47 protein-coding genes and 1 pseudogene (1 of these 48 cut by a window edge) are annotated in these 57,671 nt (G+C 45.6%); 37 read left to right on the top strand and 11 right to left on the bottom strand.

All coding sequences use genetic code 11. From position 1 onward, the window contains the following. The 15 genes from NST40_RS02830 to galU form a co-directional block, all read left to right on the top strand. Nucleotides 1-794, top strand: partial view of an extracellular solute-binding protein gene (locus NST40_RS02830; RefSeq protein WP_076124434.1) — the 3' portion only. 607 nt of this gene lie to the left of the window's left edge; 794 of the gene's 1,401 nt are visible here — the last part of the coding sequence; its start codon lies beyond the left edge, outside the window; the stop codon is at nucleotides 792-794. A gap of 34 nt (nucleotides 795-828) precedes the next feature. Next, entirely contained in the window at nucleotides 829-1,806 is a 978-nt protein-coding gene (locus NST40_RS02835; protein ID WP_081383334.1) for a sugar ABC transporter permease, read from the top strand. Continuing rightward, nucleotides 1,806-2,684 carry a carbohydrate ABC transporter permease gene (locus NST40_RS02840; protein ID WP_081383335.1) on the top strand — a complete coding sequence of 293 codons (879 nt, stop codon included), beginning with the start codon at nucleotides 1,806-1,808 and terminating at the stop codon, nucleotides 2,682-2,684. The genes NST40_RS02835 and NST40_RS02840 overlap by 1 nt, the downstream gene beginning before the upstream one ends. A gap of 19 nt (nucleotides 2,685-2,703) precedes the next feature. Next, entirely contained in the window at nucleotides 2,704-9,084 is a 6,381-nt protein-coding gene (locus NST40_RS02845) for an S-layer homology domain-containing protein (RefSeq protein WP_342410384.1), read from the top strand. An 851-nt stretch (nucleotides 9,085-9,935) separates the two neighbouring features. Further along, nucleotides 9,936-11,486 (top strand): spore germination protein, encoded by a 1,551-nt coding sequence (locus NST40_RS02850; protein ID WP_342410385.1) that lies wholly within the window; start codon nucleotides 9,936-9,938, stop codon nucleotides 11,484-11,486. Continuing rightward, nucleotides 11,483-12,640, top strand: a complete 1,158-nt coding sequence (locus NST40_RS02855; protein ID WP_076278130.1) for a Ger(x)C family spore germination protein — start codon at nucleotides 11,483-11,485, stop codon at nucleotides 12,638-12,640. Before NST40_RS02850 ends, NST40_RS02855 begins: the two co-directional genes overlap by 4 nt. A 240-nt stretch (nucleotides 12,641-12,880) precedes the next feature. Further along, a complete protein-coding gene (locus NST40_RS02860) occupies nucleotides 12,881-13,987 on the top strand; it encodes an endospore germination permease (protein ID WP_076278131.1) in 1,107 nt (368 codons plus the stop codon). A gap of 246 nt (nucleotides 13,988-14,233) precedes the next feature. Further along, nucleotides 14,234-14,752 (top strand): DJ-1/PfpI family protein, encoded by a 519-nt coding sequence (locus tag NST40_RS02865; RefSeq protein ID WP_342410386.1) that lies wholly within the window; start codon nucleotides 14,234-14,236, stop codon nucleotides 14,750-14,752. Between the two features lie 23 nt (nucleotides 14,753-14,775). Further along, complete coding sequence (locus NST40_RS02870; protein ID WP_342410387.1) at nucleotides 14,776-15,402, top strand: hypothetical protein; 627 nt, start codon at nucleotides 14,776-14,778, stop codon at nucleotides 15,400-15,402. An 18-nt stretch (nucleotides 15,403-15,420) separates the two neighbouring features. Further along, nucleotides 15,421-15,717: an antibiotic biosynthesis monooxygenase gene (locus NST40_RS02875; protein WP_076278134.1), complete on the top strand. Its 297-nt coding sequence runs from the start codon at nucleotides 15,421-15,423 to the stop codon at nucleotides 15,715-15,717. 14 nt (nucleotides 15,718-15,731) lie between these two features. After that, on the top strand, nucleotides 15,732-16,550 hold the full coding sequence (locus NST40_RS02880) for an aminoglycoside phosphotransferase family protein (RefSeq protein ID WP_076186267.1): 819 nt from the start codon (nucleotides 15,732-15,734) through the stop codon (nucleotides 16,548-16,550). A gap of 28 nt (nucleotides 16,551-16,578) precedes the next feature. Continuing rightward, on the top strand, nucleotides 16,579-17,124 hold the full coding sequence (locus tag NST40_RS02885; RefSeq protein WP_076278135.1) for a DUF1697 domain-containing protein: 546 nt from the start codon (nucleotides 16,579-16,581) through the stop codon (nucleotides 17,122-17,124). Nucleotides 17,125-17,330: 206 nt separating this feature from the next. Further along, the gene (locus NST40_RS02890) at nucleotides 17,331-19,481 is read left to right on the top strand and encodes a glycosyltransferase family 39 protein (RefSeq protein WP_342410388.1); all 2,151 of its coding nucleotides are present in this window, start codon (nucleotides 17,331-17,333) and stop codon (nucleotides 19,479-19,481) included. Nucleotides 19,482-19,559: 78 nt separating this feature from the next. After that, nucleotides 19,560-20,546, top strand: coding sequence for a glycosyltransferase family 2 protein (locus tag NST40_RS02895; protein WP_076138397.1), 987 nt, complete (start codon nucleotides 19,560-19,562; stop codon nucleotides 20,544-20,546). An 18-nt stretch (nucleotides 20,547-20,564) separates the two neighbouring features. Then, nucleotides 20,565-21,485 (top strand): UTP--glucose-1-phosphate uridylyltransferase GalU, encoded by a 921-nt coding sequence (gene galU, locus NST40_RS02900; RefSeq protein ID WP_341001067.1) that lies wholly within the window; start codon nucleotides 20,565-20,567, stop codon nucleotides 21,483-21,485. Between the two features lie 389 nt (nucleotides 21,486-21,874). Here the strand turns inward: galU and NST40_RS02905 are convergent, their stop codons facing one another. The 3 genes from NST40_RS02905 to NST40_RS02915 form a co-directional block, all read right to left on the bottom strand. After that, a complete protein-coding gene (locus NST40_RS02905) occupies nucleotides 21,875-22,441 on the bottom strand; it encodes an FAD-dependent oxidoreductase (RefSeq protein ID WP_076278138.1) in 567 nt (188 codons plus the stop codon). Nucleotides 22,442-22,608: 167 nt separating this feature from the next. Further along, nucleotides 22,609-24,192 carry a HAMP domain-containing sensor histidine kinase gene (locus NST40_RS02910; protein ID WP_076186276.1) on the bottom strand — a complete coding sequence of 528 codons (1,584 nt, stop codon included), beginning with the start codon at nucleotides 24,190-24,192 and terminating at the stop codon, nucleotides 22,609-22,611. Next, nucleotides 24,189-24,872, bottom strand: a complete 684-nt coding sequence (locus tag NST40_RS02915; protein ID WP_076220407.1) for a response regulator transcription factor — start codon at nucleotides 24,870-24,872, stop codon at nucleotides 24,189-24,191. Before NST40_RS02915 ends, NST40_RS02910 begins: the two co-directional genes overlap by 4 nt. Before the next feature lie 475 nt (nucleotides 24,873-25,347). On the opposite strand from NST40_RS02915, the gene NST40_RS02920 reads away from it, so the two are divergent. The 3 genes from NST40_RS02920 (at nucleotide 25,348) to NST40_RS02930 (ending at nucleotide 30,269) form a co-directional block, all read left to right on the top strand. Beyond that, the gene (locus NST40_RS02920; protein ID WP_076278140.1) at nucleotides 25,348-26,511 is read left to right on the top strand and encodes a glucose-1-phosphate adenylyltransferase; all 1,164 of its coding nucleotides are present in this window, start codon (nucleotides 25,348-25,350) and stop codon (nucleotides 26,509-26,511) included. 122 nt (nucleotides 26,512-26,633) lie between these two features. Then, on the top strand, nucleotides 26,634-27,737 hold the full coding sequence (gene glgD / locus NST40_RS02925) for a glucose-1-phosphate adenylyltransferase subunit GlgD (protein WP_036676786.1): 1,104 nt from the start codon (nucleotides 26,634-26,636) through the stop codon (nucleotides 27,735-27,737). Nucleotides 27,738-27,836: 99 nt separating this feature from the next. Continuing rightward, nucleotides 27,837-30,269: a glycogen/starch/alpha-glucan phosphorylase gene (locus NST40_RS02930; RefSeq protein WP_036676789.1), complete on the top strand. Its 2,433-nt coding sequence runs from the start codon at nucleotides 27,837-27,839 to the stop codon at nucleotides 30,267-30,269. Nucleotides 30,270-30,350: 81 nt separating this feature from the next. Here NST40_RS02930 and NST40_RS02935 read toward each other — a convergent pair whose 3' ends face one another. Then, nucleotides 30,351-30,830 carry a GAF domain-containing protein gene (locus NST40_RS02935; RefSeq protein ID WP_036676791.1) on the bottom strand — a complete coding sequence of 160 codons (480 nt, stop codon included), beginning with the start codon at nucleotides 30,828-30,830 and terminating at the stop codon, nucleotides 30,351-30,353. Between the two features lie 228 nt (nucleotides 30,831-31,058). On the opposite strand from NST40_RS02935, the gene NST40_RS02940 reads away from it, so the two are divergent. The 4 genes from NST40_RS02940 (at nucleotide 31,059) to NST40_RS02955 (ending at nucleotide 33,875) form a co-directional block, all read left to right on the top strand. After that, nucleotides 31,059-31,340, top strand: a complete 282-nt coding sequence (locus tag NST40_RS02940) for a hypothetical protein (RefSeq protein ID WP_036676794.1) — start codon at nucleotides 31,059-31,061, stop codon at nucleotides 31,338-31,340. A 184-nt stretch (nucleotides 31,341-31,524) separates the two neighbouring features. Then, entirely contained in the window at nucleotides 31,525-32,079 is a 555-nt protein-coding gene (locus tag NST40_RS02945; RefSeq protein ID WP_076219362.1) for a GNAT family protein, read from the top strand. A gap of 30 nt (nucleotides 32,080-32,109) precedes the next feature. Next, a complete protein-coding gene (locus NST40_RS02950; RefSeq protein WP_076219361.1) occupies nucleotides 32,110-33,618 on the top strand; it encodes an MDR family MFS transporter in 1,509 nt (502 codons plus the stop codon). A gap of 68 nt (nucleotides 33,619-33,686) precedes the next feature. After that, nucleotides 33,687-33,875 (top strand): hypothetical protein, encoded by a 189-nt coding sequence (locus NST40_RS02955; RefSeq protein ID WP_342410389.1) that lies wholly within the window; start codon nucleotides 33,687-33,689, stop codon nucleotides 33,873-33,875. Between the two features lie 307 nt (nucleotides 33,876-34,182). Here NST40_RS02955 and NST40_RS02960 read toward each other — a convergent pair whose 3' ends face one another. Both NST40_RS02960 and NST40_RS02965 read right to left on the bottom strand, forming a co-directional pair. Further along, nucleotides 34,183-34,614, bottom strand: a complete 432-nt coding sequence (locus NST40_RS02960; RefSeq protein WP_342410390.1) for a hypothetical protein — start codon at nucleotides 34,612-34,614, stop codon at nucleotides 34,183-34,185. A 243-nt stretch (nucleotides 34,615-34,857) separates the two neighbouring features. Next, entirely contained in the window at nucleotides 34,858-35,325 is a 468-nt protein-coding gene (locus NST40_RS02965; RefSeq protein ID WP_036676802.1) for a MarR family transcriptional regulator, read from the bottom strand. Between the two features lie 349 nt (nucleotides 35,326-35,674). Between NST40_RS02965 and NST40_RS02970 the strand changes: the two genes are divergently transcribed. The 3 genes from NST40_RS02970 to NST40_RS02980 all read left to right on the top strand — a co-directional run bounded on the left by NST40_RS02970 (nucleotide 35,675) and on the right by NST40_RS02980 (nucleotide 39,175). After that, nucleotides 35,675-37,018 carry an MFS transporter gene (locus NST40_RS02970; protein WP_076278143.1) on the top strand — a complete coding sequence of 448 codons (1,344 nt, stop codon included), beginning with the start codon at nucleotides 35,675-35,677 and terminating at the stop codon, nucleotides 37,016-37,018. 160 nt (nucleotides 37,019-37,178) lie between these two features. Then, entirely contained in the window at nucleotides 37,179-37,919 is a 741-nt protein-coding gene (locus tag NST40_RS02975; RefSeq protein ID WP_036676805.1) for an ABC transporter ATP-binding protein, read from the top strand. Beyond that, entirely contained in the window at nucleotides 37,898-39,175 is a 1,278-nt protein-coding gene (locus NST40_RS02980) for an ABC transporter permease (protein WP_342410391.1), read from the top strand. The genes NST40_RS02975 and NST40_RS02980 overlap by 22 nt, the downstream gene beginning before the upstream one ends. 449 nt (nucleotides 39,176-39,624) lie before the next feature. Here the strand turns inward: NST40_RS02980 and NST40_RS02985 are convergent, their stop codons facing one another. Next, entirely contained in the window at nucleotides 39,625-40,893 is a 1,269-nt protein-coding gene (locus NST40_RS02985; RefSeq protein ID WP_342410392.1) for an NAD(P)/FAD-dependent oxidoreductase, read from the bottom strand. A gap of 394 nt (nucleotides 40,894-41,287) precedes the next feature. Here NST40_RS02985 and NST40_RS02990 point away from each other — a divergent pair, with 394 nt between their 5' ends. From NST40_RS02990 to nadE, 3 genes are all read left to right on the top strand, one after another. Beyond that, nucleotides 41,288-42,790 carry an ATP-binding protein gene (locus tag NST40_RS02990; protein ID WP_081393520.1) on the top strand — a complete coding sequence of 501 codons (1,503 nt, stop codon included), beginning with the start codon at nucleotides 41,288-41,290 and terminating at the stop codon, nucleotides 42,788-42,790. Between the two features lie 120 nt (nucleotides 42,791-42,910). Continuing rightward, nucleotides 42,911-43,345, top strand: coding sequence for a BrxA/BrxB family bacilliredoxin (locus tag NST40_RS02995; RefSeq protein WP_036676813.1), 435 nt, complete (start codon nucleotides 42,911-42,913; stop codon nucleotides 43,343-43,345). A 168-nt stretch (nucleotides 43,346-43,513) separates the two neighbouring features. Further along, nucleotides 43,514-44,323 (top strand): ammonia-dependent NAD(+) synthetase, encoded by an 810-nt coding sequence (gene nadE / locus NST40_RS03000; protein WP_076124401.1) that lies wholly within the window; start codon nucleotides 43,514-43,516, stop codon nucleotides 44,321-44,323. A gap of 95 nt (nucleotides 44,324-44,418) precedes the next feature. On the opposite strand, the gene NST40_RS03005 is transcribed toward nadE, so the two are convergent. Then, nucleotides 44,419-45,246 carry an alpha/beta fold hydrolase gene (locus NST40_RS03005; RefSeq protein WP_076124399.1) on the bottom strand — a complete coding sequence of 276 codons (828 nt, stop codon included), beginning with the start codon at nucleotides 45,244-45,246 and terminating at the stop codon, nucleotides 44,419-44,421. 209 nt (nucleotides 45,247-45,455) lie between these two features. On the opposite strand from NST40_RS03005, the gene acpS reads away from it, so the two are divergent. Together acpS and mutY are read left to right on the top strand one after the other, a co-directional pair. After that, on the top strand, nucleotides 45,456-45,854 hold the full coding sequence (acpS, locus tag NST40_RS03010) for a holo-ACP synthase (RefSeq protein ID WP_076124398.1): 399 nt from the start codon (nucleotides 45,456-45,458) through the stop codon (nucleotides 45,852-45,854). Nucleotides 45,855-45,891: 37 nt separating this feature from the next. Next, entirely contained in the window at nucleotides 45,892-47,175 is a 1,284-nt protein-coding gene (gene mutY, locus NST40_RS03015; protein ID WP_342410393.1) for an A/G-specific adenine glycosylase, read from the top strand. Between the two features lie 829 nt (nucleotides 47,176-48,004). Here mutY and NST40_RS03020 read toward each other — a convergent pair. Next, nucleotides 48,005-48,613 (bottom strand): superoxide dismutase, encoded by a 609-nt coding sequence (locus NST40_RS03020; protein WP_036676820.1) that lies wholly within the window; start codon nucleotides 48,611-48,613, stop codon nucleotides 48,005-48,007. 482 nt (nucleotides 48,614-49,095) lie between these two features. Here NST40_RS03020 and NST40_RS03025 point away from each other — a divergent pair, with 482 nt between their 5' ends. The 5 genes and pseudogenes from NST40_RS03025 (at nucleotide 49,096) to folE (ending at nucleotide 52,566) form a co-directional block, all read left to right on the top strand. Further along, nucleotides 49,096-49,515 carry a GNAT family N-acetyltransferase gene (locus NST40_RS03025; RefSeq protein ID WP_036676822.1) on the top strand — a complete coding sequence of 140 codons (420 nt, stop codon included), beginning with the start codon at nucleotides 49,096-49,098 and terminating at the stop codon, nucleotides 49,513-49,515. A 190-nt stretch (nucleotides 49,516-49,705) separates the two neighbouring features. Then, a complete protein-coding gene (gene lepB / locus NST40_RS03030) occupies nucleotides 49,706-50,314 on the top strand; it encodes a signal peptidase I (protein ID WP_076101394.1) in 609 nt (202 codons plus the stop codon). Nucleotides 50,315-50,349: 35 nt separating this feature from the next. Next, nucleotides 50,350-51,504, top strand: a pseudogene (gene queG, locus NST40_RS03035) (tRNA epoxyqueuosine(34) reductase QueG); the annotation flags it as partial. A 171-nt stretch (nucleotides 51,505-51,675) separates the two neighbouring features. Continuing rightward, nucleotides 51,676-51,927 (top strand): YneF family protein, encoded by a 252-nt coding sequence (locus NST40_RS03040; protein WP_036676828.1) that lies wholly within the window; start codon nucleotides 51,676-51,678, stop codon nucleotides 51,925-51,927. Nucleotides 51,928-51,972: 45 nt separating this feature from the next. Further along, entirely contained in the window at nucleotides 51,973-52,566 is a 594-nt protein-coding gene (gene folE, locus NST40_RS03045; RefSeq protein ID WP_036676830.1) for a GTP cyclohydrolase I FolE, read from the top strand. A 118-nt stretch (nucleotides 52,567-52,684) separates the two neighbouring features. Here the strand turns inward: folE and NST40_RS03050 are convergent, their stop codons facing one another. Continuing rightward, nucleotides 52,685-53,863 carry a Fe-Mn family superoxide dismutase gene (locus NST40_RS03050; RefSeq protein ID WP_076105973.1) on the bottom strand — a complete coding sequence of 393 codons (1,179 nt, stop codon included), beginning with the start codon at nucleotides 53,861-53,863 and terminating at the stop codon, nucleotides 52,685-52,687. A 256-nt stretch (nucleotides 53,864-54,119) separates the two neighbouring features. Here NST40_RS03050 and NST40_RS03055 point away from each other — a divergent pair, with 256 nt between their 5' ends. Further along, nucleotides 54,120-55,496: an MATE family efflux transporter gene (locus NST40_RS03055; RefSeq protein WP_341001086.1), complete on the top strand. Its 1,377-nt coding sequence runs from the start codon at nucleotides 54,120-54,122 to the stop codon at nucleotides 55,494-55,496. Here NST40_RS03055 and NST40_RS03060 read toward each other — a convergent pair whose 3' ends face one another. Continuing rightward, nucleotides 55,497-56,537 carry an alpha/beta hydrolase gene (locus NST40_RS03060; protein WP_139329954.1) on the bottom strand — a complete coding sequence of 347 codons (1,041 nt, stop codon included), beginning with the start codon at nucleotides 56,535-56,537 and terminating at the stop codon, nucleotides 55,497-55,499. It lies immediately after the preceding gene. A gap of 296 nt (nucleotides 56,538-56,833) precedes the next feature. On the opposite strand from NST40_RS03060, the gene NST40_RS03065 reads away from it, so the two are divergent. Then, entirely contained in the window at nucleotides 56,834-57,577 is a 744-nt protein-coding gene (locus NST40_RS03065; protein WP_076305673.1) for an IclR family transcriptional regulator, read from the top strand. The last annotated feature ends 94 nt before the right edge of the window (nucleotides 57,578-57,671 follow it).

Raw genomic sequence — 57,671 nt, forward strand, 5'->3', positions numbered from 1 at the left:
CGACAGATACTAAAGGAAAAACAGCGGCAGATGAAGGCTTTGATGCTGCTCTGACCGAGAACTACGGGCTTGGTATGACAGCGGGACGGGAGTTCCACCACTTCTGGGCAGCTTATGCCAACGGTGGCGGGATTGTTTCCCCGGATGGAAAGGAGTTTCAATGGGATTCTCCCAAAACGGTTGATGCCATCCAGAAGCTAGCTGATCTCGTTAACAAAGACAAGGTTGCATCCGCTTTCAATTACACTTGGAATTCCGGAATTGGTTCTGCGGTAGACGCTTTGAGTGGTGGTTATGCCATGGCAATCAGCGGCTCTTGGGATCTAGCTAATATCAAAGGTAATGAAGATATCGGCGTTGGCGTTCTGCCTAAGATGGAAAAGGCAGTAACGATGAACTGTGGTGCTCCGCTTGTTGTGTACAATACATCGAAGCACATTGAGGAAGCCAAGAAATTCTATGCTTACATGGTCAACCCTGAGAACAGTCTGGAGCTGCTGAAGAGTGGTGCGTGGTTGCCGAACCAGGCAGATTGGTATACCGATCCTACCTTGGTTGAAAAGTGGACCTCCGATCTTCCTGAAAGCGCAAAAGAAACTATCCTTAGTTATTCCACAACGAAAGACTCTATCGCACAATGGCCTGCATATTACGTTCCTGCCTACCTCAAGATGAATACTGAATATGAGAAATCTATTGATCAGGCGTTGGCAGGTAAGAAAAGTGTTAAAGAAGTCTATGACGCGATCATGCCAGCGATCAAGCAGTTGTTCGAGAGCGGCAAGGTTTCCTAATTAGAGCTTATATTTGAAAAGAGGGCTATTGCTTATGAACCCAGAGAGCAAAACCGAAACGGCTGCGGTCTATGTTAAAAAGCATGCCAGAGGTGTCACCAAAGAGGCGGTGGCTGGATATTTGTTTGCAGCACCGGCCATTATTGGATTTTTGGTATTGACGCTTTATCCGATGTTGGCCAGTTTGTTTTACAGCTTTCATAAAATAACGATTATGAGCGGAAGCCAAGTTATGGAGTGGATTGGACTGGATAATTTCCGGTACATATTCACCAATACCAGCTCCGAATTCAAGAAATCCATAACGGTAACCTTGATTTATGCCTTCATTAACGTGGCGCTTGTAATCACCTTTTGTCTGATTGTTGCACTCTTATTGAACCGTAAATTTATCGGCAGAAACTTGATGCGGGCTATATTCTTTCTGCCGTCTGTAGTTCCGATGCTGGCGACAACGATTGTGTGGCAGATGCTTCTACAGAACCAAGCCAAGGGTGGATTGCTTAACTGGATTTTATTGCAGATAGGAATAGCCCCTGTTGATTTCCTGACAGATCCCATCCGTATTTTTGAGACATTGTTTATCATGAGCTTGTGGACCTGTGGTGGGACGATTGTTGTGTTCATCGCTACGCTGCAGGATGTTCCGGGAGAATTGCTGGAAGCTATCGAGATGGACGGGGGAAATGCTTGGCACAAGTTCCTCAAAGTAACCTATCCGACGATCAAGCCTGTCCTCTTTTTCCAATTGATTATGTGCATGATGACCTCTATCCAGATTTATACGCAAAGTGTGGTGTTGTCCAGAAATGGTGCACCCGATCGGATGACTTATTTTATCAACGTTATGATCTATGACCATTCATTTGTTCAGGTAGGGATGCGCGGTTTGGCGTCTGCTGAGGCATGGGTCGTCTTCCTAATCACTATGGCTATTACTGGTGTGCTGTTCTACTTCCAGGGCGCATTTAAAAGGGACGATTCGATGGGCAAAAGAAAGAAGGCGAGATAATGGCGGCTACCGCAATTATGAATTATACAAGTATCCAGAAAAAAAAGAAAAGAGCTAAAGCCATCAATACCGGGCTGATTCTGCTCTCCTGTCTGCTCGCAGTGGTGTTTGCTTTTCCGCTTTATTGGCTGCTGCGAGGTGCCTTCGTGAGCCATACAGAAATACTGGCGCGGCCGCCTGTGTTTTTCCCCGAGTCACTAAATGTCGATAATTTTCGGCTTGGGTTGGAACGTATTCAGTTCCTGCGGCAGCTCTGGAATTCAGTTTCGATTGTAGTTCCTTATGTGATCGGGACGGTGCTGACGACAAGCTTTGCAGGGTATGCCTTTGCTAAGCTGAACTTTCCGCTGCGCGGGATGTGGTTCGTGCTGGTCATCAGTACGATGATGCTGCCTAGTGCCGTAACCCTGCTGCCACAATATTCTCTTTACACTTCTTTGGGACTGGCTGGCAAACCTGCTCTTATTATTCCGGCCTTTTTCTGTGCAGGCGGCAACGCGTATTTTGTCTTTTTGCTCCGGCAATTTTTCATGACGATTCCACTAGAACTCAGTGAAGCTGCCAAGATTGACGGTGCGGGTTACTTCCGTATCTACTCCCGCATCATGCTGCCGCTTATACGTCCCGCAATGATTGTTGTGGCGTTGTTCAGCTTTATCAACTGTTGGAATGAATTTTTCTACACCATGATTTATTTGAAGACTGAAGCAGATTATACGCTGCCTATGGGCTTGTATATTGTGAACGGGATGCGCATTCCGAACTATGAACAGGTCATGGCACTGGCGCTCGTCGTTACAGCTCCTTGTCTAGTATTTTTCTTGATCGGCAACAAATATTTTGTTGAGGGCATTACATTAACAGGAATCAAGGGATAAAAAGGAGGAATTCATCCAAATGACAAGTCATAAATGGCCCAGAAGAGCTTCTGTAGCGGCATTATGCGCGGCTGTGGTATTAAATGCAGGGATTGTTCCCGTATCGGCTAACTACACGACTGATTTCTATCATGAAGGTGTAGGCACCAATTACGGGCAGGCGAAGTGGAAGGATAATTCTATTGTTAAGGAAGGCGTTAATTTCAGCGATGTCACCGTCGGAGAAATGATGCAAGCGATTGAAGCTTTTGATTTTGAGGCTTTTGCAAAAGATAATTCCGATTTGCCTTGGCTTGACGCCTTGCTAGTTAACGAAGGTGTCATTCCGGATGATGTCAACGACGAAGTTAGCGCCAATACTCTGTTCAGCCGGGGAAGCGCTTTGTACATGAAGACTCAGGATAATACCAAGCTGGGTTTTGTGGGAACGGTGCATTACGCGGATACTTTGAACAAGGACACGATGTATAACATCACCCTTTCTACAGGAGACTTGGCGGAACAGAAAAATGTGCGGAAGAACTACCCGAGTCATGAGAATCAGACCTACACAAGCGGAGGCCTGGAGATTAACCAGCGGAAATTTATTTCCAGCTATAACAGTGCTGTAACGCTGCTTCAATTGAAGAATCCTACAGCCAGCGATATAACGTTGACGATGAAGGTTAAATCACCTTTCGTCTCAGCGGCTGAGGGTGATGAGCTGGTGGGTTACAGAGTGGCTGCTCCGCTAATGATAGGCAAAGCCGGGCAAAAGGTAGTTGAAGCAATGTCCTACGTGGATGTTCACCTGAGCGGAAACGGCATGAGTCCTTCCGGAAATGAACTGGTTAAAGAGATTACAGTGCCCGCCGGTGGCTCCGTTGACCAAAAGGTAGTCATGGGTTGGCTCGCGGATGAAATACCAGGCTCAAAGCTGCATTATGAGCGCTTTAAGGCTGCTGACAGCAATGATACAGCCTTCTCCGCACAGGTGCGGGAGTACAACGAGTGGTGGGCAGAGAATATTCCATATATCGATGTTCCCGATGAGAATGTGAAGAAGGTACTTTATTATCGTTGGTGGTGTAACCGCTTTAATTTGCTGGATGCCAACATTCCGGGCAATGACTGGCAGTTCCCGATGAACATGGAGGGCGTTCTCGGCTACAACAACGGGATTACGGTCAGTGTACCTTGGGCGATGCAGGATCTGAAATGGCTGCGTGATCCTTCCTACTTGTATGGAACCTGGCTGGCTCAAGGGGAATATTCCGAGAATAAGAACTATAAAAATAATCCCGGACGTCCTAACATCTGGACTTGGGATATGATGCAGAACACGTCGCAAGTAGGCTGGGATGCTTACAAGATTTACGGTGGTGGTCAGGAAATATTGAAGAAGTTCGCTGATTTTTCCGCCACTGATGTTACCGGCACACTTGAACATTTTAAAGGCACTAATCCAAATCTTGTTTATTATAACCATGGTCCGATTACAGGTAATGACGGAGATACCGTATCCATGCACTGGAATGGCAGTGGTAACTATGCCCGGCTGGATGGCTCTTCTACTACCTACGCCAATGCAGTGGCAACAGCGAAGATGTACGAGCAGCTTGGAGATACTGCGGGTGCAGCTAAAATGAACACTGTGGCGCAGAATATTAAGAATTCAATTCTGAATGAGATGTGGTACGACAAGGCTGACTTTGATGGTGACGGTGTGGCAGATACGAATGGTACAGGCAGCTTTTTGCACAAAAAAGTTGTAGGCGGTACCGATGTATTCAACCCTTGGCGGGATAATAACATGTTTGTCTTTAATTTTGGTGTAGTACCAACTGAAGGTGAAGAAGGATATGAGGCGAAATATTTATCCCAGTTGTCTGATTACGCAGATCCGAATTATTATCCGATCTTTCCTTTCTTTACAGCGGATCAGAACAGCATTATGAAGCGGGTGGAAGATTTCAAGAATGGCAAGACGGATGCCTTCGGTACAGACCAGTTCGCATGGTGTAACTTCGGCAACTATATTAATACCGTTCGTGCCTCTCTGCGCTATTATCCTATAGATAACATCAATAGTGACGTTTACAAAACACTGTTTGATTGGGGCGCTTGGTTGCATACAGTGGAGCCGGGCAATACGGACCACCTGGACTCTAATGAATTTTTCTGGCTGGAGGATTACTTCTTCGGCACGCCATGGACAAAAGACAATCCTCCTAACCCTAGTGGAGATATGGTACGGGCATGGATTCACCACGATACGCTTGGCATGATGAATTACACTGTGGTTGAAGATATGGCGGGTATTCAGCCACGGACAGATGACAAGATCGAGCTATGGCCAATTAATGTTGATTATGACTATTTTGCTGTAGATAACGTGCGTTATCATGATGCTAACTTAACTATCGTATGGCAGGATCCTGCTAAATACAGTGACAATCCTCATTATCAAGGTATTCCAGCAGGTTATTCACTCTTCATTAATGATGAACTCGTAATGACAACTAACGAAATGTCCCATCTGATTTATGATACAGCTACTGGTAAGGTGGAAAAACCTTCAGGTGATGTAACTGGGGCTGTTGGCGACAACTCGAAGACACAGGTGTTATATGAAAAAAGCAGTGCTACGACACTTGCTGCGGCAGATCAAACATCCCTAGCTAGCAATGAGAAGACTGTCGATATGTTTAATAAAGCAGGCGTAGATATTGTTAATGACGGTACGAATCTGGCTGTTGCTTCAGGCACTACTGTTGAATCGACTTATATCAAGAGCGGTTCGAACATCCGCAACCTGGCGGACAATTCGACAATCGCATCGATTAATCATACCTCAAACACAGCTTTATTCGGAGGTTCGCCGAATTCCGTCGATACGGTTACGTTCAAATTTGATGGAGTCCAGGCTGTGGACAATGTAAAAGTCTATTTCTATAATGACCGGCTTCTGAACGGTTATGGTACACCACAGACATTCGGTGTCGAATATCAGGATGCTGATGGAAGCTGGAAACCAGTGGAGGGGCAATTCCGCTATCCGGAGTATATTGCTTCCAACTATAACAATGTAGAGTTCCAAAAGGTTAACACTGCAGCGATTCGCATTCATGTGACGCATTCGCTGGAACTTGCGACCGCCATCAAGGAGATTCAGATCTACAACAATAATCTGGAGGTTAAGGCGGCTGCCAATCAGGCACCAAAGGTTTATCTAGAAACACCATTGAAGGTTGAGCAAAATGTGCCTCTGACGATTATGCCACAAATCGTTGATGATGGATTGCCAAGTGGCAAGCTGACTTATACCTGGGAGAAGATTTCAGGTGAAGGAGAAGTAGAGGAGACAGGGCTTGATAAGGCCATGCTGCAAGCAACCTTTAAGGCGACTGGTGAATACGAATACCGCCTGACTGTCAGCGACGGGGAACTTGAAACTGTCGTGAAGGTTCCAGTCACCGTATTTGTAGCTACTGCAGAACTGACAGAGATGATCGCGAAGTTTGCGGATCGGGATTCCGGCAGACTTGTCCGGAACAAGGATGATTTTACTGCGGCAACATGGCAAGAGCTGCAAGCTGCACTGACTGCTGCCAAGGCATTGCTGGCTCAGGGAGAATATACACTGGAAGAGATCAAAGTGGCAACGGATCAAATGCGGATGGCGGTGGATAACCTTAGATACAGAAATGCTGCCCTTTTGGCTACCCCTAGTGCCTCTTACACTTCGGCATGGGAGTCTGTGTATGGCATTAATGATGGTTATATCCCTTATACTTCAGCAAGTATTTACAATAGCGAAGCAGAAACTCAGTATGGGAACTGGGGCGGCCCCGGTGAAAGCCACTGGCTACAACTGACCTGGAAAGAGCCCGTGACTTTGTCAGGCAGCTCCGTGTACTTCTATGATGATGAAGGCGGTGTACAGGTACCGGGAGATTACAGCTTCGAATATTGGGATAAGGATGCCGGAAAATACGTACCGGTAACGGGCTTGAGCGAGAAAGGCAAAGCAAGAAATGCATTTAACGAGGTAACCTTTGACGAGGTGAAGACGGATAAACTCCGTTTGATTCTTAATAAGCAGTCCACTAGTATTTGGACAGGCGTTAAGGAATGGCGGGCAATTTCGTCTAAGCCAGAAGGAGAAGTTCCTGCTCCCGGCGACCATGGTGCGATTGTAAGCATTGAACAGATTGCAGTGAGTACGACAGTTAACGTCGTGCCTAATCTTCCAGCTAAGGTTACGGTAACTTACGCCGATAAAACGACAGGCTTGGCAAGTGTGGTATGGGAGGAAATTCCCCTTAACAAACTCACCATTGCTACAGACTTCACTATATTTGGTAAAGTGGCGGGCACCGATATTGCTGCCAGCTGCCGCATCAGTGTGAGGTACGATAAATCTAAACTTAAAGCAGCCATTGATACAGCGGAAGATCCTTCGATAAATGAAGAGAATTATACCGGAACGCCTGAGCAATGGGAGGCACTACGCATTGCACTAGAGGCTGCTAAAGCCACTTATGCAAATGACGGTGCTACCGATGGTGATATTAATGTGGCATATTCCAATTTGAAAAATGCCTTTGAAGCCTTACAGCCTGTCGAAGCTCATGATGCAACGATCAGCGGAATCACAATTCCGGGCGGATCTATTGATCAGGTAGCCAAAGAAATTATTTTACCGGATACGACTACACTTGATGAGCTGAAGGAAGGACTTACTGTTCCGGTAGGGGTTACCTTCGCTGTGTATGAACCCGATAGCATTACTATTGCGGGAGAAATTCAAACGGGTTACAAGGTCATTGTGACGGCACTGGATAAAACAACGACCAGAACGTATACCTTAACATTAGTTTCTGTAAATCCACCTCTCATAACGGCAGCCTTGGAGGAGAAGCTTAGAGCAATAGAGGCTCTGGATAAGAGCCTTTATGTAGAGGAGAGCTGGAATACTCTTGAGAAAGAGGTAGCACGTGCAGTGATGTTGCTGGAGAGTGGAACTGCTACTCAGGCAGACATTGATGAGGCATTAAGTCAGCTTACTGCGGCGGTTGCGGGCCTGAAGTTGCTTTCAGAAGCTACGCCAACATCAACACCAACATCAACACCTGCACCGACAACGACACCAACGCCAACGGCAACGCCGAAACCAACAGAGGCACCGGGTACTTATGTGCCGGTAGCCACGGCAAAACCTTCGCCTAGCGCGTCTGCGACAGCTGCCCCTGCTGTAAGCAATGGTAAAATCATTGTCCAGATGGTTATCGGAGCAGATGGAAAAGCATTGGCTGAACTGGCTGCCACAGATGTTGAAAAGGCAGCAAAGGATGCAAAGGATGGTATTCTGTCCATTGTCGTGAATCCTACCGGAAACGCGAAACAAATTGTAGTTGAGCTGCCACTGCAGTCACTGGCAGCAGCGGGGAATGTTAAATCCCTCAAGATTGATACAGGAACAGCAAGCATAATGCTGCCGGAAAATTTCCTGAAGACTTACAAAGATGCTAAGAACGGCAAACTTAAGCTTATTGTGGGCACTGGAGATATATCCGGATTGCCACTTTCGGTAAGCAGTCAGTTGAATGCAGGTACAATTAAAGACATCAGTCTTAGCGTAGATGGTGTGATTATTCCAGGCGATGTACTGAAGACATCGGGGATCAAGCTGGCACTTCCTTATACGCTGAAGTCTGGTGAGAAAGCACATAAAGTAGTGGTTTATTACTTGAACAGTAATCAGCAACTAGAGATCGTTAAGAACGGAAGATTTAATACAGGAACACAGATGCTTGAGTTAAATTTGCAACAGCTTGGCAGTTATGTAGTGGTTCACTCGAATGTTTCATTCAAAGATACCGCTACAGCTAATTGGGCGGTAAACAGCATTGAAGCACTCGCAGCACGAGGCGCAATCCAAGGGATGGATGCTGAACACTTTAATCCAAGTGGAAATGTGACCCGTGCAGAATTCATCAAAATATTGATGAACGCTTTTGATTTACTAGATGAGACGGCTGTAAGCACATTTACAGACGTTAAGGATGGGACATGGTATGCCAGTCCGATTGCGAGCGCTCAAAAGCTCGGTATTGTTAAAGGCCAAGCGGATGGCAACTTTGGTGCAAGCGAGGAGATTACTCGTCAGGAAATGGCGGTCATGATTTATCGTTTGGCTCAGACGATTAATATCCCATTGACCGACGGAACAAAGGCTTCTGGTGAAGCATTCTCTGATGTGAACCAGTTGTCTGCGGATGCAGCCAAAGCTGTAGAAGCGATGCGTATTAGTGGAATTATTAACGGTATGACATCCAACCAATTTGGACCAAACGGCAAGGCTACAAGAGCGCAAGCAGCGGCCGTGATCTTCCGCCTGTTTGAGCAGCTTCAATAATCATGCAGCAATACAAGATATAAAAAAGACGCAGGTGTCCCGTAGTCATGATCATGACTGCTGGGCACCTGTGTTTTTTTGCTGCCAACCCCAAACGCCTAATCTCATGCTCGTATCCACTACGCTCTTAAAACAAACATTGCTTCATGGTATGTAATTTGCACGCAAGAGATCGCTAACGGACCCAGTAGCCCCTAAACGTTGCATTTATCGACTTTTGGCATGCTATCGGACCCCATAGTCGCTATTGGCATGAAAATCGCCCGATTAGAGCCACTTTTGATGAAATAGCTGTACTGGAGTCCGGAAATGTGCCCAAAAGGAGGTAATTGAGCCAATAACGCCTCCTGAGTCCTTAAGCACTTGAAGATGTACTGGGTGTTATCGTGCTAGGTCGGTAAGTTCCAAGGGATGACTGGGATGCGGCGGTAACGGACCCAGTAGTCCCTAAACGTTGCATTTATCGACTTTTGGCGTGCTGTCGGACCCCATAGTCGCTATTGGTATAAAAAAAGCCCGATTAGAGCCACTTTTGATGAGATAGCTGCACTGGAGTCCGAAAATGTGCCCAAAAGGCGATAAATGAGCCAATAACGCCTCCTGAGTCCGTAAGCGTCTGAGGATGTATGCGGTGTTGCGTGCCTGAGCCGAAAGTGTCTGAGGATGTATGCAGTGAGTCGCTATTGGCATGACCCCAAGGGCTGATTTAGTGACTTACCTGCGGAACCCAGCCTATGGAGCAGTCTCATTTTCTTTCTTGTTGATCCCTTTTTAGTATAATTTTGGCGGATAGGATTTGGAGAGACGGGGGATAATTTCTAGGAAACCTAATTCTGACAGGAGTGACTACTGTGGAGGAACGGCCAGCAGGTGGGAACAGCAATACGTCTCAAAAAAACACAAAATCTGAGCAGACTCTGAGTACGTCACTGGATGAAATGATGACTTTGTTTAGAGACATATTCAAGAACGATGGAACGCTTAGAATCAGAGTGTTTAGCAACATGTTTAGTGATAGTCTTCGCTTTGGATTAGTCTATGTTGACGGAATGGTTGACAAACATATGATCCAAGAGGGGATTATCAAGCCCGTCATGGCATTTGATTTTACCGAAAAGGATTGTGGCAATAAAGCCGAGCTGATGGAGAACATCCGGACGCAGGTCATTAGTATTAGCGATGTGGTTGCCTCTGAGAATTTTGATGAAATGATCTATGCGATTATAGCTGGCAAGACCTTACTGTTGATGGACGGTTATGCCGGTGTTCTGAACATTGGTGCACAGGGTTGGGAGACGAAAGCTCTTGCGGAACCGGTTACCGAAAAAAGTGTGAAAGGTCCAAGGGAGGGATTTACGGAATCACTGTTAGTAAATCTCACTCTTATTCGGCGCAGGGTACAAGATTCCGAGTTGAAATTTGTTTTTAGTTCACTGGGAACACGGTCCAAAACACCGATATGTATCTGTTACATGGAGGGGTTAGCATCACCGGCTATTCTCAAAGAATTACAGAATCGAATGGAACAGATTGACATAGATCTTATTCTAGATACGGCATCTCTGGCGGAATTAATTAGAGACGAGCCCTATTCGCCCTTTGAAATGACAGGAAGTACAGAGCGCCCGGATGCCGTAGTCAGTAACATGATGGAGGGCAGAGTTGCCGTGCTCATTGAAGGCAGCCCGTTTGCAATGACTGTCCCCTATGTATTTGTAGAGAATTTTCAAGCCAGCTCGGATTATTACATTAACTTTTATTTTGGTTCCTTCAATCGAATGTTGAGAGTTTTTGGAGCTTTTTTGTCGATCAGTATACCTGCTCTTTACGTAGCTTTAGTTACCTATAGCCAGGAAATGATCCCAACCATGTTGTTGCTCAGTATTTCTACAGCAAGAGTAGCAGTCCCTTTTCCTACAATAATAGAAGCGTTATTCATGTTAACTATATTTGAAATATTAAGAGAGGCGGGTGAGCGGATACCTACCTATATAGGACAGGCTATCAGTATCGTAGGCGCTCTCGTGTTAGGACAAGCAGCAGTGGAGGCTAGAATAGTTAGTGCTCCAATGATTATTGTAGTCGGTTTAACAGGAATCATGACGCTACTTAACCCTAGGTTGACCGGTCCTTTAATTATCGTAAGAACATTGCTGCTGGGTGCGAGTTTTTTTCTAGGGATATACGGTTATTTTCTTGGAATGCTTGGTTTAGTAGTTCATTTGATGAGTCTGCGTAGTTTTGGGGTTCCATACATGCTTAGAGTAGGCTCAATCCGTCCTCAGGACATTAAAGATACAGCGATCAGGGCGCCGTGGTGGCATATGTATCTGCGTCCGGCGTTAATTGGGGCACGAAATATGAGGAGAAAAGGTTCCAATAAAATAAGGAGAAGACCATGAGCAAGCTGAAAAGGATACTTCTGATTGTTACATCCATGATGCTTCTGATCTGCAATACAGGCTGCTGGAACTACTTTGAAATTGACGATATGTCGATTGTTGCCGGGGTCGCGATTGATAAGGGGAAAAAAGACGGTCAGTTATTGGTGACAACAGAGATTGTAGATACAAAGGAAGGAATGAAATCAAGTCAGGCTGGCTTCAAAATGATCACGCTCGCGGGCGAGACCATGTTTGATATTGTGAGGGGAATGATCTCGATCACTGGAAAAAAGTTATTTTGGAGCCATTCTAAGGCGATTATCCTTAGTGAGGAGATTGCAAGGGAGGGAGTCACCAAAGTAATAGATTGGTACAACAGGGATACGGAAACCCGATCGGATGTGTATATTTTCGTCGCTAAAGAGAAGTCGGCTCAAGAAATCATAAGTCTCAGCAGTTCGACTGAGAGTATTATGTCCTATGCACTTGCACAGCAGATGAGGACTGAGAAAAATGTAAGTACAGCGCCGGTTGTGGAAATTTGGGACTTCATAGATAAGCTCGAGGCTTCTGGTGAATATGCCATCGCTCCATTAATTTATGTTCATGAACAAAATAAGACGAAGAATGCACGAGTTAGCGGAACAGCTATTTTCAGGATGGATAAAATGATCGGTATGATCAGTGGCGAAGAAACGAAATACATGTTGTTTGCCAACAATCAAATCCAGGGAGGTGTGTTAATCGTAAAGGATGAAAGTGGAGAACCTGCCTTTTCCCTCGAAATTTTATCCAATCGTACAAAAATAAAACCTGTATGGATAAACGGTAAGCTCCAAATAAAGCTTAATACACTGACACACGCAGGACTGGACGAGGTCAAATCTTCGGGGGAATTCAATAATCTGGACAGCAAGAAGACTATAGAAAGGTGGGCTGAAAAAGAACTGGAGGAGCAGATTCTCTCCGTTATTCATAAGGTTCAGAAGGATTACCAAGCAGATATTTTTGGATTTGGAGAGCTTCTTCATGAGAAAATGCCACGGACCTGGGAGAAAATCGAGAAAAACTGGGGGAAGGAATTTTCCAACGTAGAGATAGTAGTGAATTCCAAGGTGATTATCGAGAGCAGTGCACAAACGTCAAGGTCTATCAAGATTCATCAAAAATAGGTGATAAAATTGGTTGTTGTGGTCATATTTATCTATGCGGTAATTGTTTTGAGTGATCCTTATGGTCTATGGAAACAGGGGATGAAGCGGGATTTTTATGTTTCTTCCGCACTATGTCTGGTATCATTCTGTATTGCTTTTGCATTGGCAATGAGATGGTCACTCCCTAGTCCTTCACCATACCTAGAACACTGGATTAAGATGCTATTTTAGGGGACAAGCCTAAAGGGAGAATAGAGTATGAACAAAGAGATCGTATCAACAGGGCATGCTATTAGTATTGCTGTCTTGTTTATTATGGGGACTTCAATATTTATGGGTGTGCCGGGAGAATCCGGTAACAGTAACTGGATCGCCGTATTATTAGCCATGGTACTGGTGGTCCCACTGCTGCTGATATATGCCAGACTACACATCCTATTACCAGGCAAGGATCTATTTGATATGTTGATTACCGTGTTTGGAGGCGTCTTGGGTCGAATCATTTCTTGTCTCTATATTTGGTATACCTTTCATCTAGGGACACTAATTCTTAGGGTTTTTGGAGAATTCAGTAGATCCGTTACTTTAACCGAAACACCAATGATAGCACCTATGGCATGTCTTGGACTGTTGTGTATATGGATAGTTAAGGCTGGGATTGAAGTGCTGGGGAGAAGTTCTAAGCTTCTATTACTGTTCGCAATATTTGTTAATCTAGTCATTGTCACCTTAGCTTTTTCCAAAATGGAATATCATCACTTACTTCCGCTGTTGGATAAAGGCTGGAAGCCATTATTTAACGATACGCTGGGCACATTTTCTTTTCCATTTGCAGAGGTTGTAGTCTTTCTGGGGGTATTCGGTAATTTATCGAAGAAGAGCTCAGCGAATAAGGTATTATTTGGTGGCGTAGCGATTGCTGGGGCAATTATTATTATGGCTACACTACGGAACCTATTGATGCTGGGTCCTGAGGTCTTGTCTAGTTTATATTTTCCGGCTTATGTGTCTGCAGGGCGTATTAATGTAGGAGATTTTTTGACCCGAATTGAAGCGTCATCGGCAGTGGCTTTTGTAATCACAACATTTATAAAAGGAAGTTTATGCCTTTACGTATCTTGCATTGGAGTAGCTAAAGTATTCAAGCTCAAGAGTTACCGCTCCGTTGTGCTTCAGATGGGACTACTCATGATCTATTTTGCGGATTTTGTGTACAAGGATATTATGGAAATGTACTATTTCTCTTACCATATTTATAAAATATACGCCTTTCCTTTCCAGGTGATTATTCCGTTGATATTATGGATTTGCGCTGAAATTGTTGTGAGCCGAGGTAAAAATAAACAGATAGCGCCGCAGTCGTAGCAATAGCTCTAAATAGGAGGATACAGGTGTCTCGTGAGCCATAAAAAGTGGCTGTTGGGATGCTTGTGTCCTTTTTGTTATGAGTAATTAGGTGAAATCCCACATTCGGAATCTTAGCGGAGCGCATAGTTGTTATTGATTAGCGTCCTCTGAGTCCGTAAGTTTCAGGAGAGGGCGATGATGCTATAATGATAGATACATAGAATAGAGGTTACTTTTTTTGAGAACAGGGGAGCTGATCCATCATTGAATACATATATTCTTATATATGATAGCTTTGTGCAGTTTGAGGTTACATTGGCAGCTTATTTTATGAAAACAAAGGGTGAGGTTTATACCTTAGGTTTGGAAGATAAGGCGTTAATCTCCTGCGAGGGTTTTTCTGTGAATCCATCCGTATTGGTTGAAAATGTGGACGTTAGCACCATAGATTTATTGATTATCCCTGGTGGGGAAACAGATAATTTAATAGGGCAGGAGGCTCTATTAGATTTAATCAGAATCCTGAATCGAGCAGGCAAAGTCATCGCGGGCATTTGCGGTGGGGTATCCATTCTTAAGGCTGCCGGAGTACTGGATGGTAAGGTTTATGTGGACAATGAATCCGGCGTATCTAACGTCGTTGTCGATGGAACAATCATCACCGCTAAGCCGAATGGATATGTAGATTTTGCGCTTGAAATTGGGCGAGTAATGAGTATCTATAAAGATGAGGCAGATTTGCAAGAAACGATAGATTTCTTTAAATATTTTAAATCCGTTTAAGGAGCAGAAGAGGGGAAACATGTATGAACGTTAGCAATATCATTATGTCCTCTTATTGGGGTAGAGAGGTTAAACATAAATATATCACCCAAGGTTCCAAAGCGCTGGCTGTTATTTTTCCGGGTAAAAATTATTCAGCTGATCGCTCTCTGCTGGATTATGCGGCTAAAGCTGCCCGGGAGCATAATTGTGATGTTCTGCTTTTAGAATATGGTTACCAGAGTGCTAGGGTGGATTTCAAGCGTGAAGAAATGAGTATTATCATTGAGGAATGTAAAGCCGTGATTGCTTCTCTGCCGGATTATAAGAGGTTTCTTTTTATAAGTAAAAGCATGGGAGCTGTTATTGCAGGTAGAATAGCTGAAGAGCTAGAAATACAGAAGAAGACGTCTCATCTATATATCACCCCGTTGCCTGAGGCGGTGCCGCTGATTCAGCGGAGTCGGGGGACTGTAATTTATGGAGGCAGTGACCCCTTATTTGGTGAAGAGCATTCGGGTGAAATTAGTGGGCTGAATCATTTGAAGGTGTATAGAATCGATGATGCCAATCATTCGCTGGAGGTAGGCAGTGTCAACGAGTCACTAGCAATACTGCTGGTCATCATTAATTTCTATCATGAATTTTTCCGGGATGCTTTAAATCCATAACTTTAGGAGATGATGAGTGTGATTTTGGAAGCTGCGATGCTGCAAGTGAAGCCTGGTTTGACTACTGAATTTGAGCAAAGCTTCAAGGAGGCATCAAGCTTAATCTCCTCGATAGAAGGTTATATGGGCCATGAATTACAACATTGCTTGGAGGATGAACATAAGTATCTGTTGCTGGTGAAGTGGAGAACGCTTGAAGACCACACTGTTGGATTTAGAGAATCCAGCCAATATCAGGAATGGAAAGCACTCCTTCACCATTACTACGACCCATTTCCGGTAGTTGAGCATTTTACCCGCATTAATCTGGACTAAATGGAGGATGCCGAATGAAGGCGAAGCTTGTTGGGGAAGGCAGAACAGCGGAGATCTGGCAGCATGACGATCAGAGGATTCTTAAATTGTACCGGGAGGATATAGCAGAGCAACATGTCAGCCGGGAATATAAAATCAGCCAGTTTGTACATGCGCGGGGTGTTCGGACCCCCCAGCCTTTTGAGCTTATTTCTGAACAGAATCGACAAGGTATCGTTTTTCAACAAATTCAGGGTCCCTCTTTACTAAAGGTGATGGGTGAGAAGCCTTGGAAAGTTACCCAATATGCCAGGCTGATGGCGGGGCTTCATTGTGATTTGCATAAGCTTGAAACTACAGAGGAAATCGGCCAGCAAAAGGATATGCTGAAAAGTCAGATCATGGTTGCCCCTATGCTAAGCGAAGAGGAAAAATCCGTCATTTTAAAGTATCTGGAGAAGCTGCCGGAAGGTACTCGTTTATGTCATGGGGATTTTCATCCCGACAATGTGCTTATGGATGAACAGCTCTGGGTGATCGACTGGATGACGGGTGTAGTGGGAGAACCTGCTGGAGATGCTGCGCGTTCCGTAGTGATGTTCAGTTTGGGAGCTATGCCTCCGGGAGCTTCGGCCTTCTCCAAATTAATGTTAGGTTTTATAAGAAAAAGATTAACTAAGGGATACATTCAAGAGTATCTCAGATTATCAGGACACACTTATGAGGACGTAGACCGCTGGATTTTGCCGATCGCTGCCGCACGTCTGGTGGAGGGGCTTTCGCCTCCAGAGAAGGAGCTGCTGGTAAAAGAAGTTCGTAAACGTCTACACACCTTAGCCGCAGAGGTAAGCTGATCATGGCACAAAAACGGAGGTGTATTCTATGACTACTTATATAGCGCTGCTGCGTGGAATTAACGTGGGCGGGAACAAAATTATTAAAATGTTGGACCTGAAGGCGATGTTTCAGTCTCTTGGATTTGCAAATGTACGAACGTATATTCAGAGCGGAAATGTCGTGTTTGAGAGTGATGAAGGTTCGGTGAGCCTGCTTAGCGGAGTCATTGAACGTCAGATTCATGAGGTTTTTGAATTCGAGGTCTCTGTTATTATCCGTACTTTAGCAGAAATGGAGAATGTGATCGCTAACGATCCCTTTCAGCTGTCCGAGCCAGAGGAATTCAAAAGATGGTATGTTACTTTTTTACCAGCCGAGCCTTCAGCGGAAGCATTGGATAAACTGCGCACTTATGAGAATGGACCGGATAAAGTGCGTTTTGTCGGCAGAGAGATGTATATATTATATGAGGTCAGTGTGAGCCAATCGTCGCTTTTTAAAGTCCCTTTTGACAAAATACTCGGGATGCCCGTTACCGCACGCAACTGGAACACGGTGAATAAGCTTGTTGCCATAGGCAAGATGGAATAACATAGTTTGGATTGAACAGGGTACCGAAAGGCTCCACATTGTGGGGTCTTTTTTGCGTGCCGGCAGCCTCATTTATTCAGCAAACATTCAGCTTGCACTCATTGAGAGTTAAGGTATGGATGAAATAATACACCTACGGAAAGCTTGGGCCGGAGTTACAGAACTGCCGGCATATAGAATGATCAAGGGATAGGAGTGAAATGGAGATGAGTTTTGCTAGAAAAATAAGCTCGGATCTTATACTGTGGCTCATTTTAATACTCGCTGCTTTTTTGTACGGTTATGGAGTTTGGAATGACCACTATGTGAATACATACTACACCACTGCCGTGGGAAGTATGCTGCAAAACTTTCATAATTTCTTCTTCGCTTCACTCGACTCTGCAGGTTCAGTCACGGTGGATAAACCACCAGTCACCTTTTGGATTCAGACTCTTAGCGCACTCATTTTCGGGCTGCATGGCTGGAGTGTGATTTTACCTCAGGCGCTTGGGGGCGTAGGCTCCGTGTTGCTCGTATACCTTCTGGTAAAACCTACCTTTGGTAAAGCAGCAGCACGTTTAGCAGCGCTGGCCATGGCAACAACTCCAGTAGCGGCGGCTGTTAGCCGGACGAATAACATTGATGCTCTGTTAGTATTCACGTTACTGTTGGCGGTTTGGTTTTTATTTAAAGGAACGAAGAGTAATAAGCTGGGCAGTCTCCTTGCCGCATTTGCTTTAATCGGTGTTGGGTTTAATGAGAAGATGCTGCAGGCTTATATGGTTTTGCCGGCTTTTTATCTCTTTTATGTCTTGGCTGCGAAAGTGAACTGGAAGCGGAAAACCGGAGTATTAGCGGCCTCGACAGCTATATTACTCGTGGTCTCGTTATCCTGGGCAGTGATAGTGGATTCGATTCCCGCTAGTAAACGACCTTATATCGGCAGCAGCGGTACTAACTCCGTGCTCAATCTTGCCTTTGGTTATAATGGTGTCGCCCGATTGACGGGTGATCGGGGGACAGGTGGTGGCGGAGGTGGAATGCCTTCAATGAATGGTGGTGAGATGCCGAACATGAATGGCGAGATGCCGAACATGAATGGCGAGATGCCAGCTATGAACGGTGAAAGACCCGCTATGAACGGGGCAGATGCTGAAAATGGTACGGATAGCGGACGTGGAGCATTTTCGGGTCGGCAAGGTATAAATTCAACCTCAGACAGTCAAAATGGCGCCGATGATGGAGGTTCTCCAGGGCAACCACCCGGCGGTGGAACGGATAATCAAAACCGGCAATTTGGTGGTGAAGGTGGAGGTCAAGGACAACGCGGCGGCATGAATGGCGGCGGAGGTGGAATGTTCAATACTGGAACCGCAGGTCCACTGCGCCTGTTCCAATCAGAGCTGTCAGGTCAGGCAAGCTGGCTGCTGCCTTTTGTATTGTTTGGCTGCATTGGATTATTCGCTAATCTGCGGAGAAGGAACTTTACGCAAGGGCATAAAGAAGCTCTATTCTGGTTAGCATGGCTGGTGCCGGTGATGGGATTCTTCAGTATTGCGGGATTCTTCCATCAATATTATCTGGTGATGATGGCTCCGCCGATAGCCGCGCTGGTCGGTGCAGGCTGGTCAAAGCTCTGGAGTCTGTATCGCGAGCACTCTGGTTGGCTGTCATGGCTATTGCCAGTTGCAACGCTGGTTACAGCAGCTTTTCAGTGGTACATTATTCATCCTTATGACGATACGATTGGCAGTGGCTGGTCGATTGGCATTCTGGCTGCCGGTATAGTTGTTTCTCTGGTGCTGGTCGTTCTTAAAGGCAAACAGAAGCCATTTGTTTTCTCGGCAAGTATTGTTGCTGTACTAGTATTGTTAATTGGCCCGCTCTACTGGGCAGCTACCCCAATTACTTATGGCCTGAACAGTCAAACCCCTGAAGCAGGACCAGGCAGCAGTGAGGGCAGAGGAGGAATGGGCGGCAATTCTAGCAACTTTGGACGTAATAGCGCTACAAGTGCAAATGAGAGTCTGTTGTCCTATCTGGAGGAAAATAATACTGGGGAGCCTTATCTGTTTGCCGTATTGGATTATGGCACAGCAGCTCCTTATATCGTCGATAAGGGGGCATCGGTTGTTATTCTGAACGGGTTTTCCAATTCGGACACAGTATATACCACAGATACCCTAGAGGCGTTAGTAAAGAGTGGAAAGGTGAAATACTTCCTGCTGAGCAGCGGCGGTATGGGGGGGGGACGTGGAGGGAACTCTACGCTATCTACCTGGATTACCGACAATGGTACAGAGGTTCCAGCCGCGGATTGGGCAGGAAACGATGCTGGTAACAGCGGAACGTTATACAAAGTTACAGTTAACTAGTTCAGTGTTTTAGAGTACGAAGCGTGCTAATACATTTGCAGGCACGCTTCAGCATTCAAATTAAAGGAGGAGCTGCTCATGAGCATCAACGTGCGCTATTCCATTATTATACCGATGTTTAATGAAGAGGCAGTCATTCAGGAAACGTATCGCCGTATTAAAAAAGTGATGGCAATGACGGAGGAAGTGTATGAGCTGATCTTCGTGAATGACGGCAGCACCGACAACTGTGCCCAGATGATCGAGGAATATAGCTACTGGGATGAGAGTGTGAAGCTGATCGATTTGTCACGTAACTTTGGACATCAGATCGCTATTACTGCCGGAATGGACTATGCCCTTGGGGATGCAGTTGTCATTATTGATGCTGATTTGCAAGACCCGCCTGAGCTGATCTTGGACATGATTGCGGAATGGAAGAAGGGGTATGAAGTTGTATATGCTAAACGGGTGAAGCGTAATGGTGAATCCTTATTCAAAAAGTGGACGGCCAGCCTCTTTTATAGAATTCTGCGTTATTCAACCGATATTTCTATCCCTGTGGATACGGGTGATTTTCGGCTCATAGATCGTAGGGTCTGCGAAGAGCTCAAACGTCTACCGGAGAAAAACCGTTTCGTGCGCGGACTGGTCAGCTGGGTTGGTTTCCGTCAGAAGGCGATTGAATATGAACGGGATGAACGTCTGGCGGGGGAAACTAAATATCCACTAAAACGTATGATCAAGCTCTCTTTGGACGGAATTACCTCCTTTTCCTATAAGCCGCTGAAGCTGGCAGGATATTTGGGCGCACTGCTGTCGGCTTCTGGTTTTCTGTACCTTATGTATGTTTTGTACCTGGTGATTTTTACAGACTCAGTTGTTAAGGGCTGGGCTTCGATGATTGGAATTACGCTGACCTTCAACGGATTTGTACTCATTATGCTAGGAATACTAGGTGAATATGTCGGCCGGATTTATGACGAAACTAAAGGACGTCCGCTTTATATTGTCCAAGAGTTCTATGAAGGTAAGGGGCAGCAAAAGAACATTCGTGAGCACCCTGTGACCCATCTCCGTAAATAAACTGCAAGGGAGGGATTCATGATGAAGATTAGAAAAGCTGTCATTCCCGCCGCGGGCTTAGGCACTCGTTTCCTGCCTGCCACTAAGGCTCAGCCAAAAGAAATGCTGCCCATTGTGGATAAACCAGCGATTCAATATATCGTAGAAGAAGCCGTCCGCTCTGGTATTGAAAGTATTATCATCGTGACCGGCCGCAATAAGAAGTCGATTGAAGATCATTTTGATAAATCGGTGGAGCTGGAGCAGACGCTTTTGGAAAAAGGGAAAGAGGAACTACTTCGTGAAGTCCAGCTAATTAGTGAGCTAGCGAGCATCCACTACATTAGGCAAAAAGAGCCGCTGGGACTAGGCCATGCCATCCTTTGTGCGGAACAATTTATCGGTGATGAACCTTTTGCTGTTTTGCTTGGTGACGATATTATGGTTTCGGAGGACCCGGCGCTGCTGCAGATGATGAGATTGTATGAGCAAGAAGAGCAGACTATCGTCGGTGTGCAGCAGGTGCCACGGCAGGAGGTTAACAAATATGGGATTATAGCCTCCAGCGGCTCACTAAATGGAGTTCATGAAGTAAAAGGATTGGTAGAGAAGCCCTCGCCTGAAACAGCTCCTTCAGAATACGCCATTATGGGGCGATACATTTTGGAGCCTTCGATATTCTCAGTGCTGGCTAACCTCAAACGTGGAGCGGGCGGTGAATATCAACTGACGGATGCTTTGCACGAGGTATGCCGGCAAGAAGGATTGCTGGCGCTGGATTTAATCGGCAAACGTTATGATATTGGTGATAAATTTGGTTACATTAAAGCCACGCTGGAGGTAGGTTTGATGCGGGAGGATTTGCGCCCATTATTGGTTCCGTATTTGCAGGAGCTGGCTGCTAGTCTTAAGGGAAGAGAAAAAGAAGTGGATTCCTTGCATTGGAGTATACACAGTTGAGGGAGAGGAACTGTTTCAAACGATCATAACATCGGCTTCGGCGGTGGGATGAGGTTTTGAAGCAGTTTTTTTGCGTGTGGTGTTCAAAGGACGGTGAGGGACGAGCAAATAAGTGTACTTTATACAATTAAAAGTATGGGGGACAGCTGCAACTCGATTTAGTTGCACTTGATACATCTATATCTTCACATTTTAACTAGAATGCTCATTTAGTTTGTTTTTAGTTGCATAAAATACACTTAAAACAGCCGTGTGGGTGTTATTGTATGAAATAGCTGCATCAAGTGCAGTTATTTTTAAATTTCGTAACTTGGTTCTCCTGGGTGACGAAAAAATCCGAAAGACCGATTCCTAAGAATCATCCTCCGGATTTATGTTTTGAGTATAGATTAAGCTTTCAGCACATCATGATCAACGTAACGCGTACCATTTAACTCGCTAATTACATTAATAGCTACCTTCGCACCATCGCCTGCGGTAATAATGGCATGTACACTTACTCCAGCAACAGTACCAGCAGCCCAAATGCCTGCGATATTCGTTTTGCCTTCAGGATCTACGGCTACTACAGTTTTGATTCTTGGCTCTGTACCATCCTTAGTCTCTACGCCAGCTTTGGCAGCTAGATCTGTAAGGGCGCCTGTGGCGAGAATGACATGTTTTGCTTCATAGATAATTCCATCTTCAGTTTCAATGACAAAACCATTGCCGCTGGAGGTGAGGTTGATAGCCTGTTCGGAAACCAGCTCAGCGCCAAATTTAACGGCTTGCTTATGCCCGGTTTCGACCAGCTCAGGACCACCTACTTCGGAAATTCCATAAAAGTTCTCAAACCAACCTCTGCGGGTCATGCCCTTATCGTTGTCGATCAGCAGCGTTTTTTTGCCCGCCTTGGCGGCGAACAGGGCTGCGCTTGCACCGGCAGGACCGGCGCCAATTACGGCGATTTCGTACATGTATTTACCTCCTAAAAGTTTTGTGGAGCGATGCTCCTTAGAATGGACTACATAGCAAAACTGGTAACGAAAGCATACGCTTGGTTTTGTGGAGCAAAACTCGCTTCGAAAGCATACGCTTAAGTTTTGTGGAGCGACGCTCCAGTTCCTCTTAATTATAACGGTTGTTACTCTTCCTTGGCTAATCCTTCCTCGCAAGGCAGGCTAACCGTAAACGTTGTCCCCTCGCCAACGGTGCTATTTACACTAATCTTGCCGTGATGTGCCTCGACAATAGATTTTGTGATGGAGAGACCCAACCCTGATCCGCCGTATTTACGTGTGCGAGAGGAGTCACTGCGGTAGAATCGATCAAAGATATGTGGGATGTGCTCTCCGGGAATTCCGTAGCCATTATCCCGCACGCTTAATAGAGCTTGATTTCCTTCCGCTTGCAAAGAGAGATGAATGCTCCCTGTCGTGGCATTGGTATGCTGAACTGCATTGTGGAACAGATTCAGAATCACCTGCTTGAGCTTATAGGGATCATATTTACCACGGATGCCATAGGAAATATCAAATGTAACTTTCCGTTGATCTGCGAGCAAAAGCAGATGCGGCTTCATTTCGTGAATCACCTCGCTGAGAATCAGATCAGTCATCTGCAGCTGTGGAGCTCCATCCATTCGAGCGAGCAGTAGCAGATCCTCGACTAGCTTATTGATTCGTTTCGATTCACCATGCATGCTTCGCAACGAGTTATATAACTGTTCTTTATTATCGGCGGCGCCCCGCAGCAAGACCTCAAGAAAACCGTGTATTGAGGTAAGCGGAGTTCTAAGCTCGTGGGAAGCATCGGCAGCGAACCTGCGCATCTGCTCCTTGGCCTCCCGTTCATTATGAAAGGATATTTCGAGACGTTCGAGCATACCATTGAATGAATGAGCAAGCTTGTCGATCTCGGCTTGTCCTTGGTCAACTGGAAACCGAATGTCCAAATTACCGGCATTAATGATCTCAGCCGATTCTCCCATATTAGATAGAGGAACTAACGTCTTTCGCAGGGCCGGTAAGTATAGGAATAATCCAGTCAATAAAGCAATCACTGACAAACCTGCGTAGATCAGCAGCTGCTGCATTATCACATCCGTCAATGGCCCCGTGCTCACACTCATTTGCAGCAGCAATCTAGTATTTCCAGGTCTATAAAGATTCATGAATATAGCTAGATGTTCAGTTCCGTCTTCAGCTTGGATGAGCTTGTAATTTCCTGTTGCCCTATCCGTGGTGTGAATCAGCAGCGCATCGTATTGCTCATTGGTCAGCCTGGGTGCTGCTATATCTGAGAGGGTTAATTGCTGTAAATCCCTGAAGGTGCCATCCGAGCTGTACATGGCGAGAGTTGTATGGGCATCAAGCAGAAGCGGGCGCCGGTTCTCGCCAGTTCGCAGCCCACTTGGCATTTTATTCATGTCTTCTCTTTCCAACGGGAAATTGCTGTTAAACTCGTTGTTCGTGTCATTTATACCTGTGCTGTCCTCGTCATAGGAATTAAAAAAGTTAAAAAACATCTCACGGGGGACAGAACGTATTTGCGCTTCCATAGACTCGGCTCTATTGCTGTATATAAAATCTCGCATAAGGATATATTGTAAGACTCCAATTAGCAGCAGCAATCCTGATAGAATAAGCAGCGATGTGGCAAGCAGCTGTTTACGCAAGGAACGTGGTGCAGGCAGTCTGCGAAGCCATCTGAAGATGGGAGTGCTCATAGATCCACCCGGTAGCCTGCGCCCCGCAGGGTACGGATAATACGGTGCTCCTTATCTCCGAGCTTCTCACGAAGCGAACGGATATAGACCTCAACAATATTTTCCTCACCGCCAAAATCATAGCCCCACACTTTATCAAGAATCATAGGCTTGCTGAGTACAAGGCCGTGATTGATAACGAGATACTGTAATAACTCGTATTCCGTAGGGGAGAGTTCAAGTACTTCCTCCCTGAAGCGAATTTCCTTTCGCCGACTGTCAATTCGGAAAGGACCGCAGCGGACCTCACCTAGCAGCCCCGGAAACTGATTCCGCAGCCGCGCTTGGATCCGCGCTAGTAATTCATCAAAGCTGAAGGGCTTGACCATATAGTCGTCAGCACCAATAGATAGTCCTTTTACGCGATCATCCACTTCGTCTTTTGCAGTAAGCATGATGACAGCTACCTCTGTCTCTTCTGAGCGCAGATAGTGACATACCTCGAATCCATCCATACCCGGCATCATAACATCCAGGATAGCTACATGGGGCTTGAATTCAGCTGCAATCGAAATGGCGCTTAGCCCGTCCGACGCGGTTCGTACATCAAAACCTTCGTTAAGGAGACCCAGCTCCAGGAACTGTAATATATGAGGCTCATCATCTACGAGCAGAAGTCGAACTCCTTGTACTGCTTTCATTATAGGTTCCTCCAAATCGGTGATAGATAGCTTCATTATGCCATATCCGGTTGAATGTTTGCTGAAGACCGAATGATTCTTTTTCTAGAATAAATGAGTGAATTTCTTTCACATGGCTTTAAATTGGTTAATCTAGTTATAAGGAATATTAACGTGTTTAATGACAAACAGGGTTAAAAATTCCGGATTTTCGGAATTGCGATAAAGGGTTTTGACGAAGAATATAGAACACTTTACAATAAGGATAATCTCCTGATTCAGGCTCCTGATTTTGGAGAATGCTCTCCCTATTTTAGGTTAGATCATCCGAACGTGTAAAATTTCCTTCCTCGTTTTTTCAACTTTGTCATCTTCCTATCAAGGCTCATTTCTTTCTGGTGTATTTCTTTTCTAATTCACTTCTTTTTGGAATTCTGTTCATTCATCCTAGGTTTGCTGAACTTTATATTACCCATAAGTCAAGGGAGGCTTTTCCATGAAGAAAAAAGAAATGGTAGCCATGCTATTGGCTGGAGGCCAAGGCAAAAGATTGAAAGGTTTAACCAAATCGCTTGCCAAGCCCGCTGTCTATTTTGGGGGCACTTATCGGATCATCGACTTTCCTTTAAGTAACTGCTCCAACTCGGGTATTGATACTGTCGGTGTATTGACACAGTATGAGCCACTTATACTACATTCTTACATCGGAGTAGGCAGTGATTGGGATTTGAACCGTAAGAATGGTGGAGTATTCGTATTGCCACCGCATGAACGTGAGAATGGAAGCAGCTGGTATCGGGGAACAGCCGATGCGATTTATCGAAATCTTAAATTTGTAGATCAGTTCGACCCTGAGCATGTTCTTATTCTATCCGGTGATCACATTTATAAAATGGATTATCATGCTATGCTGCAATACCACAAGGAGAGAAATGCAGATTGCACAATTTCTGTGATTGACGTTCCGCTGGAGGAAGCAAGTCGATTTGGAATCTTAAATACGGAGGACGATCTGAAAATTTACGAATTTGAAGAGAAGCCTGCACAGCCAAAAAGCACGCTAGCTTCTATGGGTGTGTACATCTTTAAATGGGAAATTCTCCGCAAGCATTTACTGGAGGACGGAGAGAATATAGGGTCATCTCACGATTTTGGTAAGGATATCATTCCTTTGATGCTGGAAGACGGAAACTCTTTATTTGCGTACCCTTTTGAAGGGTATTGGAGAGACGTTGGTACGGTAGCAAGCCTGTGGGAAGCGAACATGGATTTACTGAGCGATAATCCACCGCTTAATCTAAATGATCCCAACTGGCGCATATTTACACGCAATCCGAATCAACCTGCTCAATATGTCGCACCTGGGGCGAAAGTGTCAGGATGCATTATTAATGAAGGGTGCATTGTGCATGGTGAAGTGAAGCACTCGGTTCTTTTTTATGGCGTAGAAGTAGGTGAAGGCAGTGTGATTACGGACTCCGTAATTATGCCTAAGGTTAAGATTGGTAAGAACGTACGCATTCATAAAGCGATTATTAGTGAAAATACGGTAATCGACGATTATATGGAAATAGGCATCGAGCGGGAGAACGAGAACGAAATTCTGCTGATCGACAATAAAAGCAAAAAACGTAAATCAGCTGTGGCCAAAACCATATAATCAAGCTAAAACGCCTTCGGCGTCCTTCTAGGGACGGTAAGCGTTTATGCGAGATTTATAAGGATAAAGTATATAGTGAAACTTATACTTTCTTATAAATTATAAGAGGACGGTGGATTCCGATGAAGCAACTCATGGGTGTAATTAATCTGGATCATGAACTCGATAAACTAAATGAACTCACTTATTTCCGCTGTGGTGCAGCCGTACCTTTTGCCAGTCGTTATCGGTTGATAGATTTCGTGCTTTCCAATATGATGCGTGCGGATCTGGAGAGCGTGGGCCTGTTTGTTCGCCGTAAATATCGTTCTTTAATGGACCATTTGGGTGACGGGAAATCTTGGGATATGAATCGCAAGCATGGGGGACTATTTATTTTGCCTCCGGACTGGAATGATCCCACCGATACTTCTCTTGGCGACCTTCAGCATTATCATAATAATCTGGATCTTTTTAAACGGGGATCTGCAAAATATATTGTGTTTTCCGGCAGCCAGCATATTAATACTATCGATCTCCAGGACTTGTACAGCTACCATTTGGAGAAGGGTGCCGATGTTACAGTAGTATACAAAAAAATAGAGCAATTGCAGCCAGAGCATGAGTTATGCCAGCGTATTGAAGTGGACGAAGAGAATAATGTGACCAATATCCATCATGAGAAGGATCATCCCAATTTATATCTCGATATCTTCATTATGGAGAAAAAACTGTTCCTGGAGCAGGTGGAACATTGCATTGCACATGGGGAGAGTTACTTTTTCCGTGATGTCATTCAGAAAAACCGCCATAAATTCAAAATCGCTGCTTATGAGTATCATGGCTATCATGCCGTAATTAATTCATTGGAAAGCTATTATAAGAATAGTCTGGAGCTGCTTCAGCAGGAGAATTACTTTAGTCTGTTCAAAGAAAGCCCAGTACAGACGAAGATTAAATATGAGGCTCCTACCCGATATTTAGAGAGCGCAAATGTCAGCAATTCACTGGTGGCTAACGGCTGCATTATAGCTGGAACGGTGGAGAACAGCGTGATCTTTCGTGGGGTTCAGGTACGTAAAGGAGCGAAGATCATCAACTCTGTAATTATGCAGAAGTGCATTATAGAGGAAGATGCTGTTATTGAGAATGTGATCATGGATAAGGACGTACATTTAAGTAAGAATCGAATTCTCGTCGGGGATAGTAAACGTCCATTTGTGATCGCCAAGAGCAGCAAAATATAAACCAACTGGATTAGATGAAACGAAACAGTATAACCTATCTGATCTACAGGCATAGTCTAATGCATCCCTAAAAAAGCTTTTGTCAGGAGGAACCTGCTGTTGTTTAACGATAAAGAAACTTTCAAACAGGTGTTTCGCGAGACGCTCATCAGTAAATTGGGCAAACCTTTGGAGGAAGCCTCGAATGCTGATGTCTATAAAATATTAGGCAACATGATTCGCGAGAATGCCGGGAAAAATTGGGCGGATACCAATCAAAAGTACAAGACGGATAAGGATAAGCAGGTATACTATTTTTCTATGGAGTTTCTGATCGGAAGACTTCTGGGGAACAATCTGCTGAATATGGGCGTGCTGGAGGTCGTGCGTGAGGGATTGGCCGATCTTGGTTTCTCGCTGCAGGATATTGAGGAGGTAGAAGCCGACGCTGGGCTTGGCAATGGAGGACTTGGACGTCTAGCTGCTTGTTTCTTGGATTCACTGGCCTCCCTGCAATATGCGGGGCATGGTTGCGGTATACGTTATAAATACGGCCTGTTCGAGCAGAAAATCGTTGACGGGTATCAGGTGGAACTGCCCGATTACTGGCTGCAAAATGATAATGTATGGGAAGTGCGTCGTGAAGACAAACAGGTAGAAGTAAGGTTCTGGGGCGTGATTGAGACTCGGGAGGAGAACGGGCGGCTTATCTTTGAGCATAGTCAATATGAGGCCGTTCGTGCAGTTCCGTATGATGTGCCTATCATTGGTGCAGATCGGCGGCATGTGAATACACTGCGCAACTGGAGTGCGGAGTCCATCACCCAGCCTACCAGAACCTTTGGCTCTTTTGCCGGATCAGACTATCATAAATTCCTGGAATATAAGCGTTCCGTAGAATCCATCTCGGAGTTCCTGTATCCGGATGACTCTCAATACGAAGGCAAGCTGTTGCGGTTGAAGCAGCAATACTTCCTCTGCAGCGCTGGCCTGCAAAGTATTCTGCGAACCTTTGGAAAGCTTGGACTCCCTATACAATCGCTGCCCGACAAGGTTGCACTTCATATCAATGATACACATCCGACGCTTGTAATTCCTGAATTGCTGCGGATTCTGATGGATGTACATGGATTAGGATGGGATGAAGCGTGGAGTATTACAACTCGTATGGTGTCCTATACAAATCATACGATCTTGAGCGAAGCCCTGGAGAAATGGCCTATTCAAATGGTCAGGGACTTGCTTCCACGTATTTTTCTTATTATTGAAGAGATCAATGCCCGCTTCTGCGGCGAGCTGATGAGTCGTTATCCCGGTGATCAGGACCGGATTTCACAGATGGCAATTATTCATGACGATCAGGTTCGCATGGCCCATCTGGCGATTGTGGCGAGCCATAGTGTCAATGGGGTAGCGGCGCTGCATACAGAAATATTGATGAAACGCGAAATGCGGCTCTTTAATGAAATGTACCCGCACCGCTTCAATAATAAGACGAATGGGATTACTCACCGGCGCTGGCTGATGCATGCCAATCCAGATCTGGCTAATCTTATCAATCAATCGATAGGAACCCGCTGGATGAGCCATCCGCAAGAGATGATTGGCTTGATTAAATATTGTGAGGATGCATCCTTCCAGGAACAAGTGGCCAGCATTAAACGGCGGAATAAGCTCAAGTTGGCTGAATACATCTACAGCAAGCATTCGGTACATGTAGACCCCGACTCTATTTTTGATGTTCAGGTGAAGCGCCTGCATGCTTATAAGCGGCAGCTGCTAAATATTTTGCATATTCTGCATATGTACAACCAAATCAAAGATAATCCTTCGATGGATATGGTACCGCGCACGTTTATATTCGGAGCAAAGGCGGCGCCAAGCTATCATTTGGCGAAACGAATTATCAAGCTGATCAATACTGTGGCGGAGGCTGTCAACAAAGATCCGGATGTTAAAGGCAAGATTCGTATCTTTTTCCTTGAGAATTATTCGGTATCTTTGGCCGAGAAGATCATTCCTGCTGCGGATATTAGTGAACAGATTTCTACAGCGAGTAAAGAGGCTTCCGGTACGGGGAATATGAAGTTTATGATGAACGGTGCATTAACCGTAGGTACGATGGACGGCGCTAACGTGGAAATGCATGAGATGGTAGGGGACAACAATATGTTCCTGTTCGGTCTTCGTGCTGAGCAGGTAATGGATTATTATCAGCATGGCGGCTATCACGCACGTGATATCTACAATGGGGATAGCCGTGTGAAGGAAGTATTGGATCAGTTGGTTAATCCGGGACCTATATGCTGTCATGGTGCGGAGTTTGAGACCATTTTCCATTCTCTTTTGGATAATAACGATGAATTCTTTGTGCTTAAGGATTTCGCAAGTTATGTCGAGACTCATGTCGAGATTGACCGGGCATACCGCAACCGTCAGGAGTGGCTGAAAAAGTCTATTATAAATATTGGTCATTCCGGTAAATTCTCAAGTGATAACACGATTAGCCGCTACGCGGCGGAGATTTGGAATATCAGTCCGGTACGGCTATAGGCTCAACAAGAATAGGCTGTCTTATAAGTAGGAGATTCCTACAAATGAGACAGCCTATTTCTTATGCTCTATAGAGTTGCTTTAGATAACTTCCGATACCAGGGCTGCGAATCGCTCCAGGAACCGGCGTTCCTCATCATCAAAACGATCTTTCAGCGGACTGTCGATATCGAGTACGCCAAGCAAACGATCATCCTTGATCAGCGGGACGACAATTTCGCTGTTTGAAGCGGCGTCACAGGCGATATGTCCCGGGAATGCATGCACATCTCCTACTACTAACGTGCGTCGTTCCGCAGCAGCCGTTCCGCAGACTCCACGAGATAACGGGATGCGGATGCAGGCAGGAAGACCTTGGAAAGGCCCGAGCACAAGCTCCTTGCCATCAAATAAATAAAAACCGGCCCAATTCGTATCCGGCATAGCGTGTTTAAGCAGTGCCGAAGCATTGGCCAGGTTGGCCGTTGCACTTGGTTCGTCCTTTACTAATGCTTCTAGTTGGATTAGAACCGCTTCAAACTGCTCGTTGCGTGTTCCATCGTAAGGCATAGCTTGAAACATGAAGCATCACCTTCCTGTACTTTAAATTCAAATATCAACTCATAACTGTAATTATCAACATAGTACAGCTAGACATGATACGTCAAGCGACAATACCAATCTGTAACAATATGGAATCTTCCTTGAAGTCCATGAAATGCGGAACAGCCACAATAATGTTTCCGGGGATCGGTCAGAGGGTAATGCTAGTATAAATACCGAAGGCTATATAGCCGGAAGAGGTGGAATATGCGCGCTGATGTACAGAACTTGTTCATAGGAATTCATATGCTTTATTGTGCACGGGATAAAGATGTGACGATCTCAGAGATGCTGCTCGGACTTGAAGATCTGGGGTATCGTGTAGGAGAACGCGAAGTGAAACAGGAATTGGAAAAGCTGACACTGGACAACTTTCTGACTGCCCATACCGAAGGGTACAGTATTACGGGGACTGGAATTGAAGAGTTCAAGGATATTCGAGCCAAACTTCAGGTGTTATGCAGTGAAGTTATTCATGAAGCGGAATGAAATCATTGTAGTTAAGTTTAATAAAAAGCGTCTGTATTTAGGGAGTGTTTGCTCCCTGTTGCAGACGTCTTTTTACGTTAACGCGTAGAATTTGTTCTTTTCAATGTTAAAGAATTTAGAACTTTTATCTTAAGGATATACTCTTGAATGATGTATAATTGATAAGTTGAAGGGGGGCAGAGACTTGTACATCTGCAATGGAGTGATACCCACACTGGTCGGCAGTAGAGTGAAGCTGTGTGCTATGACTACTGAACATGCTTCAGCATTGTATCAGATCTGGTCTCATCCAGAGGTCACCCGCTGGCTGGGGGTTCCAGCATTATCCTCTATCGAAGAGACTGAGCAACTGATTGCATTTTTATCACAGATGGCTCAGGAAGAGGACAGCTTACGCTGGAGTATTGTAGGACCCGGAGGTGAAGTTATAGGGAGCTGCGGGTATAACTATTGGCAGTTACAGGGAGCTTACCGCGGGGAAATTGGCTGCGATCTGGCGCCTGCCTTATGGGGGCTTGGATATATGAAAGAAGCGCTTGGTTTAGTGCTCAACTTCGGCTTCAATAGGATGGGGCTGAATCGGATAGAAGCGCTGTGTCATCCTGATAATAATCGTGCGGAGAGGCTGGTTCAAACGCTCGGCTTTCAGAAGGAAGGTATACTGCGTCAATATCGTCAGACACCTTCCGGCTTTCAGGATGTGACTCTGCATGCGCTTCTGCGTGGGGAATGGCAATGATTTTATTACATAAAGAGAGGGTTTGGAACATTGAAGTCAACAGGGGATTTAGAACGTAAATTAATACTGATAGGGGTGCTGCTAGCTACCTTTTTGGCTGCGATTGAAGGAACGGTAACAGGACCAGCGGGTCCAGCTATCGTAGGTGAATTTCAGGGAATGCAGTGGCTTAGCTGGATTTTCACTTCTTATTTGCTGGCAATGGCTATTACTACTCCTATTTTCGGCAAAATCAGTGACCTCTTTGGACGCAAGCCGGTGTTCATGTGGGGGGCAGCTGTTTTTTTATTAGGCTCATTATTATGCGGTATTTCGCAAAGTATGGAACAGCTGATCCTGTTCCGGGCAATACAGGGGATTGGCGCGGGTGCGCTCATTCCAATGACCTTTACCATTATCGGGGATATTTACAGTATTGAAGAGAGAGCGAAGACACAAGGATTACTTAGCTCTGTATGGGGGATTTCCTCTTTGGTAGGCCCTCTTCTTGGAGGATATGTTGTAGATTACCTAAGCTGGCGCTGGGTATTTGTCTTTAATCTGCCATTTGGTTTACTAGCAATGGTATTTATTGCCCGTTATTTGAAGGAAGAGAAGGTACGCCGGAAAGCACAAATTGATGTGGCAGGGGTGCTGCTATTCGCTGCTGGTATGGGCGCATTACTCTTCGGTCTCTCCACAGGAGGACAGAATCTGGAGTGGACATCCCCACTGCTAATTGCAACTCTAAGTGTGGCTGTTATCCTGCTAGTCTTATTTTTCTTTGTGGAGCGTCGTGCTCCTGAACCTATGTTGCCGCTGGGTCTATTCTCGAACCGCAATATCGCAGTATCTACAGGCGCTAACCTGCTGGTAAGCACATTAATTATTGGGCTTTCTACGTATGTGCCATTATGGGTGCAGGGTGTATCCGGAAAAAGCGCCGCCATCTCAGGTTTGCTACTGGCGCCGATGTCGGTAGGCTGGATGTTTGGTTCGATCGCCGGAGGGCGGATGATTCTAAAAGCAGGTTCGCGTCGAACCGCAATGCTTGGGTTGATTATGATCGCTGCCGGGGCTATTGGTCTGGCTTTCTTAACAGGGGAGTCTTCACAGCTGCTGCTCTTATGCTTGATGCTGGTCTGTGGAGTTGGCTTTGGGTATTCTTCTACAGTCTTTACGATTATCGCGCAGTCCTCTGTTGCGTATGAGCAACGGGGAGCATCTACAGCGCTTAATGCGTTCACGCGTTCTTTAGGACAGACTGTTGGGGTGGCTATTTTTGGTTCCTGGCTGAACTTGAATATTGATAAGCTGTTAAGAAAAAAACCAGATTCGAACATCTCAGGAGATGATATTAATAAGCTGCTTGGATCACATGCAGGAACCAACCTGTCTGGGGAAGTATCAAACAGTCTGCGTGATGCCCTTGAAGGTGGTCTTCATTCATTATTTATCGTAATGGCAGTTTTCGCTGTTTTGTCGCTGATAATTTCCTGGGGTTTGCGCAAGGGTGTGCCTTCAGTAGAGGATGCTTCATCGTCCTTGAAAAAGGCATAACTTATTAGGTAGATAGCGTTTAAATGTGCTTGATCCATACGAATTGACTTCCTGGAGTGGCGTACGGAGTGACGCACGGAGTGATGCATGGAATAACGGACGGAGTGGCGTACGGACTAACGGACGGAGTGGCGTACGGAAAGACGCACGGAAAGACGCATGGAGTGACGCACGGAATGACGCACAGAGTGACGCACGGAGTGATACATGGAATGACACATGGAATAACGGATGGGTGGCACGCCAGATTGATGTAACCTCTAGAGTAGAGCGTCGATGGAAGCAGTGGAAGCAATCGTTAGGCAAATTTAGTTGTATTTTGTACAACTATAATCCTGCCGTTAACTCTTCAATGGATATAACTGTATTTAGTACACCTATTTTCTTGTTTTACTCGCCTAGGGGTACTTTTTCTGTTTTTAATTGTACAGAATACACTTAAAGTTAGAATAATCCGATTTGCATACGAAATAGCTGTACAGAATGCAGTTATTCCCTAAGTTACTGCTCAGGTTCATCAAGATCGGGCGCTGAAAATATAGCGGGTTATATCAAAAGTGGGTTTTACTGAGAGTGATAGTTACGGTCAGCTAGAAGGGACGTCCAATCGGAAGTGTGTTCGCCAAGTCCAATCGGAAGCGTGCACGCCAAGTCCAATCGGAAGCGTGCACGCCAAGTCCAATCGGAAGCGTGCACGCCAAGTCCAATCGGAAGTGTGTTCGCCAAGTCCAATCGGAAGCGTGCACGCCAAGTCCAATCGGAAGTGTGTTCGCCAAGTCCAATCGGAAGCGTGCACGACAAGTCCAATCGGAAGCGTGCACGCCAAGTCCAATCGGAAGTGTGTTCGCCAAGTCCAATCGGAAGCGTGCACGACAAGTCCAATCGGAAGTGTGCTACGCCAAATCCAGTCGGAAGCGTGCACGCAAGTCCTGCCGAATAAGGATGATGATGATCCGAGGTTTGCCAAAAGCGGACCTCAAAGTCCGTCTTCGGCATCGACTTACTGCCCTAACTGATCAGTTCCCAACTAATGTTCGGCTAACGGAGGCTGTAAAAAGGCACTCAAATTTTGCTCAGAGGGGTCATAAGGACTTATATCATCTGCTCAAGTAAACTGCCGCAGAACAAAGAAAACCAATAGGCGATTCTCAAATAAATCGGAGAATCGCCTATTGGTTTTCTTTTTACCATTAACAGAAATCAATAACAGCTTGTCTAAAACACATAAATAAGCGACTCTTACTTACGAGGAAGAGGGGATAGCTTCTCAGCTTGTAGACCCATCTTTTTGAGCAGAACAATCATTTGTTCCTTCTCATCATCATTCAGACCGCTGAAAGCAAGATGCAGGCGTTCTGAATATTTCGGATACATCTCATTCATGAGACGTTCACCTTCCGTAGTCAGCTCCGCAAAAATCACACGGCGGTCGCTCGGACAAGGCTTACGCTGCAAATAGCCGCGTTCCTCAAGCTTATCGATTACGTAAGTAACGTTGCCGCTTTGCAGCAGCAGCTTGGCGCCAATTTGTTGAATGGGTTGTGGTCCCTTATAATACAACACTTCCATAACGGCAAAGGCAGTCGGATTAAAACCTTCAATTTTGCTGCCGGTAACAGCATGTTCATTAATGCTCTTAAAAGACTTGGCAAATACCCGGTACAAATGTAGTGTTAATTGCGTATCACGTTCGTAAGATTGTATCATGCTTCTCCACCCTCTATCGTTAATCATGTGTGAACTCATCGCACAGTTTGCAATCAATAGTCATTAGTGCACGGGTTACCTGTGCAACGAACCTTGAGATAACCTTAGAATACGTGAAAGAGCGAATGAAGAACATGTGATTTGTCACAATGAGCACACTTTTAATTATTAAAAATCAAACAATTTTTTGAATACGATAAAAACGAAGGTTTTTTTGATTTCAGTCTTTGAAAGGATAAGAATTTCAGTCTTAGGTTCAAGCGCTATTTACGCCTCCAGACGGATGATTGATGTTCTCCAATATTTTACTATTACTTCATCGAGAAATAGTAACGGGGAGTGAAGTAAGATGGAGGAACAACTGGCTCATGATTCAAAAGAAGGAAAGCTAACGGCGAATAAGCCCTTTATGCTGCTTATTGCCGCACAGCTTGTATCGAATGTGGGAGACTGGTTGCATATCCTAGCGCTACTGACAATGGTAGGTTTTAAATGGAATGCGACACCGTGGGAAATTACGGCTATATCTTTATGTATGGCTGTGCCGTTGCTCTTAGGAGGACCGTTCGCAGGTTATTTAAGTGATCGTTTTAACCGCAAGGCGCTGATGATTGGTTCGGATCTAGCTCGTGCCGGAATCGTTGTTTGTTTGGTATTTGCAGGTTCTCTCTGGCAGGTATATGTCCTGCTGGTGGCTAAAGGGATCATGGATGTACTCTTTTCACCAGCCAAAAGCGGAAAGCTCAAGGAGCTTGTCCCTGCGGCCCAGATGGATAAAGCCATGGCGCTTAGCTCATCTATCGAACAAATAACCAAAATTGTAGGTCCTGCTCTAGGTGGACTGCTGGTTGCCGCATTTGGTATTGCCGCTTGTTATGTGATTGACTCGGCTACCTTCATTTTATCGGCGGTCATCTTAATAGGACTGCCGCGTGCGGCTGCACTGAAGAAAGATGCAGCAGAGGATAACACAGGGGAGAATGGTGCTCGGAAGTCTTTTCGCCAAGAAATGTCGGCGGGTCTGCAGGTGATCGTGGGAATGCCTGTAGTACTTTGCGGGATTGCTATGCTGGTGTTAGTGCTGCTAATGCTGCAAATTGGTGATTCGCAGATTGTAACGTTATTCCGGGAAATTCCGGGTGTGAACGGTGATCTGCTGGGTTGGTGTGTGGCAGCCAGTGGTCTTGGCACCTTACTGTCAGCCCTGCTTGTAAGCCGTATAGGCAGTGGTAAACATACGCTCGTCTTCATGGGATTGGGAGCTGTAATTATGGGGGTTGTTTTCTCAAGTGCAGGAATTGTAACTGCCCACGGTCAGGCTGGATTATGGATGAACATCGCTTTGTTTGGTTCTTTTATGTTTGCTGGTGTGGGGGCAGGCCTTGCGTTCATTCCCTTCAATTCAATGCTGCAACAGCGGACCCCTGCGGAATACACGGGCCGTGTATTTGGGACTATAGGCAGTCTAACAAGTGCGGCTGTTATCTTGGGACCTGTAGCCGGTGGGGCTTTAGTTACAGCGTCAGGACCTGTCCCGGCTTTCATTCTCTCTGGTTTGCTTACAGCCCTGCTCGGAGTGTTACTGTTAATGCTGCGGGGTAAAATCGAGCGTAGAGATGAAGCGGCAATTAAACGTGAAGAAGAAATTTCAGCAACAAATAACCTAGAGCTTCTCGGACAGACCTCTCTTTAAAGGGAGGTTTCTTTTTTAAATAGGAGAGTAGTTCTCTGAGCTGTGAAAAAATCAGTTTGCTTCCTTGGAGAAAGTATATATAGTACGATTAGAGAAGCTATCTTTCTGGATTGGAATTTTGATAATAATATTCATTAGAAATATTTAGGAGTTGGCGAATATGGAGAATGTAGAAATAACAGGGGATACCGAGAGCGACGAAGAGATTGTACTCGATGTTGAGATCGATGAAGCAGGCTATGAAGCAGGTGCCCCGTGCATATTCGATATTTCATTTCAGGTGCGGCGTGGACAGCTGCTCGGACTGATCGGACCAAACGGTGCAGGAAAAAGTACTACAATCAAAACACTGCTCGGTTTGCTTAAGAATACCAAAGCTAAGGTCTCCTTTAATGGAGTTAATAAATCCTATGCTTATGTACCGGAGCAACCGGTGTTTTATGAGGACCTGACCTTATGGGAGCACTTAGATTTGGCTGCTGCTGCTTATGGACTAAAATATGAGCAGTTTCAAGAAACGGCGGAGAGGTTACTGAAGCAGTTCGGCATGAATCATGTCCGTGATGATCTTCCAGCTGGATTCTCTAAGGGTATGAAACAGAAAATGATGCTGATGCTTGGCTTTTTGGTGCAGCCGGATGTTTATATTGTGGACGAGCCTTTTATCGGCTTGGATCCTCGGGCCACTAAAGATTTCCTGCGGCTGCTGGAAGCGGAGCGGCAGCGCGGAGCTGGTGTATTAATGTCTACGCATGTATTGGATACTGCTGAGAAAATTTGCGATGATTTTGTGCTGATCTCGGGTGGCAGGGTTGCCGCTGCAGGAACGCTCGAAGATATACGTGATTATGCTGGGCTGCCGGAGGCGTCGTTGTTTGATTGCTTCGACGAACTGACATGAGTAAGCAGAAGCAGCGAGGGTTTGCTTTTCCTACCTCCAAAAAGCTATTCTGGCGGCGATTATTTTCTCATTGGCGTGAGCAATCTGCTATTATTCGTACGGCTGCCGATTGGACTGTGCTGTTATATATACTGATTCCCGGGGGATTTCTGGGAGGACGGTTATATTACGGGTTCTGGAACGAGGCATTGCCAGCTTGGAGTGGAGATTTGCCGTTTATGCTCATTCCTTCATTATTAGTGCTCCTGCTCTGTAGAGGGGGACTGGTGCTATTATTGCAGGAAGGCGATCTATTATTTCTAAGACAACGACAGCGATGGATAAATACGATTATGTTTCGCGGGTTGCTGTATAGCCTGATCGTAACATCGTTGAAGTTCTGTGTAGCTTTTGTGCTGTTATTACCTTTTCTGGTTCGGGGATATGGAATGCTGTCATCCGAGGTATGGGCGCTGTTCGCTCTGACTCTGGCATGTAGCTGGTGCGTTAAATTACTTGGGCATATTGTAAAAGTACAAAAGCAAGGCTGGCGGCGCTGGCTGTGGCTGATTCTGGCCATCTCCGTTCCTTGTGGGATTTATTTCCGTGCAGCTACGTTTTGGAACAACAGTCCAGTTTTTATGCTGCTGATTGCAGCACTCTTTGCAGTCGTAGCGGTAATCGCTCTTCAGCGGCGTATAGTGATGCGTGGGACGTTCATGAACGATGTGCGTGAAGATTATAAGCAGCGGATGAAAATAGCGGCCCTATTACTCCGCGGCGTACTGGATAAGCCACGTCCGACCCGCCATAAGCCGTGGATTTTCCGGAAATCACAGCCTTTGCTAAAATCAAAAACTGCCGAGAGCCGTTTCTCTGCGGCAGCGATTAAGGCACTTGTACGGAATCCGGCTCATTTAAAGCTCTACTTATCGTTTACTGCTGTGTCCCTTTTAGCGATATTTATCATTCCATCAGGGTTCAAATGGCTGGGCTTTATAGTTTTAGTTTCTCTCATGACCAATTGGCTGTTGTCGTTCTGGTCGTTATTCGTGGGAGATGATTACATCGGAATTCTGCCGTTTACGAAGGAACAAAAAGCCGAAGTGGGGCTGCGTGCGGTCCCTATCTTACTGCTTCCTTTTTCAATCATTTGTTCTGCGCTGATCTGTATTTCCTTATATGGATGGTTTGGGATTATCCTGTTCATCCCGCTAGGTTATATCGTTGCACTGTTTAGCTCTAGAATATTTGGAACATTTCGCTTAGCGAAATAAAGATATAAATAGAACGGAAGAGTGCCCTATAAGCCGTGAAAAGGCTGCTGGGGCACTCTTCTTTTTTTGTCTTGATTCGATCTATTGCACGCACGTATGTACGAGGTACCTAGCTAGCCTATCGGACACAGCTGCCCCTAAACATACTATTTTTCCACTTTTGGGATGCTAACGGACTCCATAGTTGCTATTGCCATGAAAAACACCATATATGAGCCTCGTTATAATGAATAGCGTCGTTGGAGTCCGAAACCCTGCCCATAAGGTGATAAATTCGCCAATAAAGTCATCTGGGTCCGAAGCCGCAGTAGCTGATTAGGTCAGACGCTCCACATAGCAGCTGAGGAACCCAAAACAGAGGAGCGATTCTCCAATTAATGAGAGAATCGCGCAGACCGCCATTTTCAAAGTAGTAAGCTGCTTGGAGGATATTCACGTTGCATTAGAGATTATCCCAGTCGAATGTCAGCAGCGTGCTTGCCTGCTGTATATCCTGTTGAGAAGGCCGCTGTTATATTGTAGCCTCCTGTATAGCCATGGATATCGAGTACCTCGCCGCAGAAGAATAACCCCGGCATAAGCTTCGATTCCATTCTTTTGGGATCGATCTCCTTCAGGTTTACCCCGCCCCCGGTAACAAAGGCCTCGGATAGGGAACGGGTGCCATGCACATAAACCGGCATGCGTTTCAAAATCCCAGCTAATAGAAGCAACCCATTCTTGGAGACGTGATGGCCAGTTGTATCCCCATCTAAGTCAGCTTTAGTCAGCAAGAGGGGGATGAGACGTTCTGGCAACAGTCCTTTCAGCGAATTGCGGATCGCTTTCTTAGGTTCCTGATCCAGCTTATCCTGCAACATAGATTCTACTTCCTGTGTGTACAGATCAGGGAAGAGATCAATGGACATCTCCACCGTATCTGTGCCGGATTTACGTTGGACTTGTCTCAGAAATTGGCTGCACCGCAGTGCAATGGGCCCTGATAATCCAAAATGGGTGAATATCATATCTCCTCGATGAGAGATGACCTTCTTCCCTTTAGGATTCCACACAGTGAGGGCTACATCACGTAGCGACAGGCCTTGCAGCTCGCCGGACTTAATCCATTCTTCCCGTGAAAGAATCGGCACCTCTGTCGGAAACAGCTCGGTGATCGTGTGCCCTGCGGCTTCTGCCCAAGGGTAGCCATCTCCAGTGGAGCCGGTCTGTGGTACAGACTTGCCTCCGGTGGCGATGATAACAGCAGTGCAGGCGATCGTCTTGCCTGAGTTCAGCTGGACTCCCTTAACAGCCCCTTCGTCATAGATTATTCTTGAGACGGGACTGTCGGTCATAATCTGCACGCCTAGACTCCGTACTTTGCTGATTAAGGCAGATACGACACTAGAGGCCTTATCGGAAACGGGAAACATCCGCCCGTTATCTTCTTCTTTTAATGCAATGCCTAAACCTTCAAAAAAGGCGATGATATCCTGGTTATTAAAATGGTCGAAGGCACTATACAAAAAACGCCCGTTTCCTGGAATATGGGCGATTAGCTCGTCTCTTTCCTTGACGTTGGTAACATTGCAGCGTCCGCCACCAGATATTCCGAGCTTTCGGCCTAGTTTTGCTCCCTTGTCGATTAGCAGAACGGATGCCCCGTGTTCTGCAGCGGCCACGCTTGCCATTAGACCCGAAGGGCCGCCTCCAATGACGATCACATCGTAATTGCTCATGAAATTTTACTCCTTTACATGTTAAGACACGGAAGCGATTTCCGCGGGTATTCCTAACGGAATCATACCATTCTGATTCACATGTAACCAGTCTTGTCCAATCATTAGGTGATTATCGTTGTCAGGAGAGTAATCCTGTGCTTTAATCTAAGCATGTAGGGTAATTTGTCCATTTTGGGGTGTGATTGTAATTATTGGTGCGGTTAAGGATATCTTATTGCAAATATCGGCAGCATGCTCCTTTCTTTTTCTTTTTCAATGGTGGGTGGACCGTAGATTTGTGACTCGGAAAAAGGGGAAGCTCCCAAATGATCAGACCTTTTTAATTTTGGCGTGTACGTTTAGTCTTATCCTGTGCTCTCTTCTTTCGACAACTCTGTTTGGTGTAGCCTATTTGAATTTAGGATTAATCCCTGCGTATATTGGTATTTTATATGGAACTACCCGTTCGGGCATTTTACTGTCCATTTTTTTGCTTATCTGCAATGTAATCATTGCGGAGCCTACAGGAATCAGTAACGTGATATTGAATTCAGGGGTTTTATTATATCCGCTACTGTTTGGACTGGCCAAACCTTTTAAGAAAGGTACAGTAGTTGAGAAGATCGGTATGTTATGGATGATTCTTTGTCCAAGCATGCTATTTATTGCGTTAGTCCCGATTATAGGCGGGGAAAATATATATGAATCAAATTCCGTGCAAGCATTTCTGATTACGGTATATCTGTTTTTCACCATCGCTTTAGGTGGTGTTTTTGTATATTTTGTTGAGATGGTTAGAAGTAGATTGCGGGATAAAGTACAAATGGAGAGTATCAGTGAAAGTTTCCAGTGGGAGTCCGAGAAGCTGCAGCAGATTACCAATGTAGTCCCTCTGAGTATTATGTCTCTGGATGAACACGGAGTTGTAACTGATCTTAATGATTGTATGTTAGGAATGATGAGGACTCATTATCCCAATTTGCGAAAAGAGGATATTATTGACGAACCGGTAAAAAAGTTTTTTCACAGCTCAGTGGATACACAGGCCTATATGCGGGTAAGTGATAATATCCGCTCTAAACGGCGTTCCAGTGAAAAAATGATTCATGAGTCGCGCATCTATCAGATTTATTCAGCGCCGTTAATGCATAAGAGCTCAGGGGTAACAAGTGGTGCTGTAATTATTGTGCAGGATATGACCAATGAGGAAAAACTACGTGTAGAGCTGGATCATGTGGAACGTTTGAGCTTGGTCGGGCAGATGGCTGCTGGAATTACCCATGAGATTCGTAATCCTATGGCGGTAGTTCGGGGTTTTTTGCAGCTGATGAGAGAAAAGAGTGCTCAAGAATTGGATTCTTATTATCAGATTGTGATGGAAGAGCTGGACCGCGCTAATAGTATTATTAATGATTTTTTATCCTTGGCACAGAGCCGGGTTTCTGATAAAGAGAAGGTGCTGCTGCACCATATTATAGAAGAAGTTAGTCCATTGCTGTGGGCTGATGCTAATCTTCGCGGTCAAAGTGTGGAACTGAAGCTGAGCCCATCACTGCATGAATTGGAGCTAAATGTCCGGGAAATCAAGCAGCTTATTCTCAATTTAGGACGTAATGGTATGGAGGCTATGGGACCCAAGGGGGTGCTGACGCTGGAGACACGCAGTACTCATGATAAAGTGGAGTTGATTGTCACCGATAGCGGTGTTGGTATGTCAGAAAGTCAACGCGAGAAGCTGTTTTTACCCTTTTTTACGACGAAAATTCAGGGAACAGGTCTAGGCTTATCCTTGTGTCTTAGTATTGTGGAGCGGCATAACGGTAAAATAAATGTAGAGTCTGTAGAAGGAGAGGGCACGGTTTTTACGATCTCCTTCCCATTGGATAAGGAGGAACCCAGCGGGGTTCGCTCTTAGATTGAATCACCCTCTACAGCATCTCTTGCTTTCACAGAGTATGAATGTATAATAAAGTTAGTAAGTACTGCTGTAATATTATCTGACAAACAGTTGAAAAGTGAAGGAGAGTGCAGAGAAATGTCCATGTCTTTTAATCAATATATGAGAGATTCAATTCAGCCTATGCGTGATGACCTGACAAGTATCGGGTTTCAGGAGCTTATGACTCCAGAAGAGGTGGAAGCAACTCTTCCAACCGCAAAAGGAACATCGCTTGTAGTCGTAAATTCGGTCTGTGGTTGTGCTGCTGGACAATGTCGTCCAGGTGTAGCTCAGGCTTTGCAAAATGAAATCACTCCGGATCACTTGTTCACAGTGTTTGCAGGTCAAGAGAAAGAAGCTACTGCTAAAGCACGTGAATATTTTGCTCCTTATCCGCCATCCTCACCTTCCATCGCACTGATGAAGGATGGAGAACTCGTTCACTTTATTGAACGTCATGGTGTAGAAGATCGTTCGGCTGCTGAAATTGCTGCTGAATTGAAAGAAGTCTTCAATCGTTTGTGCCAGTAAAAACAGTTATTCCATATAATCTCGCATCAGCCGGCAAATCGGCTGCATGCGGGATTTTTCAAAATATAAGAGCAATAATGGGATAGAATATGCTTAGAAGCATGAGCTTCGTTTGGGTGGATATTTTGATGGATATGGAACCATTTCTGATGGAACGAGGTGTGTTTGGTGAGTTTACAGAAAGAAATTATTGCTGATCTTGGCGTGAAGCCAACGATTGATGTAGAGGTTGAGGCACGAAAACGGGTTGATTTCTTAAAGTCGTACGTGCTGAACGCAGGGGCTAAAGGATTATTGATCGCCATTAGTGGTGGAGTGGACAGTGCGGTAGCCGCGGGTCTTTGTAAACAGGCTACGGACGAGCTGTCGGCAGAAAAAGGCACAGAGTATATGACGCTTGGCGTATTCCAGCCTTATGGGGTTCAGGAAGATATTCAGCACAGCTACGATGTTGCCAAAGCTTTTAATCTGACTCATACTGTGGAGACCAACATTGAGGAAGCGGTAAATGAAATTGCCCTTGAAGTTGAGCATGGTCTGAAATCAATAGGCCAACACCGCCATATGACGCATCAAGGCAAAGGAAATGTTAAAGCCAGAACACGTATGGTTATGCAATATGCACTCGCTTTTGAGAACAATCTAATTGTAGTAGGAACGGATCATGCTTCTGAAGCGATTACCGGCTTCTACACGAAGTGGGGCGATGGCGCTGTAGATATTACACCACTATCCACACTTAATAAACGTCAGGTACGTCAATTGGCTGCACATATCGGTGTGCCTGCGGATATTGTCACAAAAGCACCTACGGCGGGCTTATGGCCGGGTCAGACGGATGAAACCGAGCTGGGCATTACTTATGACGATAACAGCGACTATCTGGAAGGTAAACAGGTTAACCCTGAAGTAGCTGAGAAGCTTGAGAATTATTACCGGAGAACGGCACATAAGCGTAATGTTATTCCGGGGATTTAGAATAGGTTGAACTGGAAATCGCCACGGGTCTGCGTAGCAGCAGAGCTCGTGGCGGTTTTTGTGAGTTGGATAGCTGGATAGACTAAGAAGAATAATTATTCTGTAAGCGTAAGTGTCTGATCGATAAAATTAGTTGTCGCAGCAATCGCGAACTCTAATTGCGGAGTCGTGCCAGCAAAAGGATGCACAGTGTTGAACGTATGATTACCCTCAGGAACCTGCACCCAGCTAATATCTGGCCGAAGTTTGATGAGATGCTCAGATCCTTGGCGGAGATGTACTCCATCTTGACTGCCTTGAATAAGGACAACTGGGAAGGACGCTTTCTGTATGCGTTCAAGGATGTTATAGCGTTCTTTGTTGTTCTCCATATCTTCTAAAATTACAGCATCCAGCGGCATTTGTTGGCCAGTACGTCCATTAAGGACATAGGTTCTTCCTGTTTCCTTCATCTGCTGCTTTTGTTCTTCCGTCAGCAAATCGAGTTTCGTAACCCCGTTCCAGGAGATTACTCCGCTGATCTCATTGGGATGATCAAGCGTGTAGACCAAACAAATTCCCCCTCCGAGACTGTGGCCGAGAAGGAATAACGGCAGGCTGCCGAATTTCGGGTGTTGACTAAGATAGGACAACAGGATTTCCATGTCCTTCAAGCTGCGGCGATAGGTGTTGCGGGCGAACTTCTCAAGTTCAGTGAAATGCAGCAGATCTTCCCCGATGCCAGCATGAGAGAAGTTAAAAGTAATTACTTCATGCTCTTGGCTGAGAGTTGTGGCTATGTAAGGAAACATTCCCCAATCTTTAAAACCTTTGTAGCCATGGGCTATAACTATAACGCTTTTGGCTTTGCCTTGGGCTGGGAAGTGTGAGCAGCGGAGAACAGCTCCGTCTCCGGCAGGTATTTCAAAATTACGATGATTCATAGGGTAATCCCCTCTCCATATATAAAAATGAAGTAAATCAGCTAGTCTATCGTGAAGTCGCTGGATAGTCTTATTAGACTTAGAGCGCATTTTCTTTTAAGATAGCAGAAAGAATCTTGCAGGACTATTACTTTTAATAATACTTCATATGATTGATCATACCATTATTGAAGCAAAATGGGATACACGTCCATAAGGAGCGTGAAGTGTTGATTTACGGAATCGGACATGATGTGTTAGAAATTGAACGAATCTCAGAGGTAATAAATAGAGGACTGGGTAAGAAATTTAACCAGCGGGTCTTAACAGAGCAAGAATATCAACTTGCTGAAGAGCGAAGCGGGAGGTTGGCTGAGTTCGTAGCCGGACGTTTTGCTGCCAAGGAAGCAGTTGTGAAGGCTTTAGGCTGTGGCATCGGCAATGTAGTTGGGTTTCAGGATATTGAGATATTGCCTGATGCTAAAGGAAAACCAGAGGTAACTTTATCGTGTGAAGCTTGGAGCAGACTAGATCTGCCAAATGGACAGAGGTACACCATTCATCTTACGATAACACATGGCCGTGATTTGGCTTCGGCTTTTGCTGTCGTGGAAGGGCCAGGTTCATAAATTGAACCCTGATTATAGAAGGGCAAGGAGCGTTATAATGACACAACAAGATCTACAAGTTCAAGACGGACAGGAGCTGCGGGAGGCTAAGCAATATTTCAGCTATCATTTGCTGGAGTGGTATCAAGGGCAGAAACGGGATTTGCCTTGGCGTCGGCACCGCAATCCTTATTATATTTGGATTTCTGAAATAATGCTGCAGCAGACAAGGGTGGATACGGTAATCCCGTATTTCAATCGGTTTATCGAAAGGTTTCCTACCGTGGAGTCGCTCGCCGATGCACCAGAAGAGGACGTGCTTAAGTGCTGGGAAGGCTTAGGCTATTATTCTCGTGCTCGCAATATACAGCATGCGGCCAAACAGGTCAAAGAGCTGTATGGCGGGCAGGTGCCGAATGATCGCGAGGCTGTGTTCAGTTTAAAGGGAGTGGGACCTTATACGGCAGGGGCTATCCTTAGCATTGCGTTCAATCGGCCGGAGCCAGCGGTCGACGGCAATGTGATGCGGGTGTTGTCCCGATACTTCCTGATAGAGGATGATATCGCCAAGGGACCCACCCGCGTAAAAATGGAGCGCCTGGCAGCTGAACTGATCCCGGAGGGGGAAGCGGCATCTTTTAATCAGGCGCTGATGGAGCTTGGGGCGCTCGTATGCACTCCTAAATCACCGCGCTGTTTAACCTGCCCGGTGATGGAGCATTGCGCCGCGCGCCTGGCGGGCTGCGAGACCTCGCTGCCCGTCAAGACCAAGGCCAAGCCGCCGCGCCCTGAGGAACGGCTGGCGGCTTTGATTGAGGGCCGCGGTGCCCACGCGGGCCAAGTGCTCATCCGGCAGCGGCCACAAAGCGGGCTGTTAGCCCGCATGTGGGAGCTGCCGCACTGGCCGGCGCCGCCTGTGGAAGGCGGCGCCAAAGGCGCGCGGCTGCCGGAAGTCGCGGCGCTGGACCGGCTGCGCCGGTCACTGCGGGAGGCCGGGATCTCTGCCCGGCCTGAGAAGCACTGGATGGCTGCTGAGCATATCTTCAGCCATATCGTGTGGACGCTGCAGGTGTACCGCTGCAGCGAAGAGGACGCCCTTCCGCTGCCGATAGCGGCAGAAGGACGGGCAGTGTACAACGCGGAAGCGGACTTGTTCTCAGGAATCGACAGCAGCATGCCTATCGAGAGGTTTGAGGACGGGACCGCTAGTCCAGAGGACGGCGGAGCTGTGCGCTGGATCAGCCGCGAAGACATGGCTAACTATGCGTTCCCTAACGTTTTTTTGAAGCTACTGAACCTTTATTTTGATGAGCAGGAAGAGCGGGCGAAGCTAGAGAAGTAGGAGATTCGCCGTGTTGCGTTGCTAAAGTGCTAAATGTACAAAACCTGAGTTTGATGTATGCACCTAAGTAGGGTCGTATGCACCTAGGTATGGTCGTATGCGCCTAAGTAGGGTCGTATGCACCTAGGTATGGTCGTATGCACCTAAGTAGGGTCGTATGCACCTAAGTATGGTCATATGCGCCTAAGTAGAGTAGTATGCACCTAAGTATGGTCATATGCACCTAAGTAGGGTCGTATGCTTCAGTCTGTTCGTAGCAAATATTTGTTTATTTGGTTCAGATTAGTTCAGTCTTGTTCCAACTAAATTCTTCTGGTGTTCTATGGCTACGAGAGTGGTAAAGATTTAATTGGGGAATTCTTCCCTAAAAATAGGTCGATTTGGCTTGTAATTGATCATTTTAGGGAAAACCTCCCTAATAATTGGGAAAATATCGGTTTTATGCCCAAAACGGATAATTTTTAGGGAGTATTTCCCTAATTACTCGTGTTTATGGAGTATATCGCAGAATTTTAGGGAGTTATTCCCTAATCTATTGCTCAGCGACTCCAAACGCAGATTCTCGTAAGCCGAGTATAGATTTATTGCGATTTATTCCGATCTATTCTCATCTATACCGATCTATTCTGATCTATACCGATCCAGTGCATCCATTTAAGCGACGCAAGGGGCGTGAAATGCGGTGTCTGGGAGGATCTCAATCAATCAATCTCTGTCTTTATCTTTATCTCTCTATATCTCCAACCTAAACAAAGAAGGTATCCCTTAGCCTATTCGGCTCTGAGATACCTTCTTTTTTAGTTAAATGGCATAAGCCAAATGGAATTTCTTATTTTGCGCTTTCGTAACGTTTGCCAACTTCTTCCCAGTTTACTACGTTCCAGAACGCTTTGATGTAATCAGGGCGTTTGTTTTGGTAGTTCAGGTAGTAAGCGTGCTCCCATACATCCAGTCCGAGGATTGGAGTAGCGCCTTCGCTGATTGGGTTGTCTTGGTTAGGTGTGCTTGTTACTGCCAGTTTGCCATCTTTAACAACTAGCCAAGCCCAGCCGCTGCCGAAACGAGTAGTTGCTGCTGCTGCGAAATCTTCTTTGAATTTTTCGAATCCGCCCAGTTCTTTATCGATAGCTTCAGCCAATGCGCCAGTTGGTGCGCCGCCGCCGTTTGGTCCGATAACTTCCCAGAACAAAGTGTGGTTAGCGTGTCCGCCACCATTGTTGCGAACAGCAGTACGGATAGCTTCAGGTACAGCGTTCAGATCTGTAAGAAGCTCTTCAATGCTTTTGCTTTGCAATTCAGGTGCTTTTTCCAAAGCTGCATTCAGATTAGTTACATATGTGTTATGGTGTCTGTCATGGTGAATTTCCATCGTCAATGCGTCGATGTGTGGTTCGAGTGCGTTGTTCGGATAAGGAAGTGCCGGTAATTGAAATGCCATGGAAAAATCCCTCCTGAGTTATATTAGAATTTTGTTATAGATAAAGAATTCTGGCGAACTAACGTCAAAATCCTTTATTGTAAATATGTACTATAGGGTTTCGCCCAATAGGATACTTTAATTAAACCGTATCTAGACCAATAATGCAACACTAAACAAACATAAATGTTTATAAAGTATAATTGGAGAGGGAAAGGGTTTTACAATTGTATTTAGAATGTTAAAATAAATAGTCCCTAACCTATAGACATATATTCTTGTTAATACCCTTTTAATGAAGAAATGAACCTCACCCGAAATGTAAACGCTTGATATTAAGCGCTTTCAAAAGAAAAATGATGATATCACGAGAAAAGTGTGCTTTAATAGATTTAAAAGCAGGTATTCCTCGATATTTGATGCTTTTTTTTATTTTCTCTATGTTAAGGGAACCCCTTCTTTTTGTTAAATTCATAAGCCATAGACAAGGGAGATTTTAAAGAATGCACGTTCGTTCCTTTCAATTAAGCGACGTTAGCCCTGTGACTGATTTGCTGCAAACCGCATTATCGGAAGAGTGTTTCGAGAACACTATCGAGCCTTTCTCCAGGCAGCTTTCTTGGGATTCAGATCTCATTGTAGTTGCGGAAGATGAAGAAGAAATTGTTGGAGCACTGATTGGTACAATTGAGAAAAACCACGGTTGTTATTTCCGGATTGCTGTACATCCTGATTATCGCCGCAGAGGAGTCGGTAGAAGTCTGGTATCAGCTATGGAATCCAGGTTTCAAGCTCGTAAAGTCAGTGGTATCTATGTAGCCGTCGATGAGCATAATTCTTTTGCTTTGCCGTTGTATGAAGCTATGGGATATAGCGAGAATCAAATCTTCAAATCTGTCCGGAAGCTGAGCATTGTTGGGTAATTTTGATCACTCAGCTGCGAAAGCGGAAACATTTTCTAGAAAAAAGAACTATAGCTGACGATATAGTCTGTTTCATTCATACTCGAGCGTATTTTCCAGAAGTCCATTGCTAATGGCTGGGAGATATGCTTTTTTATTGTTATAATATCTGCAAGTATAGACTTCAATTATTGAGAACAGAGGTGACATATTGAATCAGGAGCCCCAAGTAGATTACACGAGAAATAGGAAACAAAGACATAGATCCTCCAGATCCAAGACTACCCTGGGCGGTCGTTTGGTCTCGGAAATGAAGGATTGGCTGCTTACAGCTGTGATTGTTTTTGCTGTGATGTCTGTTCTTAATGTTTTTGTGTTCAATATATCAACGGTTAAAGGTCAGTCTATGCAGCCAACGCTCTGGGAGGGTGAGAGGCTCTTCATTAATAAAATTTCATTGCTCTTCGTAAATCCAAAACATGGTGATGTTGTCATTCTTCATGATCCAAGTACCGGACCTAGTCATAAGGAGTATTTAGTGAAGCGAGTGATTGGCATACCTGGAGATATCATAGAGGTACGGAATCATCAGTTATACGTGAATGGAAAAATAGTGAATGAGCCCTATATCGATACTGAGATTGAAGATCCGGATTTTGCAGCGTTAACCGTGGAAAGTGGCAATTATTTTGTAATGGGCGATAACCGTCATGCTTCAGCCAGCAAGGACAGCCGTTACTTCGGCTCTATTTCACAGGATATGATTGTCGGCAGGGCTGATTATATATGGTGGCCTCTGTCAAAACTGAATAGATTATAAGAAAGTCAGCGAAGATATGAAAGGAGAAGGCGGAAATGACCAATACATTTCAGTCATCGTATGCTCCCCCGCCTTCCAAGTGGGCACAGCTTAAAGCAGAGATTCAGGAGGCTGCGACATCACTCGGTATTGATGATATCGGATTTACAACAGCAGAACCTTTTTTATATTTAAAAAATATACTGCAAGACCACCGGGACAAAGGATATGAATCTGGCTTCGAGGAACCCGATCTGGATAAAAGGACAGTTCCAGCATTGTCTTCTGGAGACAAGCCGTTATCTATTATTTCGATTGCAGTGGCTTACCCTTCTAAAATGGAGAACCCTCCTAAATCTGAGCCGGGTGCACGTAGAGGCATCCTCGCCCGGGCATCTTGGGGCAGGGACTATCACCATGTGCTGAGGGAAGCCTTAAGTAAGCTAGAGGAATTTATTCACGAGCGTGTACCGGAGGCTGTGCTGGAAAGTATGGTGGACACTGGTGTTCTAGTAGATAGAGCGGTAGCGGAAAGAGCGGGAATAGGCTTCAGCGGCAAAAACTGTTCTATCATCTCGCCCAAATGGGGATCATGGATTTATCTTGGGGAAATGGTTACGAACATTCCTTTTGCTCCGGATGAACCTGTTGAAGAAGGCTGCGGGGAGTGTACTAAGTGCATTGATGCTTGTCCGACCGGAGCGCTGGTGGGTCCGGGTCAGCTTAACGCACAGGCTTGTATTTCTTTTTTGACGCAGACTAAAGGGTTCCTCAGCGAGGAGTATATGACCAAGATCGGCAATCGTCTATACGGCTGTGATACTTGCCAGATTGTATGTCCCAAGAATAGGGGTAAGAACTGGAATCATCGCCCTCAGATGCAACCTGATCCTGAAATTGTGAAGCCGCTGCTGCTGCCGATCCTTGATCTTAGCAATCGTGAGTTCAAAGAGAAATTCGGCAATAGCTCAGCAGCCTGGAGAGGCAAAAAGCCGATGCAGCGAAATGCGATCATTGCCCTAGGCAATTTTAAGGAAGCCGGGGCTGTGCCAAAGCTATCAGAGATTGTTCTGAAAGAGCCGCGGCCAGAGATGCGGGGCACTGCTGCTTGGGCGCTTGGACGTATTGGCGGTGATGAGGCTCTAGCGGCTGTAGAAGCGGGTTTAGAGCGCGAGGAGGATAGCACGGTGAGGGAAATGCTAAGCCGGGCGCAGGATGTGCTCCTTACTGGGAAGAAGGCACGAGAGGACAGCGATATTAATGGAGGAAAAAGTTCATAGACAGGTTGCATATTGCCAATTGCTGTCCAGTTCCCGAAATGCTATGATAGATTCGCGTGCCATATGGCGATGCAGACAATAGAGTGTAGAGGTGGGCTTTAGATGAGTATCGCATTACCTATTATTACATTGGTCGTAGGTCTCATCGGTGGTTTTTTCATCGGTGTATATTATCTGCGCAAACAAATGACAAACATGCAGAATGATCCTGAAATGCTGCAAAAGGTTGCAAAGCAAATGGGTTATAACCTGAACGGGAAGCAAATGCAGCGTGCCCAGCAAATGATGAAGACTCAGGGACAGCCAGGTGCGCGCCCAGGAGCAGCTAAAGGGAATAAACGTAGAAGTAAGTAACCGGGTCCGGATAACATGTATACGGGTGCGGAAGGGGGAGACATCATGGGGAACATCAAGGAATATGTGAACGGTAAAGTTGCAGAGAACCGTGAGCAAATCGAGTATCACGTTGAGAAAATATTAGAATTAATCGGTGAAGATACCGGCCGCGAGGGACTGCTGGAAACACCGGCACGTGTTACGCGGATGTACGAGGAGATATTCGGCGGTTATTCGATAGATCCCCGCGAGGCGCTCGGCGTTACTTTTGATGAGTCTCATGAAGAGCTAGTGATCGTTAAGGATATCGTCTATTACAGCCAATGTGAACACCACATGGCTCCTTTCTTTGGTAAAGTGCATATAGGATACATTCCGAGCGGACGTATTGCTGGACTCAGCAAATTAGCTCGGCTTGTTGAAGCAGTAAGCCGGCGTCTACAGGTTCAAGAACGCATTACGGCGCAAATTGCTGATATTATGACGGAGGTGCTAGGCCCCCACGGTGTTATGGTTGTTGTGGAGGGAGAACATCTGTGTATGTGTGCACGCGGAGTGAAGAAGCCAGGCAGCAAAACGGTAACTATGGCTACTAGAGGGGTCTTCCGTGAGGATGCCGCCGCTCGTGCGGAGTTTCTAAGCTTGATTAAGGAATAAATATCGGGGTGCATACCTCGAAATTGGAAGGACCCATCGTTCACGTAATGTGAATGATGGGTCCTTTTTGGTCAGGGTGTGGGAATAAGAGTGATGTTCACTGTGAATTGAAATAATATCAAAAAGGCTTCCAGGCCAGTTTACTGGCAGCAGCATAACGTTCTGAGACGTAAGGCCAGTTAACGACCTTCCACCAATCCTCAATATAATCGGCCCGATTATTCTGATGTTTAAGGTAATAGGCATGCTCCCATACATCCAGAGCCAGTAACGGAACCACGTCCCATTGTGACAGGTTCTGATGTTTCTCCGCAGTCAAAATCTCCAGTCTATGACTGCGTGGACTCCAGACGAGAATAGCCCAGCCGCCACCTTCAACCTTATTCGCAGCTTCTGTGAACTGTTTCTTGAAGTTGTCATAGCTGCCAAAGCTTTGTTCAATGGCTTCCAGTAAGGCTCCAGTTGGACGCCCGCCACCTTGTGGAGACATTACGTTCCAGAAGATTGTATGGAGATAGTGGCCTGCCCCATTAAAGGCTAGCTCCCGCTCCCAATGCTTAACGAGATCGAAATCTCCTTTCTTGCGAGCCTCAGCTAGCTTGTTCTCCGCTTTATTTAGTCCATCTACATAACTTTGATGGTGTTTATCGTGATGAATCCGCATGGTTTTCTCATCGATGTATGGTTCCAGCGCATTATAAGCATAAGGCAATGGAGGCAGCGTATGTCCGCCAATTGGCACAGCACTCATTTCACGAATATCAAGGATAGTATCTGTAGAAGGAATAAGTCCCTCATTCCGCGTGACATTGTCCTCTTCTGTTCTAACGACATAGTCGGCTGCTGTATAATCTCTCATAATTTGCGTGAGCTGTCCGGGCGAGCTCAGAGTGTGCAGTACGGCAAGGAAATACTCTGATTCGCGAATAATATGCAGGATCACAGTGGTAGCAAGGGGGACGGCTTTGACGGCTGCGCTACTTTCCATAATGGCAAAAAGCTGCCGAACAAATTCTTGGGATTGGGTACAGGAGATATGCAGCAGCTTTTCTGTTTCCGCAGTGAGTTCAGCCTGACTTGGTGGAGAAGCAGAGAGGGCAGAATTCAATAACTGCTGAGCGGCCATCTCTGTGGCACCGAAGACCACTGCCCATTCATCCAGCAGTTTAACATAGGGTTCCTCCAGGTTAGGTACGATTGCTTTGATAACCTCGGTATGCTCTTTCTCTTGTGTTTTCCAGAATACGATTTCTTCTAAAATACGTACTGGCAGCATCGGCCCGTATACATATAACATTCCAAGAAAACCTCCCGTGATATGTCTTCATCAGTCCATTATATGTGTGCTCATGATAGCTTATGAAGAGCATAAGAACGCGATAATAATATCGTTGACAACCGTTTGATATGGTGAAATAATACAGGAAAATAAAGGCAATGATACCGAAAGGTACAACCTCGCGAAAAGGAGGGTGTACCTTTTTTTTGTCGTGTGGACCGATTAATGAAATCCTATGGGGTAGTAGAAAAACTTTGAGAAATGAGATGAGGGTATGAACAAGCTTGAGAAGAAGCAATTTTATAATCAGCTTTTAAAATTAGCGGTACCGATATCCCTCCAAAGTCTAGTCATGGCGGTGCTGTATTTAGTAGATCAATTGATGGTAGGGCAGCTTGGGGGTGTAGCAATCGCTTCGGTTGGGATGGCTAGTAAAATCTATAGCGTGATTTCAGTGGTACTGGCGGGTCTTGCTACGGGTCTTGCTATATACGCGGCTCAATATTGGGGGAGTAAAGACCGAAAGAGCATCACACCACTACTGGGATTAAGTCTTGGAATTGGCCTGATCTTGTCGGGTTCATTTACGATATTTGTTTTTTTCAACCCTCGGCTATGTCTGTCTATTTTTACAACGGATAAAGAAGTGTTGGAGAATGGGTACATTTTTCTGAAAATCGTTGCCCTCAGTTATATTCCAACGATGTTGACGATGCTCTATTCGGCGGTTCTACGAAGTTCAGGACATGTAAAGTATCCAATGATTGTTAGCATAGCTGCTGTAGGAATGAATATTATTTTAAACTATGCGCTTATTTTTGGGCATTGGGGATTTCCAGAGCTTGGACTTGCAGGTGCGGCATATGCAACGTTAATCTCACGTATAGTCGAAAGTGCCTTGATTGTCGGAGCTGTATATCGTGGAAAGCTGCCGGGTGCCGGAGGTATTAAGGATCTCAGTTCGTTTTCGAAAGCGCTGTGCATACCTTTTTTAAGAACGATAGCGCCTATTGTTTTAACGGAATTGGTTTGGGTCTTAGGGGAGGCTTGTTATTCCGTAATATATAGCCGTATGGGCACAGCGGAGATGACCGCTATGACAGTGACCTTTCCGCTGCAGGGGTTGACGATTGGACTTCTGGCAGGGCTTTCTGGTGCAGCTGGCATTATGGTCGGACATAAGCTGGGAGAAAATAATAATGCAGGTGCTTTTCAGTATGCTCGTTTTTTTGTTCGAATAGGAGTAGGGATTTCATTGCTGCTTGGTGTGCTTATTGCTGTTCTTGCCCCGCTCTACGTCTCAGCCTTTAACTTAACATTGGAAGAACGCCGAATGGCCACTTCCGTTATCTGCTTTTTTGCTCTTTTTTTATGGATAAAGGTGGGCAATATGATGATTGCGGGAGGGATCCTGCAGAGTGGTGGCGATAGTAAATTCGTCTTTATTATGGAAGGCTCGACAACTTGGTTGCTTGGGGTGCCTCTAGGGCTACTGTTGTCATGGGGATGGAAACAGCCTCTTCCCTGGGTATACTTCTTTCTGTCCCTGGAAGAGGCTGTTCGATTGGTTATAGGTTACGTGCGTTTTCGCCGTGGTAAATGGTTGAAGCAACTGACCCATCAGGGGACAGAGGCGGATTGTAGTGCTTAACTAGTTACTTGCCATCGCCGGCTGGTTGCCATTGTAGGTTTTGGCTAGTTGAACATTTCCTAAGAAAGCAGAGACTCGCCGCAAATACTCACGCGGGTGCTCACGGAATAGCAATTCATGATGGCTGCCCTCTACGACCCAGGAATCTGAGAACGGATTGCTTTGGTTCGCGGCCAGCTTTTCGGCAATAGGATAAGGAGCTTTATCATCTTCGGTTCCATGCATGAGTAGAATAGGGAAAGGATAATCTTCGGATTTGACCTTCGCATAAGGAATTTGATTCAGCCCCGTACCGTTCAGAACTGGGAACAGCATTTCCATAATCGCCAGGGAAGGCTGGCGGGGCAGATCAATATTTTGCTTAATATTATGATACAGCGTATCTGGCTCTAACAAAAAGGTGCTGTCCAGAATCATCGCGTCAATGTCCTCTGATACTAATCCTGTTTGCAGTGCTGTGCCTGCTCCCATGGAGAAGCCCCATACCACTAACTCCTCAGCTCCACGTTCCTTAGCAAAATCAATAGCGCCTAGAAGCTGCTGGGATTCTTTTTTACCTCCGGTTGCAATATCCTTGTTGCCTTGGGCAGCAAAGCCGTAATCAAACATCACGACATTGAAATTCAGACTGTGTGCATAGTGAGCGAGATCGTACATAGGTACCCAAGATTCTTCCCGGTTGGCGCCATAGCCATGGCTGAACACGATAGTTTTGGTAGCCCCTTCGGAGGGAATATACCAGCCGCTCATCATCCGACTTCCATCTTTAGCTGGAAACGTCACATCCTCGTATGCGAGACCTTTGGCCTGCATGGGATTGGAATACAGAGGTGCGACCGTTGGATTAGATAATACCCAGGCGATATAGCCATGAAGTGAGACAAAGCAGAAGGCTAAGAAGAAAAAAATAGATAATAGCAGTGCAACGATAATATGCTTCACACGAATCATCCGCAGCGATAGCCGGGATGAACTGCCTTGTTTAGGTAGTTTAGGTCGACGGGAGACGGTTGTGCCGGTTTGGCGAGTTGCCAGATCCATATGGTCCCCTCCTAAGAATGATGTGAGTACTAGTGCCTAGAAGAATTTGTAAAAATGATTCTAAAGCATCAGTAGATAATTTAATATGTTAATCGTATGAAAAAGCCCTTACAAAGTCAATGAATTAGATGCTTTTGTAATGTAACTGTAAAGTGCGGCCCAACCTTTTCCGGCACATTTTTGGCACAACTCCGGCGGAGTGAATATACTGGACTTTCCATAGAGTTTTGCACTAAGATAGAGTTAGTTATAATGTAACCGAGTTTCATTTGATGAAACACGAGGGGGAGATTGTCATGGAGGACCGAAAGCTTACAGTGCGTGCGGTAGAACGTGCGCTTGATATATTGCTTTGTTTTACGCAGGACAGAGATTTAGGGTTGACGGAGATCGCTTCAAAGATTGATTTACATAAAAGTACCGTCCATCGGCTGCTGGCAACCTTGGAGGAAAAGGGCTTCCTCATTCGTAATCCGGCCACTGAGAAATACAGTTTGGGTATACGAATTTGGGAATTGTCTACGCATTTGCCTGCTTTTGATGAGTCAGCCGCGGTATTATTGCCGTCAATGGAACGGCTGCGGGATCGGCTAGGGGAGACTGTTAGTTTATACTTACGCGACGGCATAGAACGTGTGCGGATTCAGGCGGTTCAGAGCCAGCAGGCCATACGGCGAGTGGCGCAGATCGGTGCGAGATTGCCTTTATCTGTGGGGGCATCAAGCAAAGTGCTGGCAGCCTATGCTCCTCCAGAGGTGCTGAAAGAATTGCTGGAGAGTTCGGGATGGCCGAACTATGTTGAGAAGGATGTCTATCAAGAGCAGCTTAATGACATTATCCGGCTCGGATATGCCACTAGTTTCGAGGAACGCGAGCCCGGTGCGGCCGCGGTGGCGGTGCCTGTTACGGGCCGCAGTGGAAATGTGATTGCGGCGTTATCACTGTCCGGCCCAGTTAGTCGCTTATCCCGAGATACGCTAGTGGAATATGCCGCGGTACTGAAGGAAGCGGCTAGTGAAATGGGCATGATGATTCCTTAATTCGCTGGCTGAGACATACCTTGTTAAACAGCAAAGCAGCGATCTCTCCGTTACTGGAGGATCGCTGCTTTGCTGTTTTTGGGGAGAGATGCTT

The sequence above is a fragment of the Paenibacillus sp. FSL R10-2778 genome, from assembly GCF_038593035.1.
GTDB lineage: Bacteria > Bacillota > Bacilli > Paenibacillales > Paenibacillaceae > Paenibacillus_AQ > Paenibacillus_AQ odorifer.

Coding starts and splice junctions, on each gene's coding strand:
- NST40_RS02835 (WP_081383334.1), top strand. CDS start 829: ATGAACCCAGAGAGCAAAACCGAAACGGCTGCGGTCTATGTTAAAAAG.
- NST40_RS02840 (WP_081383335.1), top strand. CDS start 1,806: ATGGCGGCTACCGCAATTATGAATTATACAAGTATCCAGAAAAAAAAG.
- NST40_RS02845 (WP_342410384.1), top strand. CDS start 2,704: ATGACAAGTCATAAATGGCCCAGAAGAGCTTCTGTAGCGGCATTATGC.
- NST40_RS02855 (WP_076278130.1), top strand. CDS start 11,483: ATGAGCAAGCTGAAAAGGATACTTCTGATTGTTACATCCATGATGCTT.
- NST40_RS02860 (WP_076278131.1), top strand. CDS start 12,881: ATGAACAAAGAGATCGTATCAACAGGGCATGCTATTAGTATTGCTGTC.
- NST40_RS02870 (WP_342410387.1), top strand. CDS start 14,776: ATGAACGTTAGCAATATCATTATGTCCTCTTATTGGGGTAGAGAGGTT.
- NST40_RS02880 (WP_076186267.1), top strand. CDS start 15,732: ATGAAGGCGAAGCTTGTTGGGGAAGGCAGAACAGCGGAGATCTGGCAG.
- NST40_RS02885 (WP_076278135.1), top strand. CDS start 16,579: ATGACTACTTATATAGCGCTGCTGCGTGGAATTAACGTGGGCGGGAAC.
- NST40_RS02890 (WP_342410388.1), top strand. CDS start 17,331: ATGAGTTTTGCTAGAAAAATAAGCTCGGATCTTATACTGTGGCTCATT.
- NST40_RS02895 (WP_076138397.1), top strand. CDS start 19,560: ATGAGCATCAACGTGCGCTATTCCATTATTATACCGATGTTTAATGAA.
- galU (WP_341001067.1), top strand. CDS start 20,565: ATGATGAAGATTAGAAAAGCTGTCATTCCCGCCGCGGGCTTAGGCACT.
- NST40_RS02905 (WP_076278138.1), bottom strand. CDS start 22,441: ATGTACGAAATCGCCGTAATTGGCGCCGGTCCTGCCGGTGCAAGCGCA.
- NST40_RS02910 (WP_076186276.1), bottom strand. CDS start 24,192: ATGAGCACTCCCATCTTCAGATGGCTTCGCAGACTGCCTGCACCACGT.
- NST40_RS02915 (WP_076220407.1), bottom strand. CDS start 24,872: ATGAAAGCAGTACAAGGAGTTCGACTTCTGCTCGTAGATGATGAGCCT.
- NST40_RS02920 (WP_076278140.1), top strand. CDS start 25,348: ATGAAGAAAAAAGAAATGGTAGCCATGCTATTGGCTGGAGGCCAAGGC.
- glgD (WP_036676786.1), top strand. CDS start 26,634: ATGAAGCAACTCATGGGTGTAATTAATCTGGATCATGAACTCGATAAA.
- NST40_RS02935 (WP_036676791.1), bottom strand. CDS start 30,830: ATGTTTCAAGCTATGCCTTACGATGGAACACGCAACGAGCAGTTTGAA.
- NST40_RS02940 (WP_036676794.1), top strand. CDS start 31,059: ATGCGCGCTGATGTACAGAACTTGTTCATAGGAATTCATATGCTTTAT.
- NST40_RS02960 (WP_342410390.1), bottom strand. CDS start 34,614: ATGCCGAAGACGGACTTTGAGGTCCGCTTTTGGCAAACCTCGGATCAT.
- NST40_RS02965 (WP_036676802.1), bottom strand. CDS start 35,325: ATGATACAATCTTACGAACGTGATACGCAATTAACACTACATTTGTAC.
- NST40_RS02970 (WP_076278143.1), top strand. CDS start 35,675: ATGGAGGAACAACTGGCTCATGATTCAAAAGAAGGAAAGCTAACGGCG.
- NST40_RS02975 (WP_036676805.1), top strand. CDS start 37,179: ATGGAGAATGTAGAAATAACAGGGGATACCGAGAGCGACGAAGAGATT.
- NST40_RS02985 (WP_342410392.1), bottom strand. CDS start 40,893: ATGAGCAATTACGATGTGATCGTCATTGGAGGCGGCCCTTCGGGTCTA.
- NST40_RS02995 (WP_036676813.1), top strand. CDS start 42,911: ATGTCCATGTCTTTTAATCAATATATGAGAGATTCAATTCAGCCTATG.
- NST40_RS03005 (WP_076124399.1), bottom strand. CDS start 45,246: ATGAATCATCGTAATTTTGAAATACCTGCCGGAGACGGAGCTGTTCTC.
- mutY (WP_342410393.1), top strand. CDS start 45,892: ATGACACAACAAGATCTACAAGTTCAAGACGGACAGGAGCTGCGGGAG.
- NST40_RS03020 (WP_036676820.1), bottom strand. CDS start 48,613: ATGGCATTTCAATTACCGGCACTTCCTTATCCGAACAACGCACTCGAA.
- NST40_RS03025 (WP_036676822.1), top strand. CDS start 49,096: ATGCACGTTCGTTCCTTTCAATTAAGCGACGTTAGCCCTGTGACTGAT.
- NST40_RS03040 (WP_036676828.1), top strand. CDS start 51,676: ATGAGTATCGCATTACCTATTATTACATTGGTCGTAGGTCTCATCGGT.
- folE (WP_036676830.1), top strand. CDS start 51,973: ATGGGGAACATCAAGGAATATGTGAACGGTAAAGTTGCAGAGAACCGT.
- NST40_RS03050 (WP_076105973.1), bottom strand. CDS start 53,863: ATGTTATATGTATACGGGCCGATGCTGCCAGTACGTATTTTAGAAGAA.
- NST40_RS03055 (WP_341001086.1), top strand. CDS start 54,120: ATGAACAAGCTTGAGAAGAAGCAATTTTATAATCAGCTTTTAAAATTA.
- NST40_RS03060 (WP_139329954.1), bottom strand. CDS start 56,537: ATGGATCTGGCAACTCGCCAAACCGGCACAACCGTCTCCCGTCGACCT.
- NST40_RS03065 (WP_076305673.1), top strand. CDS start 56,834: ATGGAGGACCGAAAGCTTACAGTGCGTGCGGTAGAACGTGCGCTTGAT.